General features: G+C 67.7%; 63 protein-coding genes, 1 tRNA gene and 3 pseudogenes (1 of these 67 cut by a window edge). 37 read left to right on the top strand and 30 right to left on the bottom strand.

Translation table 11 applies throughout. The annotated features are described in order from the left end of the window. Window positions 1-409, bottom strand: partial view of a lytic transglycosylase domain-containing protein gene (locus AC069H_RS30470; RefSeq protein ID WP_478234621.1) — the start only. Its footprint begins 413 nt before the window's first position; the window shows 409 of its 822 coding nt (coding positions 1-409); its start codon is at window positions 407-409; its stop codon lies off the left edge, out of view. A gap of 274 nt (window positions 410-683) precedes the next feature. Between AC069H_RS30470 and AC069H_RS30465 the strand changes: the two genes are divergently transcribed. After that, a complete protein-coding gene (locus AC069H_RS30465; RefSeq protein WP_478234620.1) occupies window positions 684-2387 on the top strand; it encodes a cellulase family glycosylhydrolase in 1704 nt (567 codons plus the stop codon). Between the two features lie 70 nt (window positions 2388-2457). On the opposite strand, the gene add is transcribed toward AC069H_RS30465, so the two are convergent. Beyond that, entirely contained in the window at window positions 2458-3432 is a 975-nt protein-coding gene (add, locus tag AC069H_RS30460; protein ID WP_478234619.1) for an adenosine deaminase, read from the bottom strand. A 153-nt stretch (window positions 3433-3585) separates the two neighbouring features. Here add and AC069H_RS30455 point away from each other — a divergent pair, with 153 nt between their 5' ends. Continuing rightward, the gene (locus AC069H_RS30455; protein ID WP_340687748.1) at window positions 3586-3801 is read left to right on the top strand and encodes an antitoxin; all 216 of its coding nucleotides are present in this window, start codon (window positions 3586-3588) and stop codon (window positions 3799-3801) included. Here AC069H_RS30455 and recQ read toward each other — a convergent pair. Genes recQ through AC069H_RS30440 form a run of 3 tightly spaced genes read right to left on the bottom strand, consistent with a single transcriptional unit; the run spans window position 3798 to window position 6861 of the window. Next, window positions 3798-5630 carry a DNA helicase RecQ gene (gene recQ, locus AC069H_RS30450; protein ID WP_478234618.1) on the bottom strand — a complete coding sequence of 611 codons (1833 nt, stop codon included), beginning with the start codon at window positions 5628-5630 and terminating at the stop codon, window positions 3798-3800. The genes AC069H_RS30455 and recQ overlap by 4 nt on opposite strands. A 48-nt stretch (window positions 5631-5678) precedes the next feature. After that, entirely contained in the window at window positions 5679-6503 is an 825-nt protein-coding gene (locus tag AC069H_RS30445; RefSeq protein WP_478234617.1) for an SMI1/KNR4 family protein, read from the bottom strand. Between the two features lie 10 nt (window positions 6504-6513). Then, window positions 6514-6861, bottom strand: a complete 348-nt coding sequence (locus AC069H_RS30440; protein ID WP_478227125.1) for an ArsR/SmtB family transcription factor — start codon at window positions 6859-6861, stop codon at window positions 6514-6516. Between the two features lie 98 nt (window positions 6862-6959). On the opposite strand from AC069H_RS30440, the gene AC069H_RS30435 reads away from it, so the two are divergent. Together AC069H_RS30435 and AC069H_RS30430 are read left to right on the top strand one after the other, a co-directional pair. Next, window positions 6960-7472 carry a mycothiol transferase gene (locus AC069H_RS30435; RefSeq protein WP_478227124.1) on the top strand — a complete coding sequence of 171 codons (513 nt, stop codon included), beginning with the start codon at window positions 6960-6962 and terminating at the stop codon, window positions 7470-7472. A 57-nt stretch (window positions 7473-7529) separates the two neighbouring features. Next, window positions 7530-8093 (top strand): hypothetical protein, encoded by a 564-nt coding sequence (locus tag AC069H_RS30430; RefSeq protein ID WP_478227123.1) that lies wholly within the window; start codon window positions 7530-7532, stop codon window positions 8091-8093. Here AC069H_RS30430 and AC069H_RS30425 read toward each other — a convergent pair. Continuing rightward, window positions 8090-8959 (bottom strand): hypothetical protein, encoded by an 870-nt coding sequence (locus AC069H_RS30425; protein WP_478234733.1) that lies wholly within the window; start codon window positions 8957-8959, stop codon window positions 8090-8092. The genes AC069H_RS30430 and AC069H_RS30425 overlap by 4 nt on opposite strands. A gap of 279 nt (window positions 8960-9238) precedes the next feature. Between AC069H_RS30425 and AC069H_RS30420 the strand changes: the two genes are divergently transcribed. Then, entirely contained in the window at window positions 9239-10189 is a 951-nt protein-coding gene (locus AC069H_RS30420) for a hypothetical protein (RefSeq protein WP_478227122.1), read from the top strand. Here the strand turns inward: AC069H_RS30420 and AC069H_RS30415 are convergent. From AC069H_RS30415 to AC069H_RS30390, 6 genes are all read right to left on the bottom strand, one after another. Continuing rightward, entirely contained in the window at window positions 10179-10805 is a 627-nt protein-coding gene (locus tag AC069H_RS30415) for a TetR/AcrR family transcriptional regulator (RefSeq protein ID WP_340688614.1), read from the bottom strand. The two genes, AC069H_RS30420 and AC069H_RS30415, sit on opposite strands and share 11 nt — an antisense overlap. A gap of 92 nt (window positions 10806-10897) precedes the next feature. Then, a complete protein-coding gene (locus AC069H_RS30410; RefSeq protein ID WP_478234616.1) occupies window positions 10898-11206 on the bottom strand; it encodes a cupin domain-containing protein in 309 nt (102 codons plus the stop codon). A 35-nt stretch (window positions 11207-11241) separates the two neighbouring features. Continuing rightward, window positions 11242-12270 carry a polyprenyl synthetase family protein gene (locus tag AC069H_RS30405; RefSeq protein WP_478234615.1) on the bottom strand — a complete coding sequence of 343 codons (1029 nt, stop codon included), beginning with the start codon at window positions 12268-12270 and terminating at the stop codon, window positions 11242-11244. 84 nt (window positions 12271-12354) lie between these two features. After that, complete coding sequence (locus AC069H_RS30400; RefSeq protein WP_219150473.1) at window positions 12355-12798, bottom strand: single-stranded DNA-binding protein; 444 nt, start codon at window positions 12796-12798, stop codon at window positions 12355-12357. A gap of 154 nt (window positions 12799-12952) precedes the next feature. Continuing rightward, a complete protein-coding gene (locus tag AC069H_RS30395) occupies window positions 12953-13264 on the bottom strand; it encodes a hypothetical protein (protein WP_478234614.1) in 312 nt (103 codons plus the stop codon). 193 nt (window positions 13265-13457) lie between these two features. Continuing rightward, window positions 13458-13850 carry an NUDIX hydrolase gene (locus AC069H_RS30390; RefSeq protein ID WP_340687758.1) on the bottom strand — a complete coding sequence of 131 codons (393 nt, stop codon included), beginning with the start codon at window positions 13848-13850 and terminating at the stop codon, window positions 13458-13460. A 78-nt stretch (window positions 13851-13928) separates the two neighbouring features. Between AC069H_RS30390 and AC069H_RS30385 the strand changes: the two genes are divergently transcribed. Beyond that, window positions 13929-15086: an epoxide hydrolase family protein gene (locus AC069H_RS30385; protein ID WP_478230844.1), complete on the top strand. Its 1158-nt coding sequence runs from the start codon at window positions 13929-13931 to the stop codon at window positions 15084-15086. Here the strand turns inward: AC069H_RS30385 and AC069H_RS30380 are convergent. Then, a complete protein-coding gene (locus AC069H_RS30380) occupies window positions 15079-16125 on the bottom strand; it encodes a winged helix DNA-binding domain-containing protein (RefSeq protein WP_478230845.1) in 1047 nt (348 codons plus the stop codon). The genes AC069H_RS30385 and AC069H_RS30380 overlap by 8 nt on opposite strands. Window positions 16126-16273: 148 nt before the next feature. Between AC069H_RS30380 and AC069H_RS30375 the strand changes: the two genes are divergently transcribed. Further along, window positions 16274-16645, top strand: coding sequence for a DUF6153 family protein (locus AC069H_RS30375; RefSeq protein WP_340687761.1), 372 nt, complete (start codon window positions 16274-16276; stop codon window positions 16643-16645). Between the two features lie 47 nt (window positions 16646-16692). Next, entirely contained in the window at window positions 16693-17280 is a 588-nt protein-coding gene (locus AC069H_RS30370) for a DUF305 domain-containing protein (RefSeq protein WP_478230846.1), read from the top strand. 26 nt (window positions 17281-17306) lie between these two features. Here the strand turns inward: AC069H_RS30370 and AC069H_RS30365 are convergent, their stop codons facing one another. Continuing rightward, window positions 17307-17672, bottom strand: coding sequence for a helix-turn-helix domain-containing protein (locus AC069H_RS30365; RefSeq protein ID WP_478230847.1), 366 nt, complete (start codon window positions 17670-17672; stop codon window positions 17307-17309). Between the two features lie 13 nt (window positions 17673-17685). On the opposite strand from AC069H_RS30365, the gene AC069H_RS30360 reads away from it, so the two are divergent. From AC069H_RS30360 to AC069H_RS30340, 5 genes and pseudogenes are all read left to right on the top strand, one after another. Continuing rightward, window positions 17686-18168 (top strand): methyltransferase domain-containing protein, encoded by a 483-nt coding sequence (locus AC069H_RS30360; protein ID WP_478234613.1) that lies wholly within the window; start codon window positions 17686-17688, stop codon window positions 18166-18168. After that, on the top strand, window positions 18165-18320 hold the full coding sequence (locus tag AC069H_RS30355) for a hypothetical protein (RefSeq protein ID WP_478234612.1): 156 nt from the start codon (window positions 18165-18167) through the stop codon (window positions 18318-18320). Before AC069H_RS30360 ends, AC069H_RS30355 begins: the two co-directional genes overlap by 4 nt. Before the next feature lie 38 nt (window positions 18321-18358). Further along, a pseudogene (locus AC069H_RS30350) lies at window positions 18359-18822 on the top strand (NAD(P)/FAD-dependent oxidoreductase); the annotation flags it as partial. Beyond that, window positions 18819-19085 (top strand): annotated as a pseudogene (locus tag AC069H_RS30345) (cyclic nucleotide-binding domain-containing protein); the annotation flags it as partial. The pseudogenes AC069H_RS30350 and AC069H_RS30345, both read left to right, overlap by 4 nt. A gap of 83 nt (window positions 19086-19168) precedes the next feature. Next, complete coding sequence (locus AC069H_RS30340) at window positions 19169-20395, top strand: HNH endonuclease signature motif containing protein (protein ID WP_478234732.1); 1227 nt, start codon at window positions 19169-19171, stop codon at window positions 20393-20395. Window positions 20396-20685: 290 nt separating this feature from the next. On the opposite strand, the gene AC069H_RS30335 is transcribed toward AC069H_RS30340, so the two are convergent. From AC069H_RS30335 to AC069H_RS30325, 3 genes are all read right to left on the bottom strand, one after another. Continuing rightward, the gene (locus AC069H_RS30335) at window positions 20686-21759 is read right to left on the bottom strand and encodes a SagB/ThcOx family dehydrogenase (protein ID WP_478234611.1); all 1074 of its coding nucleotides are present in this window, start codon (window positions 21757-21759) and stop codon (window positions 20686-20688) included. Window positions 21760-21812: 53 nt separating this feature from the next. Then, entirely contained in the window at window positions 21813-21935 is a 123-nt protein-coding gene (locus AC069H_RS30330) for a hypothetical protein (protein ID WP_340687764.1), read from the bottom strand. 81 nt (window positions 21936-22016) lie between these two features. Further along, a complete protein-coding gene (locus AC069H_RS30325) occupies window positions 22017-24923 on the bottom strand; it encodes an AfsR/SARP family transcriptional regulator (protein ID WP_478234610.1) in 2907 nt (968 codons plus the stop codon). A gap of 432 nt (window positions 24924-25355) precedes the next feature. Between AC069H_RS30325 and AC069H_RS30320 the strand changes: the two genes are divergently transcribed. Both AC069H_RS30320 and ku read left to right on the top strand, forming a co-directional pair. Beyond that, complete coding sequence (locus AC069H_RS30320) at window positions 25356-25634, top strand: YggT family protein (RefSeq protein ID WP_340687766.1); 279 nt, start codon at window positions 25356-25358, stop codon at window positions 25632-25634. A 58-nt stretch (window positions 25635-25692) separates the two neighbouring features. Next, window positions 25693-26622, top strand: coding sequence for a non-homologous end joining protein Ku (gene ku / locus AC069H_RS30315; RefSeq protein WP_478234609.1), 930 nt, complete (start codon window positions 25693-25695; stop codon window positions 26620-26622). Here ku and AC069H_RS30310 read toward each other — a convergent pair. Together AC069H_RS30310 and AC069H_RS30305 are read right to left on the bottom strand one after the other, a co-directional pair. Beyond that, window positions 26609-27256 (bottom strand): B3/B4 domain-containing protein, encoded by a 648-nt coding sequence (locus AC069H_RS30310; RefSeq protein WP_340687768.1) that lies wholly within the window; start codon window positions 27254-27256, stop codon window positions 26609-26611. The two genes, ku and AC069H_RS30310, sit on opposite strands and share 14 nt — an antisense overlap. A gap of 11 nt (window positions 27257-27267) precedes the next feature. Beyond that, on the bottom strand, window positions 27268-27879 hold the full coding sequence (locus AC069H_RS30305; RefSeq protein ID WP_478234608.1) for a LysE family translocator: 612 nt from the start codon (window positions 27877-27879) through the stop codon (window positions 27268-27270). Window positions 27880-28026: 147 nt separating this feature from the next. On the opposite strand from AC069H_RS30305, the gene AC069H_RS30300 reads away from it, so the two are divergent. The 3 genes from AC069H_RS30300 (at window position 28027) to AC069H_RS30290 (ending at window position 29716) form a co-directional block, all read left to right on the top strand. Then, the gene (locus AC069H_RS30300) at window positions 28027-28527 is read left to right on the top strand and encodes an ATP-binding protein (protein WP_478229713.1); all 501 of its coding nucleotides are present in this window, start codon (window positions 28027-28029) and stop codon (window positions 28525-28527) included. Then, a complete protein-coding gene (locus tag AC069H_RS30295) occupies window positions 28527-29411 on the top strand; it encodes an alpha/beta fold hydrolase (RefSeq protein WP_478234607.1) in 885 nt (294 codons plus the stop codon). Before AC069H_RS30300 ends, AC069H_RS30295 begins: the two co-directional genes overlap by 1 nt. Before the next feature lie 98 nt (window positions 29412-29509). Continuing rightward, the gene (locus AC069H_RS30290; RefSeq protein WP_044849933.1) at window positions 29510-29716 is read left to right on the top strand and encodes a CsbD family protein; all 207 of its coding nucleotides are present in this window, start codon (window positions 29510-29512) and stop codon (window positions 29714-29716) included. A 48-nt stretch (window positions 29717-29764) separates the two neighbouring features. Here the strand turns inward: AC069H_RS30290 and AC069H_RS30285 are convergent, their stop codons facing one another. Then, window positions 29765-30871, bottom strand: a complete 1107-nt coding sequence (locus tag AC069H_RS30285) for a cytochrome P450 (RefSeq protein ID WP_478229716.1) — start codon at window positions 30869-30871, stop codon at window positions 29765-29767. 88 nt (window positions 30872-30959) lie between these two features. On the opposite strand from AC069H_RS30285, the gene AC069H_RS30280 reads away from it, so the two are divergent. The 3 genes from AC069H_RS30280 to AC069H_RS30270 all read left to right on the top strand — a co-directional run bounded on the left by AC069H_RS30280 (window position 30960) and on the right by AC069H_RS30270 (window position 32829). Further along, window positions 30960-31427 (top strand): MarR family winged helix-turn-helix transcriptional regulator, encoded by a 468-nt coding sequence (locus AC069H_RS30280; protein ID WP_478234606.1) that lies wholly within the window; start codon window positions 30960-30962, stop codon window positions 31425-31427. A gap of 92 nt (window positions 31428-31519) precedes the next feature. After that, window positions 31520-32116 (top strand): ECF RNA polymerase sigma factor SigK, encoded by a 597-nt coding sequence (gene sigK, locus AC069H_RS30275; protein WP_478234605.1) that lies wholly within the window; start codon window positions 31520-31522, stop codon window positions 32114-32116. After that, window positions 32113-32829, top strand: coding sequence for an anti-sigma factor (locus tag AC069H_RS30270; protein ID WP_478234604.1), 717 nt, complete (start codon window positions 32113-32115; stop codon window positions 32827-32829). Before sigK ends, AC069H_RS30270 begins: the two co-directional genes overlap by 4 nt. Here the strand turns inward: AC069H_RS30270 and AC069H_RS30265 are convergent. From AC069H_RS30265 to AC069H_RS30235, 7 genes are all read right to left on the bottom strand, one after another. Beyond that, window positions 32826-33761, bottom strand: coding sequence for an SDR family NAD(P)-dependent oxidoreductase (locus AC069H_RS30265; RefSeq protein WP_340687776.1), 936 nt, complete (start codon window positions 33759-33761; stop codon window positions 32826-32828). The two genes, AC069H_RS30270 and AC069H_RS30265, sit on opposite strands and share 4 nt — an antisense overlap. Before the next feature lie 11 nt (window positions 33762-33772). After that, the gene (locus tag AC069H_RS30260) at window positions 33773-34138 is read right to left on the bottom strand and encodes an ATP-binding protein (RefSeq protein WP_478234603.1); all 366 of its coding nucleotides are present in this window, start codon (window positions 34136-34138) and stop codon (window positions 33773-33775) included. A gap of 68 nt (window positions 34139-34206) precedes the next feature. Then, window positions 34207-34773 carry an Asp23/Gls24 family envelope stress response protein gene (locus AC069H_RS30255; RefSeq protein WP_478229720.1) on the bottom strand — a complete coding sequence of 189 codons (567 nt, stop codon included), beginning with the start codon at window positions 34771-34773 and terminating at the stop codon, window positions 34207-34209. Then, window positions 34770-35297 (bottom strand): DUF6286 domain-containing protein, encoded by a 528-nt coding sequence (locus AC069H_RS30250; protein WP_478234602.1) that lies wholly within the window; start codon window positions 35295-35297, stop codon window positions 34770-34772. Before AC069H_RS30250 ends, AC069H_RS30255 begins: the two co-directional genes overlap by 4 nt. Further along, the gene (locus tag AC069H_RS30245; protein WP_478234601.1) at window positions 35294-35677 is read right to left on the bottom strand and encodes an Asp23/Gls24 family envelope stress response protein; all 384 of its coding nucleotides are present in this window, start codon (window positions 35675-35677) and stop codon (window positions 35294-35296) included. Before AC069H_RS30245 ends, AC069H_RS30250 begins: the two co-directional genes overlap by 4 nt. Before the next feature lie 5 nt (window positions 35678-35682). Further along, window positions 35683-35859, bottom strand: coding sequence for a hypothetical protein (locus tag AC069H_RS30240; protein WP_185927356.1), 177 nt, complete (start codon window positions 35857-35859; stop codon window positions 35683-35685). A gap of 41 nt (window positions 35860-35900) precedes the next feature. After that, the gene (locus AC069H_RS30235) at window positions 35901-36365 is read right to left on the bottom strand and encodes an Asp23/Gls24 family envelope stress response protein (protein WP_478229723.1); all 465 of its coding nucleotides are present in this window, start codon (window positions 36363-36365) and stop codon (window positions 35901-35903) included. A 220-nt stretch (window positions 36366-36585) separates the two neighbouring features. Between AC069H_RS30235 and AC069H_RS30230 the strand changes: the two genes are divergently transcribed. Both AC069H_RS30230 and AC069H_RS30225 read left to right on the top strand, forming a co-directional pair. Then, window positions 36586-37140: a hypothetical protein gene (locus AC069H_RS30230; protein ID WP_478234600.1), complete on the top strand. Its 555-nt coding sequence runs from the start codon at window positions 36586-36588 to the stop codon at window positions 37138-37140. A gap of 28 nt (window positions 37141-37168) precedes the next feature. Further along, window positions 37169-38386, top strand: a complete 1218-nt coding sequence (locus tag AC069H_RS30225) for an alkaline phosphatase (protein ID WP_478234599.1) — start codon at window positions 37169-37171, stop codon at window positions 38384-38386. A gap of 50 nt (window positions 38387-38436) precedes the next feature. On the opposite strand, the gene AC069H_RS30220 is transcribed toward AC069H_RS30225, so the two are convergent. Continuing rightward, complete coding sequence (locus tag AC069H_RS30220) at window positions 38437-39048, bottom strand: ANTAR domain-containing response regulator (protein WP_005157321.1); 612 nt, start codon at window positions 39046-39048, stop codon at window positions 38437-38439. 172 nt (window positions 39049-39220) lie between these two features. Between AC069H_RS30220 and AC069H_RS30215 the strand changes: the two genes are divergently transcribed. Together AC069H_RS30215 and AC069H_RS30210 are read left to right on the top strand one after the other, a co-directional pair. Then, a tRNA-Leu gene (locus AC069H_RS30215) sits at window positions 39221-39297 on the top strand. Window positions 39298-39719: 422 nt separating this feature from the next. Further along, the gene (locus AC069H_RS30210; RefSeq protein ID WP_478234598.1) at window positions 39720-40085 is read left to right on the top strand and encodes a hypothetical protein; all 366 of its coding nucleotides are present in this window, start codon (window positions 39720-39722) and stop codon (window positions 40083-40085) included. Window positions 40086-40127: 42 nt separating this feature from the next. Here AC069H_RS30210 and AC069H_RS30205 read toward each other — a convergent pair. Further along, a pseudogene (locus tag AC069H_RS30205) lies at window positions 40128-40562 on the bottom strand (recombinase family protein); the annotation flags it as partial. On the opposite strand from AC069H_RS30205, the gene AC069H_RS30200 reads away from it, so the two are divergent. The 12 genes from AC069H_RS30200 (at window position 40563) to AC069H_RS30145 (ending at window position 54109) form a co-directional block, all read left to right on the top strand. Further along, complete coding sequence (locus AC069H_RS30200) at window positions 40563-41204, top strand: hypothetical protein (RefSeq protein ID WP_478234597.1); 642 nt, start codon at window positions 40563-40565, stop codon at window positions 41202-41204. An 862-nt stretch (window positions 41205-42066) separates the two neighbouring features. Next, window positions 42067-42915 (top strand): hypothetical protein, encoded by an 849-nt coding sequence (locus AC069H_RS30195; protein ID WP_478234596.1) that lies wholly within the window; start codon window positions 42067-42069, stop codon window positions 42913-42915. Window positions 42916-42997: 82 nt separating this feature from the next. Further along, on the top strand, window positions 42998-43246 hold the full coding sequence (locus tag AC069H_RS30190) for a hypothetical protein (RefSeq protein WP_478234595.1): 249 nt from the start codon (window positions 42998-43000) through the stop codon (window positions 43244-43246). Beyond that, window positions 43243-44187 carry a conjugal transfer protein gene (locus AC069H_RS30185; protein ID WP_478234594.1) on the top strand — a complete coding sequence of 315 codons (945 nt, stop codon included), beginning with the start codon at window positions 43243-43245 and terminating at the stop codon, window positions 44185-44187. The genes AC069H_RS30190 and AC069H_RS30185 overlap by 4 nt, the downstream gene beginning before the upstream one ends. Before the next feature lie 8 nt (window positions 44188-44195). Next, window positions 44196-44441, top strand: coding sequence for a hypothetical protein (locus AC069H_RS30180; protein WP_378411664.1), 246 nt, complete (start codon window positions 44196-44198; stop codon window positions 44439-44441). Then, on the top strand, window positions 44438-44905 hold the full coding sequence (locus AC069H_RS30175) for a hypothetical protein (RefSeq protein ID WP_478234593.1): 468 nt from the start codon (window positions 44438-44440) through the stop codon (window positions 44903-44905). Before AC069H_RS30180 ends, AC069H_RS30175 begins: the two co-directional genes overlap by 4 nt. After that, a complete protein-coding gene (locus AC069H_RS30170) occupies window positions 44905-47469 on the top strand; it encodes an ATP-binding protein (protein ID WP_478234592.1) in 2565 nt (854 codons plus the stop codon). The genes AC069H_RS30175 and AC069H_RS30170 overlap by 1 nt, the downstream gene beginning before the upstream one ends. Window positions 47470-47530: 61 nt before the next feature. Further along, window positions 47531-49555, top strand: a complete 2025-nt coding sequence (locus AC069H_RS30165) for a hypothetical protein (protein ID WP_478234591.1) — start codon at window positions 47531-47533, stop codon at window positions 49553-49555. Next, window positions 49552-50700 carry a C40 family peptidase gene (locus tag AC069H_RS30160; protein ID WP_478234590.1) on the top strand — a complete coding sequence of 383 codons (1149 nt, stop codon included), beginning with the start codon at window positions 49552-49554 and terminating at the stop codon, window positions 50698-50700. Before AC069H_RS30165 ends, AC069H_RS30160 begins: the two co-directional genes overlap by 4 nt. A 104-nt stretch (window positions 50701-50804) precedes the next feature. Further along, a complete protein-coding gene (locus AC069H_RS30155; RefSeq protein WP_478229734.1) occupies window positions 50805-51347 on the top strand; it encodes a DUF4365 domain-containing protein in 543 nt (180 codons plus the stop codon). Next, window positions 51340-52491 carry a hypothetical protein gene (locus tag AC069H_RS30150; protein ID WP_478229735.1) on the top strand — a complete coding sequence of 384 codons (1152 nt, stop codon included), beginning with the start codon at window positions 51340-51342 and terminating at the stop codon, window positions 52489-52491. Before AC069H_RS30155 ends, AC069H_RS30150 begins: the two co-directional genes overlap by 8 nt. A 460-nt stretch (window positions 52492-52951) precedes the next feature. Next, window positions 52952-54109, top strand: a complete 1158-nt coding sequence (locus AC069H_RS30145) for a pentapeptide repeat-containing protein (protein ID WP_478234589.1) — start codon at window positions 52952-52954, stop codon at window positions 54107-54109. A gap of 79 nt (window positions 54110-54188) precedes the next feature. Here AC069H_RS30145 and AC069H_RS30140 read toward each other — a convergent pair. Then, on the bottom strand, window positions 54189-54418 hold a 230-nt coding region (locus tag AC069H_RS30140; protein ID WP_478234588.1), incomplete at its 5' end, for an integrase core domain-containing protein.

Raw genomic sequence — 54418 nt, 5'->3', positions numbered from 1 at the left:
ACTCGGTCCGGCCGATCCCGGCGATGGTCGCCCAGGTGATTTCGCAGCGTGGAGTGGTCTTCGCGGTCTTTTCGGCGGCGTTCACGTAGGCCCGCAGCGCGCGCGAGGGGATGTCCGTATTCTCCGCCACCTTCGCGATCCAGGCGTCCTTCGCGGGCTCCGCGGGCAGCGATCCGGCTTCGCCAGGGATTGCCGACCGGGGGGCGGGTTTGAGCGCGGGGACGACGAATTCCGGTTTCACCGGAACCGGCTTGCGGTCGGTGAGGCTCACCACGACCCAGACGGCGGCGGCCACCAAGGCGCCCACGACCAGGAGCGCGAGCATCACGCAGCCACGCGGGCCGCGTCTCCTGGGCGGCTGTTCCCACTGGTCCATGAGGTCCAGTGCCGAAGGGGACGAAGCGGTCACCCGCTCCACGGTACGTGACGATTGTGGAGAACTTGTGTGGCCCGCCGTCCGGGTGACCCGGCCCACCTCCGCATTTCGTCCTCTGAATGCGGTCCTTGCGCGTGCAACTACCGCAAGTAGAGGACTGAACGCGGGGTGCGATCGCCCCCTTTGACCGGTTGACAGCGCTTCGGTCGGATGGTGAGACTAGTCCGCGTTAGGAAGGTTTCTTAACGAGGGCTCGCCGCGCCCCCTGCTTCACGGAACGCAACGACGCTTCTGAAGGAGGCACAAAGTGGTACGCCCAAGATGGCGGGCGGCGCTGGTCACGGTGCTCGCGACCGCCTCGGTCCCGATCTCCGCCCAGGCCGTTTCCGCGGCTCCAGTCCGCTACGAAGCCGAGAACGCGACGATCTCGCGCGGCGTGGTCGAATCCAATCACACGGGCTTCACCGGATCCGGCTTCGTCAACTACGACAACGTCACCGGTAGCTACGTCGAGTACACCGTCAACGCGGCGCAGGCCGGACAGCACACGCTGACCTTCCGCTACGCCAACGGCACCACCGCCAACCGCCCGCTCGACATCACGGTCAACGGCTCGATCGCCGTCGACGACCTCGGGTTCGCCGGCACCGGCGCGTGGACGACCTGGCGCACCGTCACCACGACGGTGAACCTCGCCGCGGGCGCCAACAAGATCCGCACCACCGCCGTCACGGCGAACGGCGGCCCCAACGCGGACTCGCTGTCGGTCGAGGCCGGCGGCGGTTCCAACGACACCGAAGCGCCGTCGGCGCCGGGCTCGCCCACCACGTCGAACGTGAGCTGTGGCAGCGTGACCCTGACCTGGCAGGCGTCGTCCGACAACGTCGGCGTCGCCGGGTACCGCGTCCTGCGGAACGGGCAAACCGTTGCCACGACGGCGAATCCGCCCGCGACGGTGACCGGTCTCGCCGCGTCGACGGCCTACTCGTTCACGGTGGTCGCCTACGACGCGGCGGGGAACACGTCCGCGCCGAGCGCCACCGTCTCCGCCACCACGCCGGCGTGCGGTACCGGGACACCGGTGTCCATCAACGGAAAGCTCCACGTGTGCGGTGTCAAACTGTGCAACCAGTACGGCAAGCCCATCCAGCTGAGGGGGATGAGCACGCACGGGATCCAGTGGTACAGCCAATGCGTGAAGACCGCCTCGCTGGACGCGCTGGCCAACGACTGGAAGGCCGACATCCTGCGCGTCGCCATGTACATCCAGGACGACGGCTACGAGAGCAACCCGCGCAAGTTCACCGACATGATGCACAACTACATCGAAGAGGCGACGAAACGCGGCATGTACGTCCTCGTCGACTGGCATCAGCTCGACCCGGGCGACCCGAACGCGAACACACATCTCGCGAAGACGTTCTTCACCGAGATCGCCCAGCGGCACAAGGACAAGGTCAACATCATCTACGACGTCGCGAACGAACCGAACGGCGTCAGCTGGGCGGACGTGAAGCGGTACGCCGAAGAGGTCATCCCGGTGATCCGCGCCCAGGACCCGGACAGCGTCGTGTTCCTCGGCACGCACGGCTGGTCGACCTTCGGCATCTCCGACCAGCGCGACGAGACCGACATCCTGAACAACCCGGTCAACGCCACCAACATCATGTACACGTTCCACTTCTACGCGGCGTCGCACCAGGACGAGCACTACGACGCCCTGGCGCGGACGGCCGACCGGCTCCCGGTGTTCGTCACGGAATTCGGCACCCAGACCTACACGGGCGACGGCGGGAACGACTTCACGTACTCGCAGAAGTACCTGGATCTGCTGGCCGCCAAGAAGATCGGCTGGACGAACTGGAACTTCTCCGACGACTTCCGCTCCGGTGCCGTGTTCAAGACCGGAACCTGCGCCGGGAACTCCTTCACCGGCACTTCGATGCTGAAGCCCGCCGGTGTCTGGGTGCGGGACCGCATCCGCACGCCGGACGACTTCCCGACCGGCTGATCCCCTCGCGTTTCGTCCTCTGGATGCGGTACTTGCACGCGCAAGGACCGCATCCAGAGGACTAATTGCGTCAGGAGAGCCAGGCGTCGATCTCTTGGTGGATCGAACGTTTGAGTTCGGCGGGTGCGAAGGACGCGTCGACGGACGCCCTGGCGAGGCCCGCGAGCGCGAGGTCGTCGTAGGCGAACGCTTCGCGAGTGCGCAGGAACTCGTCGGTCAGCGTCGTCCCGGTGACCGAAGGGACATCGGTGCTGAGCGTGACCACGAGCCCGGCGTCGACCAGCCGGGGGAGCGGGTGCTCCTCGAACGAGGGAACCAGCCCGAGCGTCACGTTCGACGACGGGCAGACCTCCAGCGCGATACCGCGTTCCCGCACCTCGGCGACCAGCGCGACGTCCTCCAGGATCCGGATGCCGTGGCCGATCCGTTCGCTGTGGCCGACCTCCAAGGCCTCGCGGATGCTCGCCGGGCCGGCGTCCTCGCCCGCGTGGTGGATCAGGTGCAGCCCCGCCTCTTCGGCCTCGTCGCAGATCCCGGCGAACGGCGCGAGCGGGTACTTCTCCTCCCCGGCGAGCCCGATCGCGAACACCCCGTCCGGCGCGTACCGGCGTGCCAGGTCGAGGGTGAGCCGGGCACGTTCGACCGACCGGCGGCGCGAGTGGTCCAGCAGCACCCGCCAGTGGAGGCCGTATTCGGCCGCCCCCACCGAGAGTCCTTTGAGGACGGACGCCAGCGGCATGTCCGGCTCTCCCAGCCGTTCGCCGTGCGAAGCCGCCGTGAAGGTGACCTCGGCGTAGCGGACGCCGTCCGCGACCTGGTCTTCGCAGAACTCGCGCGCCACCCGTTCGAAGTCCTCGGACCTCCGCAGGCAGGACCGCAGCAGCCCGTTGTAGTCACCGAACGCACGGAAGCCGTCGAACACGGGTTGTTCCGCGGGTACCGCGACGCCGTTCGTCTCGCCGAGGTCACGGAGCGTGTCCGGCCGGATGGTGCTTTCCAGGTGGACGTGCAGATGCGCCTTGGGCAGCAGAGAAAGATCCCGCATGAGCACCAAGTTAGTGGTCACGGCCCTCGTCTCGCGCCCGGTTTTCCGGCGGCCGGATATCCGAAATGAGTGATTCGGCTCGCCGCGGGGAACCCTCGGGGCACCACCGGACGTTGAGCAGGACACCAGACGACCCCGAGGAAAGGGACCACAGTGCCTCTACTGCGGAAGTTGACCGCCCTGGCCGGCACCGCCGGGGCCGTGCGCGCCTACGTGCGGAAGAACCCCGAGAAGGTCTCCAAAGTCGTGAACAAGGCCGCGACCTTCGTCGACCACAAGACCAAGGGCAAGTACCACAGCCAGATCGACGGCGCGGTGCGCAAGGTCGACGGGATGACCGGGCGGCCGCGACGCCCCTACCAGCCCTAAGCTTCAGCGAGCGTCTCGAGGATCTGCTCGCCGTATTTGGCGAGCTTGTTCTCGCCGACGCCGCTGACGGTACCCAGCTCCTGCAGCGTGGTGGGCCGTTTGGTGGCGATCTGGCGCAGGGTCGCGTCGTGGAAGATCACGTACGCGGGCACTCCCTGCTCCTTCGCCGCCGCGGCCCGCCACGACCGCAGCATCTCGAACACCGGCGCCGCCTCGGCGGGCATGTCGGCGGCCGCGGCCTTCTTCGCGCTGGACCGGGCCGCCGCCTTCGCCACCCGCTCCGGCTCGCGCCGCAGCTGGACCCTCCGCTCCCCGTTCAGCACCTCGGCACTGCCCTCGGTCAGCACGAGCGAGCCGTAGTCGCCCTCGACCGCCGCGAGCCCCTGCGCCAGCAGTTGCCGCACCACGGCCCGCCACTCGGGCTCCTTCAGCTCCGTGCCGATCCCGAAGACCTTCAGGGAGTCGTGCCGGTGCTGGGTCACCTTCGGCGTCGACTTGCCGAGCAGGATGTCGATGATCTGCCCCGCGCCGAACTTCTGGCGCCGCTCGTTCTGCAGCCGGACGATGGTCGACAGGATCTTCTGCGCCGGGATCGTGCCGTCCCAGGTCTCCGGCGGCGCCAGGCAGGTGTCGCAGTTGCCGCAGGGCTCGCTCCGCTGCCCGAAATAGTTCAGCACCTGCACACGACGGCATTCGACCGTCTCGCACAGCGCCAGCATCGCGTTGAGGTGGGCGCTCAGCTGCCGCTTGTGCGCCTCGGACCCCTCCGACATGTCGATCATCTTGCGCTGCTGGACGACATCCTGGAGGCCGTACGCCAGCCACGCCGTCGACGGCAGCCCGTCACGGCCCGCGCGGCCGGTCTCCTGGTAGTAGCCCTCGACGGACTTCGGCAGGTCCAGATGCGCGACGAACCGTACGTCGGGCTTGTCGATGCCCATGCCGAACGCGATCGTCGCGACGACGATCAGCCCGTCCTCGCGCAGGAACCGCGACTGGTGCTTCGCGCGGGTCCGCGCGTCCAGCCCGGCGTGATACGGCACCGCCGGAATCCCGTTCTCCACCAGGAAATCCGCGGTCTTCTCGACCGAGTTCCGCGACAGGCAGTAGACGATCCCCGCGTCACCCTTGTGCTCGGTGCGCAGCAGCTCCAGCAGCTGCCGCTGCGGCGAGTTCTTGCCGACGATCCGGTACTGGATGTTCGGCCGGTCGAAGCTCGCGACGAAATGCCGCGCGTCCTCCAGATTGAGCCGGGACGCGATCTCGGCGTGCGTCGCCTTGGTGGCGGTGGCGGTGAGCGCGATCCTCGGCACGTCCGGCCAGCGCTCGTGCACCGCGGACAGCATCAGGTAGTCGGGGCGGAAGTCGTGACCCCACTGGGAGACGCAGTGCGCCTCGTCGATCGCGAACAGCGAGATCTTGCCGCGGTCGAGCAGCCGCACCGTCGACTCCACCGAGAGCCGCTCGGGTGCCAGGTACAGCAGGTCCAGCTCGCCGGCGACGAACGCGGCCTCGACCCTGTTCCGCTCGGCGTAGTCCTGCGTCGAGTTGAGGAAACCCGCGCGGACGCCGAGGTTGCGCAGCGCGTCGACCTGGTCCTGCATCAGCGCGATCAAGGGGGAGATCACCACGCCGACGCCCGGCCGCACCAGCGCCGGGATCTGGTAACACAGCGACTTGCCGCCGCCGGTGGGCATGAGGACGAGCGCGTCACCGCCTGCGATGACGTGTTCGACGATGGCGTGCTGGTCGCCGCGGAAGTCGTCGTAGCCGAAGACGCGGTTCAGCGTTTCGAGGGCTTCCGAGGTACCGATGTCGGGGACTGCCACCCGGACGATTCTAGGGGCGGGGTCCGACAGTCGACGCGCCCGCGCACCTCAGCGCGGGAACTCCCAGTCCAGCGCCCGGTTTCCGGTGACGACCGGCCGGTAGCCGCTGTCGACGGGCCCGCCGGTCTCGAGCGCGGTCGCGGTCTGCTCCAGCAGTTCGGTCAGGGTCGCGGGCCGGTGATCGAAGCTCACCGAACCCTCGTGGTTCCAGTCGCCGAGCCGCCCGGTTCCGGTGCGCTGGTCGAGGAACAGCCCGTCACCACCGCCGTCGACGGCGACGGGCACGAATCGCCCGTGCCACCACGAGCCGACGCTGTCGTCCCACCCGCTCGAGATCAGCACGTCGCACATGACCTTCGCTTGGCTCGCGATGGTTTCGGTGGAAGCGAGGTGGTGGAACGGGGGCAGGGCGAAGCTATCGCCGATGCCCGAAACACCGTCGTGCCGCAGTAGGAAGGCGACGAGTTCGGCGGGCAAGGGGATGCCGGTCTCCCGTTGTGCCTGGGCGATCCGTGCGAGCGTCGCGGGCGGGCGGAGGCTCGCCGCCGTCGTCGGCGCGTGGGCCTTGAGCCACCGCTCGACGCGCTCCCAGGCGGCGTTCACCCGGCGGGTGGTCGCCTCGGGGACCGGATCGAGCGCGGCCGGGCCCTGTCCCAGGCGGCAGCCGCTGTCGACGGTGAGCGTCGGCCGGGTCGTGGGCGCGGGCGCGGCGGTCGAGTAGGACGGCGTACGTGGTGTCGTCGGCGGGGCCGCCGGGTACCACTGCGCTCCCTTGTCCTGCCCGCCACGCACCGTGACCGCGAAAACGAGCCCCAGCACGATGACGACACTCGCTACGGCGATCACGACGGCACGCCCCCACCCCTTGCGCATGGGGGCGACCCTAGTCGCCGTCTTCGGCGGCCTTCCGGCGTTCACGGCGGCCGCGCGCGATCTCGGTGGCGAGCGCGTCGAGCGGACCGGTCCAGAACCGCCGGTACTGGTCCAGCCAGCCGTCGATCTCCTTGAGCGGGCCCGGATCGACCGAGTACAGCCGTCGCGCGCCCTCGGCGCGGACAGTGGTGAAGCCGTTCTCGCGCAGGACGCGCAGATGCTGGGAGACCGCGGGTTGCGAGATCCCGAACTCGGCGCGGACCACCGCGGTCACGTCGCCGGAACTCTGCTCCCCGCCCGCCAGCAGTTCCAGGATCCGGCGGCGTACCGGATCCCCGAGGACGTCGAACGCGTGCATCCGGCAACTATCACGGCGTGGGCTTATATAAGTCAAGGTTGTAAGGCAGGGGTCACCTTGCGGTGGCATCGTGGGCGGGGACGCAGGAAGGGGATTCGATGAAACTGGCCGAAGTGGTGGCCGACGGGTTCGGCCGCGTCCAAGAAGTCGTGCACGACGCCGTCGAGGGGTTGAGCGCCGACCAGCTGACCGCGAGCCCGGCGCCGGGCGCGAACACGATCGCCTGGCTGGTCTGGCATCTGACCCGGGTGCAGGACGATCACGTCGCCGACCTGATGGGTACCGAGCAGATCTGGACCGCGCAGGACTGGATGGGCCGCTTCTCGCTGCCTTTCCCGGCGTCGGACATCGGTTACGGGCATCGCCCCGAGGACGTGGAGGCCGTTCGTGCCGGCTCCGCCGACCTGCTGACCGGCTACTACGACGCGGTGCACGAAGCGACGACGGCATGGGCCGCCGGACTCGGCGAAGCCGACCTCGACCGTATCGTCGACGAGGCCTGGGATCCGCCCGTCACTCTCGGGGTTCGCCTGGTCAGCGTGCTTTCCGAGGACCTCCAGCACGCCGGGCAGGCGGCGTACGTCCGAGGGCTCGTACTCCGCGATACGTAGGCGAGGTGCCGCTCCACGACGGACGACGGGAACGCCGCCCGCGGAAACACTGGTCGCATGAGTACTTCCACAGTGCGGCGACCGCCGATGACGCTCACCCCGCGGTGGCGGAAACTCGTCCTCGTCGTCCATGTCGTTTCGTCACTCGGCTGGCTCGGGATCACCATGGTGAACGCGGTCCTGACCATCACCTCCGTGTTCACCGACGACCCCCGCCGCCAGCACGCGGCCATCCTGATGATGGAGCAGATCGGCGGCTATCTCCTGCTGCCGGTCAGCATGGCCGCCCTGGTCAGCGGGGTCGTGCTCAGCCTCGGCACGAAATGGGGCCTGATCCGGTACAAGTGGGTCGCGATCAAACTGGTCCTGACCCTGATCGCCACCGGGCTGACGCTGTTCTCGCTGCTGCCGGGCATCCGGGAACTGGCGGCCGCCGCAGAGTCCACTTTGGACGGTGTGTTCGTGGAGGCGGGACGGCGCGTGGACGGGTTCTACCCGATCATCGTGTCCACGACGATGTACGTGACCATGACCGTGCTGTCGGTGTACAAGCCGGGCGGCAAGACCCCGTACGGACGCCGGGTGACCGCCACGCGGGTTCGTGACCGGCAGCCCGCTTAGAACTCCTCGAGGGCTTCGCCGATCCGCTCGGCTTCGGCGCGCAGATCGTCCAAGACGGTCTGCGCGGCCGTGGTCTCCCCGTTCGCCGTCTCTTCCTCGAGTTCGGCGTCGGCGAGCCGCCGCCGGAGGTCGTTCGCCCTCTCCGTGGCCTTTTCCGCCCGGCGTTCGGCGCGGGCCACGTCGATCTCGGCCTGTTTGCAGGCCTTCGCGAGCTCGGCGGCCTCGCGCCGGAGCCGGTTGAACTCCGCCACCCGCTTCTGTTCGCGTTCGGCCTCCTCGCGGGCCTTGTCGATCCGCTCCTGCTCGGCCTTCTCGGCGGCTTGCCGCTTCGCCTTCCGCCGATCGTCCAAATGCGACACTGTGGCGGGTTTCTCCCGCTCCGGCGCGGGCTTCCGCTTCGGTTGCGGGGTGAACCCGCTGGTCAGCCACTGGTCGCCCGTGCTGTCCGCCCCGCTGCTCAGCCGTCCGGCGAGTGCGAGCGCCGCGACCTCGGGATCGGCCACGACGGCTTCGAGGGTGGCTTCGACCTCACGGGCGACCGGCTCGCTCATCGAACGTTCGTCCCGCAGGATCCGGTTCACCAGCTCCTGCCGCCGCCGGGCGAGTTTGCGCAGGTCCTCGCCTGCCAGCGCCGAATGCGCCTTGCGCAGATCGTCACCGAGCCTGGCCAGTTCCGCCAGCTCAGGGGAGCCGGCCCGGCGGTTGAGGATCGAGGCCGCGAGCGTGGGCTTCCGCAGGGCGCGGATGCGCTCGGCCAAGGCGGGGTCCCCCGCTGCCTTGGCCTCTTTCGCCCGTTGGTTGCGCACCGACACGAACTCGGCCGGATCGCCGGCGTAGAGCTCGTCCGCGACCTCGTCGAAGTCCATCGCCCTCCGCAGGGTCAGTGGCCGGTCAAGGCCGGATCGGGTGGCCATGCTGCCGTACACCTCCGATGATGATCCCACGAGATTCCGGAGCTTTCACCTTTTCGGAGCTATTCGGCCGCCTAGCGGATCGGGCGTTTCGGCGGCACCCGCCGGACCGGTGAATCCGGATTGCCCGGAGCCGGTCGGACCAACGCAAGATCGGCACTTTGGAGGTGGCTTCCTCCCGATGGCGGAACAACGATGGGATCAGGGGAAGCCATCGGCCGCTGGAGGCACCGAATGTCCGTCACCGAACACGTTCCCGTCTCACCGCAGGCGGGTTTCCTCGGTTCCGGACCGTATCCGGAACACCGATGGCGGGTGGTCCTCTGGTCCGTCCTGGCGGGATTCGCGCTGACCGTGGTCTGGTCGGCGCCCTTTGTGGACAGTGTGATCGGTGACAGCGTCGCCGACACCCTGCTGGGACACGACGCCAAGGCGACCCCGATCGGCGGAGTGCTGGCCGGAACCTTCTTCGCGTTCGTCTCGGGGCTGGCCGGAACGTTCACCGCGTGCAACATCGCCGCTTTCGGCGCCGTCGCCCCGCTCGTCGGCGGACGAACCACCGGGCGGCCGAAGTTCACGGACACACTGAAGCCACTGGGCTGGATCGCCGCGGGAATGCTGACGGTTTCCGTGGTGTACGGCGTCATCGTCGCGCTGGTCGGCACACGGATGCCGCAGTTCTCGACGGCTTCGTCATCCGGTGGGCTCACCCCGCGGAACATCCAGTCGATGATCGTCTACGGCGTGATCGGGATCGTGTTCATCGTGCTGGGCCTGGCTTCCGTCGGTATCGTCCGCAACCCGATCGCCGGGCTCACCCGCCGGTTCCCGCACACGCCGCTCGTGCTGATGGGCGCGCTCATCGGCGGGTTCCTGATCGGCAGGCCGTTCCCGCTGTTCCGGATGATGTTCCGCAGCGCGGCCGAAAGTCACAACGTGTTCTACGGCGCCGCTGCCTTCGCCCTGCAGTCGGTCGGCAACATCCTGGTGATGGCGCTGTTGTTCCTTCTGCTCACGCACGGCACGGGCGGGCGGCTGCAGCGATGGATGCTCGCGAAGCCCACCAGGATCGCCGTGGTGACCGGTGCCGCGTTGCTGGTCGCCGGCACGTTCACGCTGCTGTACTGGGATCTGCGCGTGCTGGGCCGGACGGGCGTCATCTGGTACCCGACGATCAAGTGGTGAAGAGCCGGGCCAGTACCTGCTCCACCGAATCCTGAAGGCACCTCGCCGCGTCCTCCCGGCCGGCGAGGTGTTTCAGCAGGCCTTGCTGGAACAGGCCGTCGAAGAGCGCATACGTCGTCGACGGGGAGAAATCCGTCGGCTTGCCCAATAGTTCCGCGTACCGGGAGACGACCCGCCAGATCATCAGTTCGAGGGTCTCGTCGATGGCGAGAACGTCGGCCTGGAACAGCTTCTCGAACAGGCTCTGGTTGCGCAGGTCGTACCAGAGCCGGTGCAGCCGCGCGTTTTCCCGCAGCGTGGCCGCCGTCGCGGCACCGAAGGCCGTTCTCAGTTCTTCGGCCGTTTCCGCGGTTTCGACTATCCGGTCGTACCGGGTGACGCATTCGGCCTTGTACTGCTTGACGCAGTAGGTGATCAGCTCGGCCTTGTCACGGAAGTAGTAGTGCAGGACCCCGTGGGAGAACTCGGAGTTCTGCGCGATCTCCCGAAGGCTCGTGCGCGCGTAGCCCAGCTCGGACAACGTGACCAGCGCCGACCTCGCCAGCTGCGCACGCCGTTGGCCGAACCTGTCCACCGTGCGGGTCTCGTCCCCGCTGCGGCCCGCCACGTCGGTCACAGTTCCCGGTTCCCGTCGCCTCGGGTGCCCGCCGTCCGCGAGCACGTCGTCGGATTCTAGCCCGGGAAAGGGTTTTCTTGCGCCCGACAGAATTACTCGAGCCACTCGGTGATGAAGTGGTCGCTCTCGTGGATGTGGACGGCTTCGTAGATTTCCGGCCCGATCACGGCGAACTTGTGCGGGGTCTCCGCGGGCACGACCAGGACGTCACCCGCCCCTCCTTCGCGTTCGGTGTCCCCGATGGTGAACCTGGCCCGGCCGCGGATGACGACGAACGTCTCGCGGTACGGGTGCTGGTGCAGCCTCGGTCCGGAACCGTCGACGTCGGTCCGCTCGCGGATGATCGAGACTCCGGAGCCGATGTCGCGGCCTTCGACATTTCCCAGGGTTTCGATGGTCATTCCGCCACTGTAGCCCTGGTCACGGGTGCCGTGGCCTACTCGCCGCGGTCGACGACGAATGCCGAAAGGCCGACGAGCAGCGCCCTGGCGGGCCGGTCGGGGAGGCTGAGCGCGAGGTCCCTCGCCTTGGCGGCGTATCCGTGCGCTTCGGCGAGTGCGCGCACGACACCGGCGGATTCGCGCAGGAGCCCGAGCGCCTCTTGGCGGACCACCGGATCGGAAACCGGTCCGTGACCGATGATCTCGCGCAAGCGAGCGGCCCCGGGCCCCTCGTCGTCGACCGCGTGGAGCATCGGCAAGGTGACGACGCCTTCACGGAGGTCCGTGCCCGCGGACTTGCCGAGGTCGGTGGTGGACGCGGAGATGTCGAGGACGTCGTCGGAGATCTGGAACGCCACCCCGATCAGTTCGCCGTATTGGCCCAACGTTTCGATGGTCCGCTCATCCGCGCCCGACACCTGTGCGCCGAGCCTGCCCGCCATCGCGATCAATGACGCGGACTTGTCGGCCATCACCTGGATGTGGTGTTCGTATGGCGCGTGACGGCCACAGTCCTCGAACGGCCCGGTCGTCTCGAGGAACTGGCCGCGCACGAGCCTGCCGAACGTCTTCGCCTGCGACCGCAACGCGTAGTCGCCGAGGCCGGCGCCGACCCGTGCCGCGCAGGCGAGCACGTAGTCTCCGATCAGGACGGCTTTCTTGTTGCCCCACAAGGAGTTCGCACTGGTGACCCCGTGCCGCATCGGCGCCTCGTCCATAACGTCGTCGTGATAGAGCGTCGCGACGTGCACGAGTTCGACGAGGGCGGCCGCCGAGATCGCGTCGCCTCGCCCGTCGCCGAACGCCGCCGCGGCCAACGCCATCAACGGACGCAACCTCTTCCCACCCGCGCGGACGAGGTGGGTGGCGGCTTCGGTGAGTTCCGGATGACCGGGGCTGCGCAACACCTCCTGAAGTCTCTCTTCGACCCGGGCGAGCCCGGTGCGGAGTTCGGCGGCGAACTCCACGTGCCGCTCGACGGCCGGGTCCAGGCCGAGTTCCGTGACGATCGTGGTCGTGTTCACGACCTCCAGCATCCGAGCCGGAGGTTCGCGGCCGCATGGCGCCCGGGAGGGAGATCGCTCCCTCCCGAGAGGGAAACCGCCGGGTCAGAAGGGCGGCTCCGGGTTTCCTGCGGGCACCGGCGTTCGCTCCCAGGCCCCGTCCGACGGCGTGCCGCCCGAACTCCGGCCCGCCTTGTTCACCTTCGCCGTGGCATACCGCAGCGACGGGCCGATCTCGTCGACGTCGAGCTCCACCACCGTGCGCTTCTCGCCTTCCTTGGTTTCGAACGATCGCTGTTTCAGCCTGCCCTGCACGATGACCCTCGTCCCTCTGGTGAGGGATTCGGCCAGGTTCTCCGCGGCCTGCTTCCACAGTGCGCAGCGCAGGAACAGCGGGTCTCCGTCGCGCCATTCCCCGCTCGCGCGGTCCAGGACGCGTGGTGTCGACGCGACCGTGAAGTTCGCGACCGCCGCTCCGGACGGGGTGAACTTCAGCTCCGGGTCGGTCGTCAGGTTGCCGATCACCGTGAGCACCGTTTCTCCGGCCATGGGGCTTTCCTCCTCGGGTCCGCGCGCGGACCCGGCCGGGCCCGCTGTCGCCTGTGAAGAGGAGACCACCGGGGTACGACAGTTTCCGGCGTCCCGCGGCGCCCGGATGTCATGAAAGGGTCGTTCAAGACGGAAAGTGTCCTGAACGACCCTTTCATGACAGCCGGGCGGCCACGACCCGGTCCACAGTGACCGTCGCATGTGGACTGAACATCGCGCCGTACCGGAGGACGGCGGCGCCGTCGCTCACGCCGAGCAGGTCGATGGAGAGGTCGTTGTAGGTGACGGTGCTGTCCGGCCCGAGCGTGGCCGTGAAGTCGAGACCGTTGGCCGACGCCTCGCACCTCTTGCCGGTGCAGGTGCCGCCGCTCCGGGAGCCGATGCCGCGGGCGACCAGGACGACTGTGCTCTCCTCGACGGATCGGACGGTCAGGGACTCGACCCTCGTCTCCTCGGGAAAGGTCATCCTGCCGCCCGGCGGCGCGCCGACCTCGCGGACGCCGTCGGAGCAGGCGGCGAGGTCCCCGCCGTCCGCGGGCTTTGGCGGCTCGGGTGAGTCCGAACGCAGCCCGCCACGAAAGCGAGCGCTGCCGGAGCCGGCAAAAGGCGTCGGAGCATGCCAGGAGCGTAGGGAAGCCCGGCCGGGACGGGTCCTGGCATCAGCCTTCGAGCGCTCGCCGGAAGTGATCGGCGAGTTCGAGTCCCGCGGCCTCTTCGCGGGTGTACCAGGTGAAAGCGTCGTGTTCCCCGGGATCGAGCACGACCTCGCCCGCGGTCTCTTCGGAGAGCGCGTACACCGTGGCGTGGATCCGCATCGGCCTGCCCGCGACGTCGTCCCAGCTGTGGGTGCCGCGTTCGCCGGTCACGTGGACGGCCAGCCCGGTCTCCTCGGCGAACTCGCGGACCACGGTCTCGTCGGGCCGCTCGCCCGGCTCGACGGTCCCGCCCGGCAATTCCCAGCGGCCGCCCAGGAAGGACCCCGGCCGCCGCCGGATGAACAGGATCTTCCCGTCGCGGATGAGCCTGCCGTAGGCCAAGTACTTGTCCGTCACGAGCGCATCTTCCCGTACCTGAGATGCGCCCTTGATTGAGGACCGAAACTGTCCGCAATGCCTCGTAACTTGGGCTTCATGGAAAACACCGAGATCCGCCCCTTCCGCCTCGACATCCCGCAGGAGCAGCTGGACGAGCTGCACGCGAAGCTCGACAGCGCGCGCTGGCCCGCTCCGCTTCCCGGCGACGGCTGGGACACCGGAGTGCCGGTGGCGTGGCTGCGCGGACTCGCCGAATACTGGCGCGACGGCTACGACTGGCGTGCCGCCGAACGGGAGATCAACCGCCATCCGCAGTTCACCACGGTCATCGACGGCCAGCGGATCCACTTCCTGCACGTCCGCTCGACCGAAGCCGGCGCGACACCGCTGATCCTCACGCACGGCTGGCCGGGTTCGGTGGTGGAGTTCCTCGACGTCATCGGCCCGCTCACGGATCCGAAGGCGTACGGCGGCGACCCGGCGGACGCGTTCCACGTCGTGATCCCGTCGCTGCCCGGTTTCGGTTTTTCGGGCCCTGTCTCGGATTCCGGCTGGACCATGCCGCGGATCGGCCGGGCATGGGCGGAACTGATGCGACGGCTCGGGTACGAACGCTACGGCGTGCAGGGCGGCGACCTCGGCGCTTCCGTGTCGCCGGAGGTGGCCAGGTCCGCGCCGGACAAGGTGATCGGCGTGCACGTCAACGGCGGGTTGACCCCGATGCCGCCGATGTCCATGCCGGAGGAGGAACTCGCCTCGCTCACCGACGTCGAACGCGATCGCGTCAAGCGGATCGGGGCCTTCATGCAGGAGGAGTTCGGCTACATCGCGATCCAGTCGACGCGGCCGCAGACGCTCGGCTACGGACTCGTGGACTCCCCGGTCGCGCAGCTGGCCTGGATCATGGACAAGTTCCGTGAGTGGACGCATCCGCGCCCGACGTTGCCGGAAGAGATCATCGGCAAGGACCGGTTGCTGACCAACGTGATGTTCACCTGGCTCACCGGCACGGCGGCTTCGTCCGCGTACGTCGGCTACGCGCAGGCGGAAACCTGGGGAGCCGTCGAGAAGAACTCCGGCGTGCCGACGGCGGCGCTGATCTTCGCGCACGACGTCGGGATCCGGCGGTACGCCGAGGACGCCCACACGATCGTGCGGTGGACCGACGTCGATCGCGGCGGGCACTTCGCGGCGTTGGAAGAGCCCGAGATCCTGGTCGCGGACGTGCGGGAGTTCTTCCGGTCCCTCAACTGACGAGGACGGCCGTCTCCCCGAGGAAGCGGCCGTAATCGTCCACTTCGGACTCCAGTCCGGCGATGGCGGACCGCGGGAGCGTGGCGAAGGGCTCCACGACGACCTTCGTCAGCTTCGCGGTCCGCTTGGTGTGCCACGTTCCGGCTGTCCGGCCGTCGATCAGCACGGTCGGCGCGATCATCCCGCCGCCGGAGTTGACGCGTTTCGCCTCGGCCGGGTCGAGGAGCAGATCGCGGTCGCGGTAGCCCAGCAGATAAGTGTCGAAAGCGCCGAGCAGGCGCGGGGGGCACGGGGGAGCGGACAGTTCGGTCTCCGAGAGGGCGAAGCGTTTGCCGGCGGGAACGAGGTCCAGCGCGGTGAAAGCCTTGCGGCAGAGGCCGATCGGGAGCCCGGACCAAGCGCTGAAGTCCTCGGCGGTCGCGACGCCATAGGCGGTCAGGTAGCGGTGGGCGAGTTCTGTATGCGGTTCGTCCGGCGTGCGGCTCTCGGTGACCCGTTCGTCGAGGAGCACGTACGTCGGCTCCGTCCCGGCGTCGTGGCCTCGGCACAGCAGTCCGCGGTTGGCCGCGTACGCCAGGAGATGGGCCGGTGCCTGAGATTTCGCGTCGAGCGCGATACCCTCGGCGGCCAGGCCGTCCAGGATCTCCCGCCGAGTGAGTGCCTTGCCCGGCAAGAGATCCTGGAGTTTCCCGAGCGCGCGTTCGCAGAGTTCGTCGGTGAGGTCCAGTTGCCTGCGCCGTCCCTGCCCCGCCTGGGCGTTGCGCGGGCCGAACAGCCGGTTCAGCCACCGGAGATCCGCCGTCGGCACGAGATGGAGCGTCTTGCGCATCAGCCAGGTGCGCGTGACCGCGTGGGACGCCTCGGTGTCCGGAGCGGTCAGACCCCGGCTCCGGGCCCGGATCGCGAGGCGGGCGGCGGGCGTCGACTGTGCCTGGACCGCGGCGACGGAGCCGACCACGGCGAGCACGTCCGCGGCCGGCGCGGTCAGCAATTGCGCGTGGGCGCGGACGGCACGGAGGTCGTCGTCGGACAGCGTCACCCGCTGACGATCTCACGGGCGTGCGCCGGCTCGGTGTCGCCTCCTGGCCTGCGCAGGCATGCAGATATGCAGGGAAGGCTCCCGGCACTGCTTCCGGCGGGGAAACCCCACCGTCCGGCGGCGCGCTGAATCGGGCTACGGTGGAGCCGTGACCCAGACCTCGTACCCGGCCGCCCTGCGGTGGCTGTTGTTGTGCGTGGTGGCGCTGGGTCTGGTGGGTATGCACCACGTCGTCGCCGAGTCCGGCCACGACGCGGGGCACTCCGCCGTCGCGATGGCGGATCCGTGCTGCGCGGACACGTCTTCGCACGACGACGGTGGACACAGTGGACTGCACCTGTGTCTCGCGATACTCGCCGCGGCCGTGCTCCTGATCGTCTCCTGGCTGCTCATCCGGAATGGACGGACGGTGGCGACCTGGAAGTCGCGCCCGCGCGGCGGCTCGGCGTCGGGCCGTGATCCGCCGCGCTGGAGACCGGTACCCGAAAGATTGTCGCTTCTTTGCGTGTTGCGGGTGTGACAGGCGGGTTCGTCCCGCCCTGCCCGAAACCGATCAGAGGAAGAATCATGACCAGCAGGAAACTGGTCGGGGCCGCGCTCGCCGCCCTGGCCTCCTTCGCCGTGCTCACCGGCTGTGCCGGCTCCGACACCGCTTCCACCGGACACGGCATGTCCACGGTGAAGGCGCCGGATCCCCAGCAGGCCGGCCACAACCAGGCCGACGTCACGTTCGCGCAAGGGATGATCCCGCACCACGAACAGGCGCTCGCGATGGCGAAACTCGTCGACGGCCGTACCAAGAACGCGAAGGTCGTCGACCTCGCCGCGCGGATCCAGAAGGCGCAGGATCCGGAGATCCAGCAGCTGACCGGGTTGCTGAAAGGCTGGGGAGTCGCGCCGTCGGGCGAGCACTCCGGACACGGCTCGGCGTCCGGCATGATGACCGAGGACGATCTCGCGAAACTCGGCAAAGCCAAGGACGCCGCGTTCGACAAGCAGTGGCTCGAAATGATGGTCAAACATCACGAAGGTGCGCTCGAGATGGCTAAGACCGCCTTGCAGCAGGGCAGCAACGCCGAGGTGAAGGCGTTGGCGCAGAAGGTGATCGATGGTCAGCAGGCCGAGATCACCGAGATGCGCGCGCTGCTCGGCTGAGCCGGGGACGGTGGCGCGGGCCGGGGTCATCCGGCTCGCGCCACCGCCGCCCGGAAGTGCGCGCACTGAGTGAAGTCGTCATGCTCGCACCCGAGGGCGCAGTCGACGATCGCGAGCGAGGCCTGCGCGGCCGCGATGCGTTGCTCGAGTTCTTTCTTGTGGCGCTTGAGGATCGCTTCGCGCTCGCTGGGTCTGCGGAACATCTCACGGATGCCATCGAGGCTCAGGTCCGCCTCCTTCGAGCGCAGGATGATCGCGATCCGGTAGAGGTCGTTGTCGTCGTACCGCCGCCGGTCGCCCGCCCGCGCCGGCTCGAGGAGGCCGACGGACTCCCAATGGCGCAAGACATGCGTGGCCAGGCCGAAGCGCTCCGCGACCTCGCCGACGCTCAAGGTGCTTGACCTCATGTCGACACTAAGCCGGACGATCTGCGGTATGTCCATGTTGCAGCGGCTCGACGCCGCCGAAGTCCTGCCGGGAGCCGCCGAACTTCGGGCCCGGACCTACGAACTGCTCCGGCTCGAACCTGGTTCCGCGGTGATCGACGTCGGCTGTGGTGCCGGGCCGGCCGTATCCGAGTTGTCGTCGCCGGGTTTCCGCGCTGTCGGTGTCGACCTTTCGGCCGAGATGGTGGAAGAGGTCCGGCGGCGCTCACCCGATCGCGATTTCCTGATCGGGGACGCGTACGCCTTGCCGGTCGACGGTGGATTCGCGGGTTATCGGGCGGACAAGGTGTTCCATGAACTCGCGGAGGCTCGGCGGGTTCTGGTCCCTGGTGGACGGATCGTGTTGTCCGGTCCCGACTGGGGAGGCGCTGGTGATCGATTCTTCATATCCGGCGGCTGCTCGACGCGAGCGGGTTTCGTGAGCTGTCGGTCGAGGGAGTGATCGGGTTCCTCGGTGGGGAGTCGTTCCTGCGCGGGCTGGTGGACGTTGCTGTCCGGGGCGGGGCGGTTTCCTTGGTGGAAGGGGAGATTTGGCTGGCGGATCAGGCCGGTGATGTCGTCGTGCCGCAGTTCTTGGCTTCCGGGGTGGTGTGAGGTGATCGTCGCCGAGAAACGGCGACTGATGTCGTTATCAGGCGGCGGTGTTCTTCTCCAAGCACGCCGCCGACGGCACCATCCTCGTCCGCGGCCAGTCGCTCGAATCGTCCACGTCCGCACCCGGACCACGGTGGTCGAGGCGCGCGGCGACGATCATCTCGAACGGCTGACCCTGTGCGAGAACGGCGGCGCGACCGAGACCGTGCCCACCGGGCACCTGTTCATCTTCATCGGCGCGGCCCCGCGCACCGACTGGCTCGGCACGGAGATCCAGCGTGACGACCACGGTTTCGTGCGCACCGGCCCCGATCTGCTCACCGAGGGCGGCCCGCCGCCCGGCTGGCCGTTGGACCGCGACCCGCACTACCTGGAGTCGTCCATCCCGGGCGTGTTCGTGGCGGGTGACGTCCGGGCGGCGTCGGTGAAGCGCGTCGCGTCGGCCGTCGGCGAAGGCGCCATGGCGGTCACCCTCGTCCACCGTTATCTGGAGGAGCAATGAGCGTTCTGCCCAGGGAGGAACTGCGCGGGCTCTTCCTCTTCGAGCACCTCGGCGAGGAACAGCTCGACTGGATCGACGAGCACGCCGTGCTGGAGCACTACACCGGCGGCGAGACGGTCATCCGCGAGGGTGAACCGGCCACCTGCTTCTATCTCCTGCTGTCCGGCGCGCTGCGGATCACGCGGCTCGTCGGCGGCACCGAGGTCGAGACGATCCGGTCCGACCAGCGCGGCGCCTACTGCGGCGCGACGCAGTTCTTCGTTGCCGTGTAACGAAAACTTGCGCTGGCCCGGAAACTGTCGGTGGTCGGATGTAGCTTCTGTGCGTGGATACCCGCAACGCCACTGTGGCGCTACTCAAGGAAATCACCTCACCTGATGCTTTGCAGGAGGTCACTGCCGCACTGGATTCGTTGGAGGACAAGGATGCTGTTGACACCGCTGTCGCGGCATCAGAAGGAATCGCACGGCTGGAGGCCGTCCGATTCCGTGCACTCGCGCAGCTGAACCGCCACCGTGACGGTGCGTCGAGTGTGGTGCAGGAGGTCGCGTTCGCGTTGTCTGTTGTGGACGGTCACGCGGCCGGGTTGGTGTCGACGGCGGCGGCGTTGACCACCCGGCTGCCGCGCACGCTGGGGCTGCTGGATCGCGGACAGGTGGGCGGTTATGGGGCGATGAAGGTCGCTACCGCGACGGCGTGGCTGTCGGACGAGGATGCCCGTGCGGTGGACGCGGTGCTGGAGGACCGGCTACCGGGCCGGAACTCCGAACAGATCCGGAAGGCGGCGAACCACGCGGCGATGATGGCCGACCGTGACGGCGCCGCCCGCCGGGCGGAGCGGCACCGCGCCGGGCGTCGGTTGTCGATCCGGCACGGCGAGACCGGGGTCGCCTCGATCGATGTCGAGGACGGCCCCGTGGAGAAGGTCGCCGCCGCCTACGCCCGGATCGACCGCGAGGCACGCGCGCTCAAGACCTGCGGCGAGAACCGCACCCTGGACCAGCTGCGCGCCGACGTCGCCCTCGACCTCCTCCTCGGTGGCCAAGGCGGCAAAACCGAACGATCCGAAGTGTTCCTCTACATGGACCTCAACACTTACCTGGGACTGAACGAGGACCCGGCCGAGCTGGCCGGGCACGGGCACATCCCGGCGTCGCTGGCCCGGCACATCGCGTCCGGCCCGGACACGGTGTTGCGGCGGATCATCACCGACCCCTTGTCCGGGCAGGTCTTGGATTTGGGCCGGGACCGGTATCGGCCCAGCGCCGGGTTGGGCGAGTTCGTGCGGGTGCGAGACCGGGAATGCCGAAGACCCGGCTGCCACCGCATCGCCCAAGCCTGCGACCTCGACCACTCGGTGCCCTGGCAATTCGGTGGCCACACCAGTGACACCGAACTGATCGACCTCTGCCGCCGCGACCACCGCTTGAAAGACGAACCCGGCTGGGTCTATCGGCTCGCCGCCGACGGCACCCTCACCATCACCACACCCACCGGACACAGCTACGACAGCACACCACCACCACTACACGAACCCCGCACACCGCTCGACGAGGAACCGCCACCGTTCTGAGGCCGTCGCCGAAAACGGCCACGGTGCCGGTGCGGTCGCCGAAATTCGGCCACGGCTTGGCGGTGTGTGCAGGCCCCGGGATCTCAAGGCGACTGTGGTCGCAGCGCTCGCTAGGTGGCTGTGCGGTCCAGCGGCGTCGCCGAAATTCGGCCACGGCTCGGCCGCGTGTGTGCAGGACCCGGGATCTCAGTGCGACTGCGGCCGCGACACGGCGACGTTCGCAGCGGCGACTGTCGCCGGCAGTACCCCCGAAGCGCCGTCGCCGAAATGTGGCAAAGCCCTTCAGGTACTCACAAACGAGTGCCCAGCACGGACATGCCCAGCACCAGTTCGTTGGCCGGATCGCAGCCGAGAAGATCCTCGACCAGTTCGTCGCGAAGCGCCGCGGTGAACGTGACGCTCAGTCCCAGCGCGGTCGCCATCAGGTACACGGTCTGGCTCAGGTGGCCGACGTCCATCAGCAGCACCCGATAGGTGCGGCTCACCGGGTACTTCCACTGGTTCCGCTCGATGACGCTGGTGTAGATCAGCAGCGCGCCGGCCTTCCGGGTCCACTGCTGGTCGCCGGCGAGCGCGGTGAGTTCGTCGTCGTCGATCTTGGCGTCCAGTGGCGTGAGGCTGTGCCGGAAACCGTCGTAGTGGTAGGCCCCCCGATCCAGGCCCTCGACGTTCCTCGCGTAGACGTACACCTCTGTCGGATGCCGGGCTCCGCCCGACGGGCTCGTCTTGAAGACGTTCCCGGTGGCGGGGATGTCGGAATGCGTTTCCGGCCTCGTCGGCCGGGCCGCGGTGAGGAGTGCGCTCAAATCGCGCAGCCGCAAGGGTTCTTCGCCGAACTCGCGGACACTTCTGCGTTGGTTCAGCGCGTCGCCCAATGCGATCGCGTTCAAGGGTTCCGGTGACGGTTCGGGCAGCGCTATCGCGTCGTGCTCGCCGGAAGGCCTCACCGGAGAGGGCGGAGGACTGGCCTTCGCCTTCTCCAGCAAGGTTTTCGCCGTCATTTCGCTGGTCGTGAACTCGGTCTCCCGCAAGGAGCGGGTACCGAAGTGAAACGCCCGCGCGGACGTTCCCCAAGGCCCCCAATCCCGAAGGATCTCCTCTTCCCGTTGTTGCCGGGAAGAACCTTTGACCACCAGCACGTCGTACCGGATCATCGCTCGCGCGATGCGGACGAGCCTTTCCCCGGTCTCGGGATTCTCGTCCGCGGTGCGGATCGATTCCGGTTCTCGCCAAGAACTGAACCAGCGCAGGACGCGTTCGGTTCCTTCGGCGAGTTTCAGCTGGCGATGGCCGAGGTGGTCGTCCCAGACGACGTCACCATCGGACCAATAAAGCGTTCCGCATGAGGAAACCCTGACCAGCATCGAATGTCTTGTGCCCCAGTCCCCAGTAATACTTTCCGAATACGTCTGGTCATTCAGTGTCGCGAGCGGAAAGGAGGCCCGCCGTGCGGCGGCGGCTCGAACCCGCCCCAGGTGCTCTGCGCCTTGTACTCCGCTTCGAGCTCGTACAAGAACTCGTCGTCGTCTTCATCGTGCATGTCGCCGATCCTCTCCGTGAGCGGTTACTCCGGTCAAGCGAATATACCTACGCCAACAGAGTACCGGAGCGAAACGGAGAATTACGCCGAGTAATCGCTCAGGCGCTGTTTGAGTTCGCGAACCTCTGGCAACTCCGAAATGCCGAGATCGGTGTAGAGGCGCAATGCGAACCGGCGATGACGGTCCGCATTCATTCGCTCACCGAGAATGTCGAACGCGAACGCCATCTCCTTGTGGGCGATGGGCAGCATGCTGCGATTCCCGGTCGATTCGAGCACTTCGACCGCGGTCGTCAACTGACTGACCGCGAGCGCGCCGTCACCGAGTCCGCGCGAATTGATACCGAGGGCGAGAAAGCATTCCGCCTCGAGATCAGGTGATTCGTTCTCCTGGGCCAGCCTCAGTGCCTGGTCGAGTTCCTCGGCGGCTTCGGGATAGCGCCTGTTCTCGGTGTGGATCAGCCCGATCCGGTGCCTGGCGCGGGCTTCGATGAGGACACTGCCATGGGCGTGGGCGGTCTCGCGGACCCAGCCGAGGTGTTCGATGGCCTCGTCCGACTCGCCCTTGAGCCAGTGGGTGACCCCCGAGTTGCCCCTGGCCCGGCACTGCATCCGGATGTCGCCGGTGGTCGCGGCCAGTTCGAACACCTCGTTGAACAGCCGGTTCGCTTCGGTGAACTCGTTGAGCCGCCACAGGGTCAGCGCGTACATGTGCAGGGCCTGGTACTCGAGGACCACGTTCCCGGTGACCCGCGCCGCGGACAGGGCGAGGGTTTCCAGCTCCCTGGCCTGCCGGTAGTAGCCGCGGTTGTCGAAGTAGCGCCACACCGCCGAACAGAAGGGCACGAGGTCGGAGTACTGCTGGTGGTTGTTCATCGCGACGGCCACCGGCAGCACGTTCTGCCATTGCGCGTCCATCCAGTGCGCAGCCTGGTCGTAGTCGGCGAAGGACTGTCCGAACTCGCTCTTCGGGACCTCGAGGCCCCCCGGCTCGTCTTCGGAGTCCGGGTCGATGAACTCCATCGCGGCCGCGACGGTGCTGCGGTAGTAGTCGAACAGCCGCCGCATCATCGCCTCGCGCTGGTGCTCGGGCTCTTCGGCGAGCAGGAGTTCGCGACCGTAGCTGCGGAGCAGGTCGTGCATCTCGTACCGGTCCATCGACGGCTGGCGCAGGAGGTTCACGTCGACGAGGCGTTCGGCGAGGCGGCGGGCCTCGCCGAGGCTCACTTCCGCCAAGGCCGCCGTCGAGTGGAGATCGAAAGCGGCGCCGGGGTGATGGCTCAGCCGGCGGAACACCCGGCGCTCGGTCTCGGTCAAGTTCAGATAGGACACCCGGAACGCGCCCGCGACGTCGCGTTCCCCGGCGGTGAGCTCGCCGAACCGGTTCCGTTCGTCGCGCAGCTGCCTGGCGACGAAGTCGAGCGTCCACGATGCCCGCGCGCGCAGTCTGCTCGCCGTGACGGCCAGCGCGAGCGGGAGATCACCGCACAGGCTGGCGACCTGGTCGGCCGCGTCCGGGGATTCCCTTCTCAACCGCGAAGGCCCGACGATCCGGCCGAGCAGTTCCACGGCGTCGGCCCGGCTGAACGGTTCCAGCGAGAGCAGTTCGGCGCCGTCGAGGTCCACGAGCCGGGTGCGGCTGGTGATCAGCACGCAGCAGCTCGCCGAACCGGGCAGCAGCGGGTTCACCTGCGTCGCCCCGATGGCGTTGTCCAGCACCAGAAGCACGCGTTTGCCGGCGAGGCAGCTCCGGAAGAGCGCCGCGCGCTGTTCGGTCCCGGTGGGAATGTCCGAACCCTGGATGCCGAGCGATCGCAGCAGCGCCTCGAGTGCGGCCCCAGGGTCGACCGGGTCGCCCGCGGGCGAGAACCCTTCGAGGTTCACGAAGAGCTGCCCGTCGGGGAACAGCGGCGCGAGCCGGTGTGCGGCGTGGACGGCCAGCGCGGTCTTGCCGACACCGGGCATCCCGTCGATCGCGATCAGCCTCGGCCCCGCCGGGGAGCCTGCCTGGCCGATCTCGAGGACGGTCCGCAGTTCCGCGGCACGGCCACCGAACGCGGGGAGGTCCGCGGGAAGCTGCGCGGGGCGGGGGAACAGCGCCTTCTGCGCGTCCGCGTCCTCGCGACGTCCGCCGGTGTCCATTCCGGCCCGGAGCCCGCCGACGCCGTACCGGACGAGGGCGCTGTCGGTCATCAGCTCGGCGTCGGCGCGCAGGATCTGCTGGTGGAGCGCGCTCAGTTCGGCGCTCGGGTCGACGCCGAGCTCCTCGGCGAGCGCGACCCTGGTCCGGTCGAACGTCCGGAGCGCGTCGGCGCCGCGGCCCGCCCGGTAGAGCGCCAGCATGGTGAGGCACTGCAGGGTCTCGCGCGTGGGATGCCAGGCGGCGAGGTCGAAGGCCTCGCGAGCCGACGCTTCGGTTTCGCCGAGCCGGAGCCTGGCGCCGATCAAGAGCTCACAGGCGGCCAGGCGTTCTTCGTCGAGCCGTCGCGCGGTCTGTTCGATGGCGTCGCCTTCGAGACCGTCGAACGCCGGCCCGCGCCAGAGCGAGAGCGCGTCCGCCAGCTTGGCGGCCGCCTGGGAGATCAGCCCGGCCGAAAGGAGTTCGGCGCCCTGGTTGTAGTCCGCTTCGAAGCGGACCGAGTCGAGCGAGGCGCTGCTGATGACGACGCGGTACGCCGAGCCGGTGGTGACCACGGCGGACCTGGCCACGCCGAGGTCGTGCCGCAGCCGCGCGATCGCGTTGCTGACCTGGCGGACCGCGGTCTTCGGCGGATTCTCCGGCCACATCGTGCCGATCAGGTACGACACCGGGACCAGCCTGCCCGCGTTGATCAGCAAGGCGGCGAGGAGACGCTGTTCGCGGCGTCCGCCCAGCCGGACGGGGACACCGTCGACCTCGGCTTCGAGCGGGCCGAGAACGGAGAAGCTGAGCTGGGAGGGCCGGCCGGTGGGCGATCCCGCCGAATCGGGTAAACGATCAGCGGTCATATGCGACTATGTCGTCCGAGGCCGTGAGCGTGCTCACGCACTACCTCCAGTCCGTTCGCCGGCTGACCGGCACCCTAACCCACCGCTTCGGCCTCCAGCCAGATCAGCGCGGGCGACGCACTACGGCATTCGGCCTAACGGGCGCGCGCGGGCCTGCCCTGAAACCGGTTCGATTCTACGCCCGGCCGCCCCTGAACTGCGCGGATGCCCGGCGGTGGAGTGCCGATGTAATTCCGATGCAGGGCCTTGGAAAGCTGAAGACATCAGCTGGCGGGTCGGCGCGACGGGGCAGCGCGCCGAACCGTGTGTAGGGGCTCCGCGGCGGTTGGCCTTCGAACTGGGGGTGGCCAACCGCCCTGGTAGCCCTTTCTGCCTGTCACAGGTTGCTCCCAGCAAAGCGCGGCACACTGGACCGAAGAGGAGTGTGCCGCCATGAGTGCTCTAGGTGATCTGCTGGGCTTCCTGCTCACCCTGTTCCTGATCGTGCTCATCGTCCGGATGGTGCTCGACTGGGTCGTCAACCTCGCCACCCGTCCGCCCGGCTGGGCCTTCCGGGCTCGCGGGATCGCCCATCGGCTGACCGAGCCCGTGCTGGCGCCGGTCCGCCGCGTGGTGCGCCCGGTGCGGGCGGGCGGGGTCGCGTTCGACCTCGCCTTCACCCTCGTGTTCCTCGGGGTCGTTCTCCTGCAGTCCCTCGCGTTCAGCCTCTGACCAGGTGTGATCCGCCGGGATTCCGGGTACCAGCCCGCTGGAGGAGAGGAGTGTGCCCATGCGTCCGGTCTGGAGCGGTTCGCTTTCGCTCGGTCTGGTGACGGTGCCGGTCCGGCTTTACAGCGCGGTCGAGGACCATACGGTGCACTTCCGCCAGTTCCAGCGCGGAACCGAGGACCGCATCCGGTACCGGCGGGTGAACGAGCGCACCGGCAAGGAAGTCGGCTACGAAGACATCGTCAAGGGTTACGAGCTCGAAAACGGCGAGTACGTGGTCGTCGAACCCGAGGAGCTCGACGAGATCGCCCCCGGCCGGTCGAAGTCGCTCGAAATCGAGAGCTTCGTCGAGCTGGACGCGATCGACCCGATGTTCTTCGACAAGACGTACTGGCTCGCGCCCGCGAAGGACGAGTTCGAGCGCCCGTACGCGTTGCTGCTCGAGGCGATGGACTCGTCGGGCAAGGCCGGGATCGCCAAGTTCGTCATGCGCAACCGCGAGTACCTGGCGCTGGTGCGCTCCGGTGACGGCGTGATGGTGCTCAACACCCTCCATTTCGCGGCCGATCTGCGGGATCCCGCCGAGCAGCTGCCGGACCTGCCGGGCAAGGCGAAGGCGCGCGGCAAGGAACTCGACATGGCCATCAGCCTGATCGACGCGATGAGCGACGACTGGCGGCCCGAGGACTACCGCGACACCTACACCGACCGCGTGCGGGACCTGATCAAGGCCAAGAAGAAGGGCGACACCATCACGCCCGCGACCGAACCCGGTGAGCCGACGAAGGTCGTCGACCTGTTCGAGGCGCTTTCGAAGAGCGTGGAGAGCGGGAAGGCCAAGAAGAAGTCCGGGGCGAAGAAGCCGACAGCGAAGAAGGACCTCTCTTCGCTGTCGAAAGCCGACCTGGACAAGCTGGCACGGGAGCGGAACATCAAGGGGCGGTCGAGGATGACCCGCGCGGGCCTGGAGAAGGCCCTCAAGGCCTCGTGACGACCCCCGCCGTCGCCAGTTCGCGCGCGATGGCCTCGATCAGCAGCCGGACGTCCTCGCCCGCTGTCGCGTGCAGCCCTTCGGAAACGATCAGCACGTCGGACGTCGTGGCGGAGACCGCGGAGTGCCCGCTCTGCCGGTTCGTCCATCGGCGCGCGTGGGCTTGGCCGTCCTCGTCGGCGAAGATCACCTCGCCGGGGTTCGGCTGCTCGACCGTGCCGGCGAAGGTCACGTACTTCTCGTCGCCCCGCGCGTGGCGGACTTCCAGCGAGCCGCTGATCTTCGCGACGTCGAGCACCGCGACCGGGACGGCGTAGGCGACCGAGACCGCGTTGCAGAGATCGATCACCGGGTGGATCCGGGGAAGCGTGCCTTCTTTCCGCAGCCTGCGCAGCAGTGACTCGGACGCACAGCGGTACTGCGTCGGTTTCAGGCCCATCTTGGCGAACGCCCGCCGCCAGGCCTGGATCTCGGGGAATTCCGATTCGGGCCCGTCCGCGAGCCGCCGCGTCGCCCGCGCGAGGAACTTCTCGACGTCGACCGGCATTTCCGGGGTGATGCCGGTGGCCCGCAGTGTGCCGACGGCGAGGGCGGGATGAGCGGCGCGGATTTCCGGGTGGTGCTGGAGTCGCATGCTGAACCTGTCTACTGGGTGGTGAACGCGAGTTTGGCGCCGAGCGCGGCGAAGGAACCGGCGAAGATCCGCCGGAGCCAGGTGAGCACGCGCGGCCGGGAAAGGACGTGGTGCCGCACGCCGGCGGCGAGGACGCCGTACACGCTGAACACCACGAAGGTGGCCAGCATGAACACCCCGCTCAGCAGCAGCATCCGAGGGATCGAACCGGGCTCGCCCGCCGGGACGAACTGGGGCAGGAACGCGAAGAAGAACAAAGTCAGCTTCGGGTTCAGGACGTTGATCAGCACGCCGGAGGTGATCGTCCGCAGGGTCGACGCCGGTTCGGGATCGCCGTCCACGACGATCGCCTCACGGTCCTTCAGGGTCGCCCACGCCATGTAGAGCAGGTAGGCGACGCCGAGGTACTTGATGATCTCGAACGCCACCGCGCTCGCGTGCAGCAGCGCCGCGAGACCGGTGATCGCGGCGACCATGTGGGGGATGATGCCGAGGGTGCACGCCAGCGCGGCGACGACGCTCGCGCGTCTGCCCCGGGCCAGTCCGGCGGAAAGGGTGTAGACCACGCCGGAGCCGGGCGTGGCGACCACGACCAGCGTGGTGACCAGGAAGGCGATGCTCACTGGATCACTGTGCGCGCTTTTTGGTCTGATGGACAGGACCAAAGACGAGTGACTCCACAGGACCAAAGCGTTGCGTGAGGCGGCGTGAGGGTTCACCGGAAGGAGTGGCATGATGCACGCTCGCACGTCGACGAGGAAGGCCTTGGTTTGAGCGCGCGCACTTCCCAGATGGACGACCTCCGGCTGGTGGCACAACCGAATGCCATGTTGTGTTCCGAGCTCTTCGTCCGTCTCATCTTGTCGGATTGGTCCTTGCGGCCGTTGCTCGATCAGGCGAAGACCGCCGCCGCCAGATTGGTGGGCACGCTGGTCGACGCGGCCGATCCGAAGGAGCCGCCCTTCCTGACGCTGAGATTGCGCCTGCGGTCGGACGTGCTGGTCATCGAGGTCGACCACGCGCTGGACGGACTCCCCGTGCCGACGCCCGCTCCGGGAGAGCGGACCGGGGTGGCGCCGAGCGAGACCGGCGGCGTGACCCTCTGGTGTGAGCTGCCGCTGCCTGGTGGCCTGTCTGCCGGACAGGTCCGGCTGCCGAGGCGGGGCGACCGTCGCACCCTGGTGGACGAACCCGTCTCCGGTGAGCCCGTCGGCGCCGATCCCGAAGTCCTGGAACGGCTTCTGACCCGGCTGAGCGGCTGGTCCGGCTGATGGGGACGAGGCGGGTCACCACGCCGGTGCTCGAGATCGAGTACGAACACGCCGGTGAAGCGGGTGGGCCGCCGGTGGTCCTGCTCCATGGCTTTCCGTACGACGTGCGGGCCTACGACGAGGTCGCCGCGCTCGTCGCGGCGGGCGGAGCCTCCGTGTACGTCCCGTATCTCCGTGGGTTCGGTGGGACGCGCTTCCTCGACGAGGCGACACCCCGCTCCGGACAACAGGCCGCCCTCGCGCAGGACCTGTTCGAGTTCATGGACGCGCTCGGGCTGGAGAAGGCCGTCGTCGCGGGATACGACTGGGGCGGCCGCGCGGCGTGCATCGCGGCCGCGCTCCGGCCCGAGCGCGTGCGCGGGCTGGTCTCGGTGGACGGCTACAACGTCCAGAATCTCGCCTACGCCGGGGAACCCGCTCCGCCGGAGTGGGAACGCACGTACTGGTACCAGTTTTATTTCCACTCCGAGCGCGGACGGCGCGGGCTGGCGGAGAACCGCGACGAGCTGTGCGCCTTGTTGTGGTGCACCTGGTCGCCGACCTGGACGGGCGCCGAGGCGGCATTCCCGGCCAGCGCCTCCAGCCTCCACAACCCGGACTTCGTCGACGTCGTCATCCACTCTTACCGGCACCGGTTCGGCCTGGTGGAAGGCGATCCGCGGTATCAGGCGCTCGAAGACCTGATCGCGAAGGAGCCGGCCATCACGGTGCCGACGGTCGTGTTGGAAAGCGGGGACGACGGTATCGGCGGCCCGAGCGCGGAGGGCGACCGCGAGTACTTCACCGGGCCGTATGAGCATCGGGTTCTGCCGGGGGTGGGCCACAACGTCCCGCAGGAAGCCCCTGAGGCGTTCGCGGCCGCTGTGGCGTCGCTGCTCGGGTGAGGACGATCACCCGTCCGTGCGCGTGACGAATCCCGATCTTCGTTTGTCCTTCGGACGTAAGGCGCACGATCCGGGCGCCACGGACGGAGGAGGACCCGATGTCGTTGGGCGACAAGATCAGCAACAAGGCCGAGGAGTTCGGTGGTAAGGCCAAGGAGGCCGCCGGCGACGCCACCGGCAACGAGGAACTGCGCGCGGAAGGCCAGGCGGACCAGGCGAAGGCCGGTCTCAAGGGCGCGGTCGAGAACGTGAAGGACGCCGTCGGCGACGCGGCGGACAAGATCCGCGACACCTTCAAGAAATAGCGTTTCCTTCCGGGCCGGGGCGGCGGATTTCCGCGCCCCGGCCCGTTTTCAGTCGTGCAGGACCACCGGCAGGCTCGTGAGCCGTGTTCCCTGGATGCCGCCGAGGAACGTTTGCCGCAGTTCGCCATAGGGCACCGCGAGCCGGGCTTCGGGGAAGTCCGTGCGGAGAACCGTCGCGACCGCCCGCAGTTCGAGCTGTGCGAGCTGGGCGCCGACGCAGAAATGCGGGCCCGCGCCGAAGGTCAGGTCCGGGCCCGGTTTCCTGGCCGGGTCGGTGTTGATGCCCTGGATGTCGACGAGCACCGGGGCCCCGGCGGGGAGCCGGGTCCCGGCGAGAACGACCTCCGAGGTCGTGAACCGCCAAAGCGTGAACGGTGCGGGCGGGTGCATCCGGAGGGTTTCCCGGACCAGGTGGCTTTCGGGGGTGGTGTCCCCGTCCAGGAGCCGCGAGACGAGGAAGCCGATCGAGGCGTCGGTGGTCAGCTGCCCGGCGAAGATCAACGCGAACAGGTGATACCGCAGGTCCTCTTCGGACGTCTCGGGCGGAAGGTTGTCGCGTAGTTCCGTCGCGAGTCCCTTTCGGTTCGGGGTCAGCCCCGCGGCGGCGAGGTCCGCGATCGCGGCGATGGCCTTGCCCTGGGCGCCCGGCTCGGGGTCGGACATCCGGCGGCACGCGTCGACGGCGACGTCGAGCAGGTGGAGTGGGATACCGAGCAGGTCGAGCAGCACGGTGAGCGGGAAACGGGTGGAGAACCCGTCCATGAGGTCGACCGTTCCGCCGCCGAGGTCCGTCAGCAGTGCATGCGCGATCCGGTGGATCCGGTCGGATTGCGCCTGGATCCGTTTGGCGCTCAGCAGAGGAGCGTGCGCTCGCCGCAGTCGCGTGTGGTCGGGGCCGTCCAGCGTGGTGAGGGACGGCTGTTCGGCGGCGGTTTGTTCGAGGCCGGTCCATCCCTCGGGGGCGAGCGCGGGATCCTTCGCGAAGCGCGGGTCCGCCAACACCTCGCGGGCCGGCTTCTCCTCGGTCACGATCCACGCGCTTCCGCCCTCGGGGGCGGCCACTTCGACGAGGGGACCGGCGGCCCGCAGCGCTGGACGGACAGGGTCGGGTTCGGTGATGCCGCGGGTCGTCGCGGCGAATGGATCGGGGAGCACAAAAACTCCTTCATGGGAAAGTATCTTCATAGTGAAGGTATATTCGGAGCCGGTAGGTTGTCAAAGCGCACGGATCCGAGGAGGGGTGATGGAGGACGACGTCGCGGCGCGGAGCGCGTCGCTGCTGGACGGCCTCCGGAGCTTCGGAGCGAACTACACCGAGTTCACCCGGCGTTTCGCGGATTGGCTCGGCCTGCACGCCACCGACGCCGCCGCGCTGGTGGAGATCCTCTACGCCGAAGACACCGGATCGCCGTTGTCCCCGGCCCGGCTCGGCGAACGCATCGCGCTGACCTCCGGCGCGACCACGAATCTGCTGAACCGGCTGGAAACCCTCGGCTACGTGGTGCGGACCAGGGAGAACAGCGACCGGCGGAGGGTGACCCTGCGCAGCGGCCCGGACATCCAGGGGCCCGCGCGTGAGTTCTTCGGCCCGTTCAGCGCCGGGCTCGCGGCGCTGGTGGCGGAGTACCCGGTGGAGGAGATCGAACGGTTCGAGGCCTTCCTGCGGCAGCTGAAGTCCACAATGGACACCGTGCTCGAAGAACAGGGGTAGCCCGGACCAGTCCGATCCGCTCTCGGCACCGAATCCCTCCCGGACGCCACGGAACCGCGTAGCCGGGCGTCGGGTGAGGTGGAGGCGGCTTGATGGTCGAGGGTGTGCGGACGAGTCCGCGCGGAAGCGGCGGCACCGGAGCGGTGCCTGTCGAGGCGAGTTTGATGGAACGGGTCGCGGCAGGTGACGAACAGGCGTTCGCCGACCTGTACGACGTCGTGGCCGGACCGGTGTGGGGAGTGGTGAACAGGGTCGTCCGCAACGGCACGTTCGCCGAAGAGGTCACCCAAGAGGTCCTGGTGGAGGTGTGGCGGACGGCCGCCCGGTTCAAACCGGGCAAGGGGAGCACGCTGGCCTGGGTGCTCACGATCGCGCACCGGCGGGCGGTGGACCGAGTTCGTTCGCATCAGGCCGCGCTCGACCGGGACGATCGCGCGGGACGGCTCGACTTCCGCCGCCCGTTCGACGAGGTCGCCGAGTCGACGATCAGCAACCTGGAGCAGCAACGGGTGCGCCAGTGCCTGTCCGCGTTGACCGATCTGCAACGGGAATCGGTGGTGCTGGCCTACTACAACGGCTACACGTACCCGGAAGTCGCGGAAGTGCTCAAGACCGCGCCCGGCACGGTGAAGACCCGCATCCGCGACGGACTGATCCGGTTGCGTGACTGCTTGGGGGTCGGGCAATGACGGCCGAGCTGCACACGCTGACCGGGGCCTACGCCGTGGACGCCGTCCCGGAGGAAGAGGCCGCGGCCTTCAAACGGCACTTGCGGGGCTGCCCCGCGTGCGGCCAGGAGGTCCGGGAACTCCGCGAGGCCGCCGCGCGTCTGGGGGCAGCCCTCGCCACGCCACCACCGCCGAGGCTGCGGGAAGCGACGCTCACGGAGGTCGCCCGCACCCGTCAGTGGCCTCCGCTGGTCGCTGTCGCGCGCCGAGGTGGGCCGGCGAAGACGAGGATCGCCCTCTGGGGTGCCGCGGCGGCCGCCGTCGGAGCGCTGGTGTTCAGCTTGGTCACCACGTCCACCGATCCGGGAGCCGACCCCGCACAGCAACAGCTGGCCTCCGTGAACGCCGTGCTCACCGCGCCCGACGCCTCGACGGTCAAGGAGGGCGCCGAACGCGGGACCACCACGGTCGTGACCTCGCGGAGCAAGGGCAAGATCGTCGTAGTGGCCGGCGACCTCCCGCCCTTGGCGCCCGGAAAGGCGTATCAGGTCTGGCTCATCGGGGCGAGCGGCGTGCATTCCGCCGGGCTGCTGGCGCCGGACGGTCCACATCGGACCCACCCGGTCCTCGCGGACCTGCCGGGCGGGATCGACCGCGTCGGCATCACCGCCGAACCCGCCGGAGGTTCGCCCGCCCCGACCGTTCCGGCGGTGGCCATGGTGGACCTGGTCTAGCGTCCGGTCAACCGCTCGCAGGCCTGCCAGAGTTCCTGGCGCTGCGCGGCGGTTTCCCGGGTTTTGCCGAGATAGTGCGTCGGCCGCTGGACGCGGTCGTGCCAGAACATGCCGTTGTACCGGCCCGGTTCCTCGGCGGCGGCGAGCCAGACGAACGTGTCCGCGCCCTGCCCGGGGTCGCGCAGGATCCGCCGCGTCAGCTTCCGGAACGTCGGCAGGGAGGTCGCGACTCCGGGAGTGTCGGCCCAGCCGGGATGCGCGCTGTGCACGGTGACCCCGGAGCCGTCCAGCCGGTCCGCCCAGAGCTCGGCGAGCACCACCTGCATCCGCTTGGTGCGCGCGTATCCGGCGGCGGGCTTGTACTCGTCCCGGCGGTATTGCAGGTCGTCGGCGCGCAACGGCTGACCGTACATGCCACCGGAGCTGACCCAGATCACCCGCGCGCCCTCGCCGAACTTCGGGCGGAGCGACGCGGTCAGCAGATGAGGGCCGAGTACGTGCGTGGCGAGCATGAGTTCGTTGCCCTCGGCCGTCTCCGTGCGTTCCGCGGGCATGACCCCGGCGTTGTGCACCAGGATGTCGACCTCGCCGTCGAGGTCCTTGGCGTAGTCGCGTACGGACGACATCAGGCTGACATCGCACTGGTCGACGACGATCCGCGAGCCGGGCACGGCGCGCTCGATCTCGGCGCGGGCGGCGTCGCCGTCGCCGCGGATCGCGATCCGGACGGTCGCCCCCAGCTTCGCCAACCCGATGGCCGTCGCCTTCCCCAACCCCGCTTTCGCGCCGGTCACCACGGCGACCTTGCCCGCGAGCGCGTCCGGCGCGGGATCCTCGGGCCACCAGTGCCGCCGCAGGAAGTGCCCGATGCTGCTGTACCCGAGCAGGGTCCGGTCGAGCACGGTGTCGGCGGCTCGGGTCACGGTGGACATAGGGGCGCTCCTCAGCGATCGTGGGGGACCAGTGCCCACACCGATTTCCCGGTCCGCTCCGTTCGGAAACCCCAGTCGACGGCGAGCCGGCCGATCAGACGGAGCCCGTAATGCGCCGAAGCGGGGAAGGACCGCAACCCTTCCAGATCCGGGCCGTCGTCGGAAACCTCGACCAGGAAGCCGCGAAGCTGCCGGACGACGCGTAGTTCACCCGGCTCGTCCGCGCCGCGCCCGAAGCCGATGCGGTCGGCGACCACGGAACGGACACGGCGCAGATCGGGACGATTCCGCAGGTCGACCGTGACTTCCGCGGCGTCGGCCACCCGGTGGCACAGTCGCTCGAGTTCCGCTTCCAGCTCCGCCTGATCACCGTTCACCGCACCCAGCTCCCGTCGCCGAACACCTCTCGCGAGGTGTTCGGCGCGGACGGGGCCGCGGACGGGTGTCACTGAATGCGGGAACCGGCCTTCGCGGTGAAGCGGAACTCGATGGTCATCGGAAGCTCGGCGAGATCCAGCGCCTGACGCAAGCGCGGCAGGCCCTCCTCGGTGATCCGCTCGCGGATGGCGGCCACATCGCCGTCCTGTTCGGCGCTCAGCACCACGGCAAGCACCGGCGCGTCCTGGGATCCGCCGAGCGTGGCGTGCGCGGCGTGGACGCCGGGATAGGTCGCGACCTCCGCGGCGAACGGTTCCACCGCGGTGCTCGCGGCCAGCGCGGTCTGACCGGTGTCCTGGTCGAAACGCCAGGTGTGGGACTTCGGTTTGCGGACAGGCTGCGCGATGAGCCAGCGCAGCGCCAGCAGCCCGACGACCACCGCGCCCCCGGAGACGGCGTACCAGACCCATCCGGGCGGCATGGCGGTGCCGGGGACGAGCGTGGCGCCGGGATCGAGCAGCGGGATCCTGCCGAAATGGGTGCCGACGGCGAACCCGCCGACGGCGAGCAGCACGATCCCGATCAGCACCAGCAGGGTGCGGTTCAGGCGGGCGGGACGGTTGAGATCGGTCATGACGCGCTCCTCGTGGCCTTGACGCGGACCCGCACGGCAGGGACGGCGGCGGGGCCGATCTGGGAGAGGCGGTGCTCGATGGCAGCGCGGACGGCGTCGGCGAGTCCGGCGGTGTTCGTCCGCCCGGTGGTGACCACCGAGACGATCTTGTTCCGCTTGACCTTCAGTTTCGCCGCCGAGACACCATCCACAGTGGACGCCGCGGTGCGCAGCGTCGACCGGTAACTGCGCCGGGAGGCCCCGGAATCCGTGCCGCCTTCGAGCGGCAGCACGGTGGGCCGTCCCGGCACGATCGCGGCCACGAGGAGCACCAGGCCGAGCAGCGCGACCACGCCGCCCGCGATCGCCGGAAGCGGGTCACTCCACTGAGTGCCGTGCAGGGCGGACGCGACGGTGTCGTAGCTGATCCACGGTTTCTCGCCGATGATCGTCTGGACCGCGACGGTGGCGGCCACTACACATCCGGCGAGCACCACGAGGGCGACCAGCACGGCCGGGACACTGCGGCGGGGGCGCCGTTTCATCGGACCCTCCTCGTTTCGGTCTCCGTGGAATGCAGGGCCGTGACGGTGATGTCGACCCGCGTGACGGCCAGGCCCGAGAGCTCGCCGACGCGGCGGATCAGATGCTCTCGCGCGCTTTCGGTGCTGGCGCGCACGGAAAGCGGATACTTCACCGAGAGCCGGACGTCCAAAGTGGCCGTCGAGCCGGTGACGTGCGCGCTCACCTTGGCGCCCTGATCGGGGTCTTCCCCGCCGACCGCGATCCCGAGCACCCGGGAGGCCGCGCCGCCGACACCGTCGAGTTCGGTGATCGCCTGTGCGGCGATCCGCTCGACGGCGCCGTCGGCCACGGTCAGGGCGCCGCGCCCGTCCGTTCCGGGCGCGGCGGTCATGGTCATCATGGCGATCAGCCCCTGTCGCGGCCCGACAGGGCCGAAAGGTCGAGCTTGCCGTCGAGGAACCGGCCGACCAGCAGGCCGAGGACGGCGAGCACGAGCACGACGAGGAAGGCGCCGAAGCCGCCGAACGCGCCGGCCACGCCGAGCACGAGACCGGTCAACAGGCCGAGATGGGTGGCGTTCATGAACGTTCTCCTTGTGGTCGGGCGCGAACCGGCGCCGATGGTCACTGGACGCGGGTGGATTCGGTGCTTTCGTCGCTGTCGTCATCGCCGGGGATGTGCACATCGGACACGTTGATGTTGACCTCGACGACCTCGAGCCCGGTCATCTGCTCGACGGCGCCGATCACGTTGCGCCGCACCGATTTGGCAAGATCCGCGATCGCGACGCCGTATTCGACGACGATCTGCAGGTCGACCGCGGCCTGGCGCTCGCCGACCTCGACGGAGACGCCCTGACCGGCGGACGCGGTGGCGCCGGGGATGCGCTCGCGCAGCGCGTTGAACGCCCGCACGGCGCCGCCGCCCAGCGCGTGGACACCGGTGATCTCGCGGGTCGCGAGGCCCGCGACCTTCTGCACGACGGTGTCGGCGATCGTGGTCACGCCCTGCGGGGAGACGAGCGCGCTGTTCTCGGCCGGGGCGGCGGAGTTCGAGTTCGGCTTGGCGGTGGTGGCGGTGTTCGTCATCGCGATCTCCTCGGGTTCGGATTCCGTTGCCTGCGGTGGAAGTTCTTTCGCTTCCACACTCCATAGACCCAGCCGCGCGAAGATCGTCACGACCCGATCGTGTGGTCTGGATCTCACCGATCGTGGGTATGTCTTTCGGCCTGGTCCCCGCGGCCGACGACGGTGCCGTCATTTCAGCCTGTCGAAGGTCGTGCGCGGAGCGGCGGCGGGGTTGCACCGGATGTACGACATCGCAGGGAAGTCCTGCCCGGTGACCAAAGTGGACGAACCGGAGCGCGGGGCGGCGCTGACGTCGTTCCTGCGGCGCGACCCGGCCGGGGCCGCTCGGCACGCTCGTCGCCGGCGGCCCGGGCAGTCCGGCGTCGCCATGGTCAAGGACATCGCGGGTACGTGGCCGGCCGCGGTCCGGGAACGGTTCGACCTGGTCGGCTTCGATCCACGGGGGATCGGCGGCAGCGAACCGCGGCTGCGCTGCGACACGGAGAAGAAGATCCGCGTCATGGTGCTCGACGGCGTCGACAACACCTATCTCGATCGGCGTGCCGACACCGTCGAGCAGGCGAAGGGGGTGGAAGACCCCTGCTCACCTATGCGAAACAGTGCGCCACCAGGACCGGCAAGCCATGCCCTGGCCGGGGCGAGTGAAGATCCACGTCAGCCGGATCCTCGCCAAGCTGGGCTGCGCGAACCGTGTCCAGGCCGCGATCCCCGCCCACGACGCGGGCATCCTGCGCGGCTGAGCGGGCCTCTGGCCTTCACGCGGCTTCTCTGCTAGGAAAGGTTCCTAACTAACGGGAGGCGATGTGCGCGGACGTGGGCTGGCGGCGGCGACGGTTCTGGCGGTCCTGTGCGGTGGTTCGGCCGCCGTCGCGGACACGACAGTGGCTGGGTCCGGGGCGCGCTCGGCGCGCAACATCATCTACCTTCAGGGCGACGGCCTCGGCCTCGGCCAGCGTGACCTGCTCCGGCTGGCGCTCAAGGGCAAGAACGGCAGGCTGGCGATGGACGGGCTCGCGGTCACCGGCCTCGTGCGGACGTCCTCGGACGACCCCGACGAGATCGTCACCGACTCGGCCGCCGCGGCCACCGCCCTCGCGACCGGGCACAAGACGCGCAACGGCGCTGTCGGCGTGGACGCCCACGGGCGCCCGCTGGAGACAATCCTCGAACGGGCGAAGCGGGCGGGGAAGTCGACCGGCCTGGTGACGACCGCGCAGGTGACCGGCGCGTCGCCCGCGGCCTTCGCGGCGCACGTGCCCAGCCGGGACTCGCAGAGCGACATCGCGAAGCAGTACATCGAGAACAGCCGCCCGGACGTTCTGCTCGGCGGAGGCGAGGACTGGTGGTATCCGAAGGGCAACCCCGGGCTCTGGCCGGACAAGCCGGGGGAGGAGAGTCGCAGTCCGTACGGCAACCTTGTCGAGCGCGCGCAGCGGACGGGCTACACCTACGTGCGTGACGGCGACGAACTGCGGAATACGCGGGCGAACCGGATCCTCGGCCTGTTCGCGAACGAGGACATGGTCGACTACGGCCCGGACGGCGTCGGGAAGTACGCGCCGCGGGTGCCGCTCCAGCAGATGGCGCGCAAGGCGCTGGACACCCTCTCCAAGAACCCGCGCGGCTTCTTCCTGTTCCTGGAGGAGGAGGGAACCGACGGGATGTCGCACGAGAACAACGCGCACGGCGTGATCGACGCCGGCCGCGCGCTCGACGACACCGTCGCCGAGGTCATGCGGTTCGTCCGGACGCATCCCGACACGCTGGTGATCATCGGCGGCGACCACGAGACCGGCGGGCTGGCCATCGAGAACTACGACGCCTCCGACACCGATCCCGACCAGGACGGGCCGTTCGACGTCCCGGGTTCGAAGCTCCGGTTCACCGTGGACTGGACGACCCACGACCACACAGGCTCTGACACCCCGGTCACCGCCGAAGGCCCTGGCGCCACCCGTTTGGGTGGCACGGTCGAGAACACCGACGTCCACTGGGTGATGCGGGCGGCAAGCGGCCTCTGAACCGGAAAAGGCCACCTCCGGCGACGGAGATGGCCTTCACGGGCGTCGGGTCAGCCGATGCTTTCGACGACCGCCTCGGCGACCGCCTTCATCGTGGTCCGGCGGTCCATCGCGGTGCGCTGTATCCAGCGGAACGCGTCCGGCTCGGTGAGCCCCTGACGGCTCATCAGCAGCCCCTTGGCGCGGTCGATGACCTTGCGCGTCTCGAGCCGGTCCGTGAGGCCGGCGACCTCGGACTCGAGCGCCTGGAGCTCGGCGAACCGGCTCACGGCCAGCTCGATGGCCGGCACCAGGTCACGTTTGGCGAACGGCTTGACCAGGTACGCCATCGTGCCCGCGTCCCTGGCCCGCTCGACGAGGTCGCGCTGACTGAACGCGGTCAGGATGACGACCGGCGCGATCCGGTCGCCGGTGATCTTGGAGGCGGCCTCGATACCGTCGAGCTTGGGCATCTTGACGTCGAGAATCACCAGGTCGGGCTTCAACTCGGTGGCCAGGTTGATGGCCTGCTCGCCATCCCCGGCCTCACCGACCACCTCATAACCCTCTTCACGGAGCATCTCGACGAGATCCAGACGGATGAGGGCCTCATCTTCGGCCACGAGCACCCGCCGCTGGGGTGCGGCGACGGCACCATTGGCCTCGGCAGCCTGCTCGGTCACCGGGGTCCTCCTGAAGGTCGTCGGGCAGTTCGGCTCGCGGTCTGTCCGCGAACCTGAAGCCTACCGGGAACGATCCAGACGGCTAGATGGCGTTCACCACGTCAGACGGTCGGCACACTCCAGGCCCGGCGTCAGGCGCGGTCCCGTGATCCCGTAAAGTTCACGGGGCACCGCCCCCGTAGCCCAACTGGCAGAGGCAACGGATTCAAAACCCGTCCAGTGTGAGTTCGAATCTCACCGGGGGCACCAACAGGAACCTCACAAGCCGAACCGGCGCACTGCGCCGGGAGGTCTTGAGGGTTCATGGGTTCGGTGATCCTTTCCGCTACCTGAGCGATCTCCGGCAGCTTGTCTGCCGGGAGCTTGATCGTGATTGTCGCATGTTCGCCGTCATCGTGAACCACGATGGCGAGCTGGACGGCTTCGAACAGCGCCCGCAGGTACGGTTCTGGAGCCTTTGCGAGGTTTGTCGCGAGATAGGGAAGTGCGTCGATCAGAGGCACTTCATCGGCTGTCATCCTCTGAGGCGTTGAAGAGTCCGCCTCGTCGAGGGCAGCGATCTTCGCCTGGAGTTGCTTCTCGTCCTTGGCTAGTTCGTTGTAGCTGCCGCGCAATGCGGCCGTAAAGGGATCGTCCGGGTCCCCTTGCTGCGCTTGCTTCAGGATCGATGCTTGCTTTCTGGCGATCTCGGCGAGCTGTCGCTGGATCCGCGCTCGTTCTTCCTTGCGCTCGACTGTGGCGTTATCGTCGGTGCCGACCAGGTCGGCTTCGAGGACCTTGCGACGATCAGGGCCGAAGACGCGGTCGGCGAAGAACTTTGCGACAGCGTCCAGGAGGGCGTCCTCTCGAAGATAGAGAGCGTTCTCGTGGTCGGTGAACCTGTCCGAGCGGCCGCGGTTGTTGTTGCTGGGCCTGCAGAGGTAGTAAGCCCGGTCGTGCCGCGGTACACCGACCAAACGCCGGCCGCATCCATGGAACAGCCGCCCTCGGAACAGATAGGTCCTGCCGGCGGCTGGATGCGTGCTCGGCGCTTCTGAGCCGCGTGACCCCTGTTTGGTCTTCCAGCCCGCGTTGATCGCGTCGTACATCCACTTCGGGATCAACGGCTCGTGCACCGGGGCCGGCGACCAGACCCACTTGATCGGGTCGTTGTGCTTGCCTCGGCGCGATCGCGTGGCGCGTCGATTGAAGACCTGGTAGCCGGTGTACTTGGGGTTTCGCAGGATGTCGTACACGCTTGATCTGCCCCAGACGCCGCGTGCACGTCGCTTGCCCGGAGGCTCGGGAGGTGGGTACTTGTCCAGGTCCGCGTTCAGCCGGTCGGCGATCGTGTCGCAGCCGAGGCGTTCGTAGTACCGCCACAACGCGATCTGCGTGACTGTCTCGCCTTTGAGGTCGTCAGGTTCGAGTCGTGACTTCGTGTAGCCCTTGGCCGCCTTCGCGGGGTTCGGGTGTTTGAAGACTTTCGCTTTGTAGCCATGGCACGGCTTGCCGATGTTCCAGCCTTCGCGCACATGGGTGCAGAGGCCGCCCCAGGACTGTTCGAGGGTGTTGAGGACCTCGTACTCGGCCACCGACTGGTTGATCCGGCGCTGCAGGATCCGCTGAGCGCGACTCCCAGAGACCGTGATCGGCTCGTTCGAAGCGAACAAGGGCACATCGTTTCGCTCCAGTTCGCGCTCGACCGACAAGCCTTCGAAGGCCCGTCGGGCGACGCGTGCGATGTTCTCGCAGATGACGACGTCGAACCGGCGTTTGGGGCTGGCGGCCTCGGTCAGGAGGTCGGTGATGCCGCCGTCGCGGGCGATCGGGATGCCGAACCGCTCGTAGTTCTCGCCGCGTCCGCGGGATGCGAGCTCCATGCGCCCGGACTCGACGTCGTAGAAGTGCGCGACGATCACCCAGGATTCGGGGATGGCGGCCTTGGAGTTGCCGAGCTGGCGCAGGATGGATTGGCGGGGATCCTGCTGGTCCTCGGTGGAGGTACGTGCGAGGAAGGCGACACGGACTTCGTCTCGGAGGAGCGCGGTGGGCATGCCCAACGGCGAAACCGCGTAGTCCGACAGGCCCGAGGGGCCCGATACCGGGATCTGCGTCATGCGTCCATCAGGTGTGGACAGCAGAGCCGGTGCGGCTGCGGTCAACTCGTCGGGTGAAATCATGCGGGATCGCCGTCCTCGTGTAATCCGCTGTCGGCGCTTTCGCGTGCCCAGCGCAAGAGATCAGTGGTGGCGGCGGCAAGTCGTTTCCGAACCATTTTGGCTTCGGTTCCGTGGACTCGGTCTATGTGACCGGAAAAGGTGCGATCTATGCCGCGCTTGCTCGGTTGAGCGTAGCACCACGCGGCCTCTCCGGAGGGCGATGTTGGGTCGGTCGCCTCGTCGTCGGCTCCTTGTCCCATCAGCCCTCCGAGACTGTGATCCCGGCGGCCAACGCGGTAGCGAGACCTGCACTGGAGTGGGTCTCGCTGGTCTCGCGGCCAGTCTCGCCGGGCCGGAAGTGTCTCTGAAGACATGTGCCTTGCCGGTGCCGAACAATTCATTGGCGTGAGGCTCTGCCATTTGCGCCCCGCGATGAAATCTCGATGAGACGTCGAGAGCAGTCTCGCTTTAGTCGCCAGCCTGAGGTCGCCGAGACCCTGGCCAACGCGTGATCTCGTAGTCGCTAGGGGAGACTGTCGAATGGAGCCCAGCAGGTTTTCCGGTGCCAAGTACATACGAGCTCGCCCGCATTCTGCCCAACCTGAGTTGGACGCGTCGCAAGCCCCGCGCGTGACCCGTGTCTCGTCGGCTCCCGGAGGGTCGAGACCGCGGCCGATGTTGGTCTCGGGTGCGGCGATCAAGTCTCGCGCGAGGATGTCGTGTTCTCGCCGTGACGGCCACGGTGCACCCTCCTGTACGCCCGAACGAGTGACATACCTACTTGCCCCAGCCCAGGGCAAGCATCTGGGCCAGGGAAAGGGCGAGGGGCGGTCTCGAGCCTCGTGGCGATCTTGTCACCACTCGAAAGGCCACCGCGATGTCCGCCACCGCATCTGCCTGCAGCCCGCTCACTGCGCTCCAGCGACAGCTGGCTCGTCCAAAATCGCTCGAAAGGTTCGATGCGGCTCTGAGCTCCTGGTCGGAGGACGACCCGGCGTTGGCCGACGTGAGTTCGCATAGGCGGCTGACCGAGGTCCTGGACAGCCGTGACTACGACCATCACGACGAAGTCCTGTACGCCTTGCTGCAGCGGGCCTCTATCGACGGCAACGGAGGAGCCGTTGCAGCGGAACTCGTACTGAACGCCATGGTGGCCGCCGTACCCGGCATCGTCGCCAGGGTTATTCGCGCGAGCCGGGCCGCGGTCGGGACTTTCGGCGCTCGCCGTGGGGTGACCGGAGGTGGCGTCTCGCTGAATGAAACGAATGCCGATATCCAGGCCGCGGTCATCGGACATTTATGGGAGCAGATCCGCTGTTACCCCCTTCGCCGACGTCACCACGTCGCCGCCAACCTGGTCTGCGACACCCAACGATCAGCTCTTCGAGCTCTCGGTGTCGCCACCAGCCAAGCCGCCGCCGACGTCGTGAACATTGACGACGACGCGGTCTACTGCCCCATGGCGGAGCCACAGACTGAAAAGGACGCTTCTGAACAGCTGTTGGAGCTGCTGTCGTGGGCAGTCGAGCAACAGTGGCTGGACAAGCAGGAAGCGGCCATTCTCACGGCGCGATACTTCGGCGACCAGATGGGCCGGGACGGCGTCGCGACCGATCGGCAACTCGGCGCGACGTTCGGGGTGAGCCAGCCGACAGCCACACGCCGGAGGAACCGGGCGCTCGACACGCTGGCGACCGCTGGTCGCGAATGGCAGCAACAGTGCTAGTGCACCAGGCGGGTGCATCAAAGGTCGGTAGATCGGGGCGTGCCTTGAGTGCCGCAGCCCGCCGACACCCCAGGGAGCCTCCGTGACCGGACCCCGTCCCGACCTCGCCCCCGGTGAACTCCTCGTCGCCCACGCTCGAGTCCGAGCGAGGGACCTGGGACGACGGCTCCTAGCGACGATGGTCGATCGGCAGCTGTACGAGGAGCTTCAGCGCTTCCTCGATGAGGTCGGGTTCCCGGCTTGTGAGGTACTGGACTCGCTCGCCGATTCCGATGATCGAGAACTCCGCAAACGCCTGCATCAGGTGATGGGCATCGAGGCGCGGTCATGAAGCCTCCAGCGAATGCCGTCGCCCGGGTGATCCCCGATGCCCGGCTGGAGACGGTCTTTTGTGGTCTAGCTCGACGGTTCGGCCGGATATCGGGTTGGTGTGTGATCATCGCAAGTCCGTTGGCGGTGATCGTGGGCCTCGCGGTGCTGCAGCCGAGTGCGCCGCCTGAACTCCCGCATGCCGCGGAGCCGTTCGATGCGAGGCAGCCGCAGGGCTGGGCTGAGATGTACGTCCGATCATGGCTCGCGGCCAGCCGTGAAGACTCCGCTGGGCTGGAGGCCTTCTACCCGGCGGGGATGAAGTCGACTCGGGCTGTCGGGACACAGATCCCGGTCGATACGAGCACGTTGTCGGTCGTGTCGCCGCGGCCAGGTTCGTGGACAGTGATCGTCGCGACCAACTTGCTGGCCCAGCAGCCCGACGGAAAACATCGAGCGAGGCCGGCCTGCGCTCAGGTCAGCCTCGTCGGTGGTCGTCAAGGCTACGTCGCGGCGTCGCTGCCGGCGCCGGTCGCTTGCCCGCCTGTTCTCGCCGCGCCCGAACTCGGCTACGCAGAGACCGCTGAGCTGAATGGGCCGGTCGGACAGTCGGTCCATGGCTTCCTCGCTGCGTTTCTCGCAGGTCGAGGCGACCTGGAACGCTACATCTCGCCTGGTGCACAGATTGGCGCGATCGTTCCCCCGCTGTACGCCGAGGTTCAGTTGCTGAAGCTTCGGACCCATGAGTCGTTCGAGCCCGGGCAGGCAGCACGACCGCTGGACGGGACCGAAATTCACGCGACTGCGCGTGCTTGGGGCTACGACGCCATCGGACAGGTCACCACGGTGGATTACGCCTTGACCCTTGCCGCACGGGCCGGCCGTTGGGAAGTCACGCGGATCGACCCGGCACCGCTCCTGGCCGGGACACCGGCAACCTCCTCGAAACTGCCCGGCGAATAGGAGAAGAGATGTCGACCATTGTGTTCGCAGCCGACGTCAAGACCTGGATCGACACCAACCTCGCCTGGGGAGACCAGGCCGTTCGCCGCCTGATCCTGCTCGCGGCCGTCGTGGGCGGCATCGGCCTGCTGATCGGGACGCGAGGCAACTTCACCCGCTCGATCAAGTACGGCGTGATCGCCGCGATCTTCCTCGGCATTTTGCTCAATCTCGATGGCGTATCGGGCATGTTCGGCGCTTGGTTCACCAAATGACCGCGCAACGCGCGCGCGGTGATGTCCTGATTGGGCGGTCGTACACGCGGTCGCGCCGGTTCCCGCGGATGTTCGGGCGGATGCCGGGCCGGGACGGCGGATACCTGCCTGGTGGCCCGTACACGTTCACCCAAGGCGTAGTCTTCCTCGTCCTTCTGCTGGTGGTGTGGAAGCTGCCGCTCCTGGACTGGCTCGGCCCGGCGCGCTGGGGAGTGCCGCTGTCCGCGATCGCGGTCCGCCGCGCGCGGATCGAGTCACGGACGCCAGCCAGCTGGCTCGTCGGCCTCTCGGCGCATCTGCTCGCGTCGTCCTCGGGAACGTTAGCGGGTCGGCCCTACCGGCCGGAGCGGCCGGAGTCGGGGACGCCGCGGTTCTACCTGCACGCTGTGGACAAGGATCAGTGGCGTGTGGATAGCTCCGCGCCGAAGTCGTCCCTGCAGCGGCTGCTCGCTGGAGCCCGGTGATGGAGAACCAGATCCAGGACATCAGCGGCAACCTGGTGTTCTGCGCGGATGGGTCGGTTTGGGCGGTGTGGCGGGCACACCCGCGCGAAAGCGCTCGCTCGACGGGAAAGCATCTGCACGAGCTCTACAACCGCACTGTCACGTTCATGAAGTCCCTGCGCGGCGAGGTGATGCTGGCGTCGCTGTGTGAACAGGTCCAGCCTCACGCGATCATCCGGCGCTGCCTCGGCGGTATCGACCTCGACGAGAATCCGCACTGGGCGGAAACGGTGCACAACGCCTGGGACCAGCTCGACGACCTCGACGTGCTCGGCCGCAGCTATTGGATCGCCAAACCCCTCGCCGGCAACGGCTGGCGCGACGGAGGCCGCGCCCTGCTGCGAGCCGCGGGAGCGGCACTGAGCGCAGGCCTCGGCCTTCCGCCGCGACCCGCGTCACCTCAAGCCGTCGCTGAGGCACAGGAACTGGCGCGCGTCATCGAGCACGAGCTCGGCGGCGCAATTCCTCTTCGCCCAGCGACCGAAGCCGAACTGCTGTGGTGGCTGAGCCGCGCTCCGGTCCGGGGCGTTCGCGAGCCTCAGCTCGAACGCGCCTCGACCGTGCACAACACCGGCGCGACTGTGTCATGTGGCCGAAGCCGCGCTCGGCTGGTGACTTTGCGCCGGACCGTGTTCGACGAAGGCGCCCGCAGCGACGAAGGCAAGCGCCTTGGAAACCCGCTGCAGGTCTTGAACAAGCGGTTCCTCAAGTGCGTCACGCCCGACGATGCCGGGCTCATCGAGAGCTACCAAGCCTTTCTCGTGCTCGCGGAGATGCCCCGCGCCTTCAGCTTCCCCGGGCACGAGATCTTGTCGCGACTGGCGAACATCGGCTTCGGAGTCGACTACGCCCTGCGCATCGCGGCGAAGACGAACGACGAGGCCCGCGCGGCCAACCGGCGCCGCACCCGCGACCTGATGAGCCAGGACGACGAACACGGCGGAGACACCGCAGGTGTACCTGCCGACGTTCACTCTGCTCAGGAGGAGATCCAGCACAAGAACGTCCGCCTCGGTGCAAGCACCACCGAGATCGAACTCGAGGTCGGCGTCGTCGCGTGCGTGTGGGGCGATAACGCCGACGAGTGCGACGCCCGGGCCAAAACGTTGCGGCAGATGTTCTTGGGCGGCGAGTACAAGTGGGAGAGGCCGCTCGGTGGGCAAAAGCAGCTCTATCAGGCAATGCTCCCTGGCCATCGGACACCGCTCGTCGTGCGGGAGTGCAGCCAGAACCTGCTCGCCGGCGACTGCGCGATGCTGCTCCCGATGTCGTCCGCCGAGTTCGGTGATCCCAGCGGCGCGTTGTTCGGCATGGTTCTGGACGGCGGCGCGATCACGCCGTTTCTGCTCGACCCGACGTATGGGCCCACCCACGACTCGTCCGGAGGCGTCGCGGTGATCGGCGAACTCGGCTCCGGGAAATCGGTCGTACTGAAGAACATCGCCGCCGTCGTCCGGCTGATGCTCGACGGTCGCGTCATCGCCATCGACCGCACCCGGAGCCGCGAATGGGAACCAGTCGCGAAAGCGCTCCCGGGCAACTGCCAGGTCGTAGACATCATCGATCCCACACTCGACAGCCGACGAGCCGCTAACACCGAACTCCGGCACTCCTGCGACCCTCTGCGGGTCTTCCGCGGCAAGACGAAGTCCAGCACCGGCATCGCCGAAACCTTCTTCGCCTCCTGGCTGGACCTGGAATCCAACTCGGCCGAACGCGACGCGCTCGGCCGCGCCCTCGACCAGGTCAGCGGCTCGCCGACCGCGTCCAGCAACGCCCTCATCGACGTCCTCACCGACCACGGCGCCGCGGACCCAGCGTCTCGAGGCCTCGCCGACCGACTACGGCGCCTTCGCCGCGATCCGATCACCCGGCCGATCTTCGACCTCGATCTCGACCCCGTCGACGTGCTCGGCGCCGACATGGTGGTCTTCTGCACCAATGAGATCCCGCTCCCGAACACCCTGGAGATGAGCAACGAACGCATGGCTGCCCGCATCCCACCGAGGAAACTCTTCGGCCGTGCCTTCCATCTCCTGATCGCCGCGATCGCCAAGGAGATCTGCTTCGGAACCCAGCGGTGGGGCCAATTCATCTGCGACGAGGCTTACAACGTCACCGGCACTCCAGAGGGCCAGCAGATCGCCTTGGAGTTCGTCCGAGATGGGCGCAAGCACGGCGCCGACGCCGCCTTCGGCTCGCACTCCGAAAACGACCTCGGTGACGAAGTCCTCCGCGGCCTGATCGCCGTCCGGATGCTCGGACGCCACCGCGACAGCGGTCTCGCCCGACACGGGCTCGCGTGGCTCGGCGTCGACCCCGCCGACACCCGGTACCAGGAGATCGTCACCAAAGACCTCTCACCGCTCAACCCCGCCGGCGGCGAAGAAGAACGCCGAGCACGCGCAGGGGAATTCCTGGTCCGCGACCACGCCGGCCGGGTCGGCAAGGTCAAGATCCTGACCCAGCCCTACCGGACCCTGCCTCAAGCCGTTCTCACCACGCCCACCGTCCAGCGCCCCTGAATCAAACCCGCTGGTACACGCCATGTCTCGGACACCACCGGCGCGACCTCGGGAGACGTTCATGACGCTCAACGCGCGTGCCGCGAAACCTCTCGCGCTCGTCACCATCGTGCTCGCCCTACTGCTCGGCAACGCCGCGCCCGCCACTGCGCAAGTCGTGCCGCTGCCACCGAACGAACCGCGGCCGTGCCAGCCGTACCCGCTGTGCCTCGTCGTTCCTGATCCCCGCGCTCCGCAGCCGACTCCGCCGACCTTGGACCATCCCGATCCGGATGCGCCGACACTGCCTTTGCAGAACGATCCTGGGCACGCCGCCCACCTCAAGGGCATGTTCACCATCGACGACGGCTACGGCCGAGATCTGCGCAACTACGACCTCTTCGCCAACCTGCCCTGGCTGGTCAGTAACCCCATGCCGACGATCTGGCTCTGGCTGGCGAACATGGGCTTCGCCGTCGGAAAGTACGCGCTCGGCTTCTCTGTCTGGTTCATCGAATGGTCCATGACCGCCGGCGTCGTCGACTGGATCAAAGCACCTGCGCAGGACCTCGAGAAAATCTGGCAGACCACCGTCATCGGGGGCTTGAAACTTCGAGAGCTGGCCTTGCTCGTCGCGACCTGCTACCTCGGCCTGCTGTTCATGCGCGGTCTCACCACCCGAGCCTGGCGCGAGACCGTATCCACGATCGCGATCAACGTCCTGGCCATCGCGATCATCACCCATCCCGTCGACTTCCTCGTCGGCGACGAGGGAGTGCTCAGCCTCAGCCGAGACCTCGGCGCCGACGTCAGCGCCGTGATCATGGGCAAGCAACCCGGCGGCACCGGAAACCCCGCGGCGCCGATCGGGCAAGCCCTCATCGACAACCTGCTCATCGCGCCGTGGGAGACCCTCAACTACGGGACGCCGGTCTCCGGCAAACAGGGCACCGGTGCCTGCCAGTACTCGATCAAACAGATCCTCGACCAGGGCCCCTGGTCCGGCAAGGACAGCACGCCGGCTCGGGAGCTGGCCGGGTGTCCTGGCGAGTACGGCAAGTACAACGAGGTTGCTGACGGCGACCGTATGCTCGGTGCCTGGCTGTACGCCGTCGCGATGATCCTGTTCGCGATCCTCACCATCTGCCTCAACGCGATCCAGATCCTTGCCCCGTACTTCCTGCTCTTCGAAGGCCTCCTGCTCAGCCTCGCCCTGATCGCAGCCCTGATCCCGCAACTGCAGCACCAGCTGGCCTACCGCATCAGCTCGATAGCCGGAACCATCGCCAAGCTGCTGATGGGCATGTTCTTCATCGCCGTCATGACCGTTCTCCTGCGGTCGCTCATGCTCGCAGACCTTGGTCCGCAACTGGTCAAGTTCGCCGTCATCGACATCGTCGTCTTCTCCGGCTTCTTGTTCCGCAAAAGGCTCATGGCGAACATTCAACGGATCCGTGACGGCGTCAACACCGGTGTCCAGCGACTCGGCAGGCCACGTAGCGGGCCGAAATCCATGCCCTCGCCCATCGTCGAGCCTGGACCGCACCGGATCAGCCGCACGATCAAAACCGGCACCGGTGCCTTCACCGAAGCCATTGCCCCGGCGAACGACCTGAAGAACAGGCTGGTGACCGCGAGCAAAGTGGGCGGGAAGGTCGGCAGCAAGGCCGTCTCCTTCACCCTGGGCGCCCCGGTGTCCTGGCCCGCCGCCGCCAACCGCGCGCACACCGCCCTCACCGCACGGGGCACCGCCGCTAAGGCGGCACTTGGGTGCAAGGCGGGTGCGGTGAAGGCCTACGCCTATACCTACGCCGGAAACCTCGGTGCCGCCGCAAGCCCGCTGCTGAATGTCGCAACCACCGCCGCGTCGGTTCTCGGTAGCCGCCGTTCATCTGGCGAGTCGCCGGTTGCGCCTCAGCCCGCCAGGACTTCGGCCACTCCTGAGTTCACCGGCACCGACCTTGCGGCTCCCACTCCCGACAGCACTGGACCGCGAAGGCCACGCAGCCAGAGTCCGGACCCCACACCGCTGCCACCGGGGATGCTGCCGATCACGCCGACGTGGTCGCAACGCTTGCGCACCCGGCTGAACGAGTACCGGTCATGAACCCGCTGCTCGCCCTCCAACTCGCCGAGCACGTCCGCAACGAGGTCCGCGAACACCCGAAACGATGGGGCTGTCTCGCTCTCTTTCTCCTGTTCGGGCCTGCTATTGCCTGCGTGCTCGTCGCCGTCCTGATCATCGTCGTCATCGCCGGGGGAGCAGACGGATCAAGCTCGACGCCAGGACAAGTGCCCGGAATCCCGGACATCATGCTCACCGCCTACCAGCAGGCGGCGCAGCGCATCACCGGCATTCGCCCTGCCTGCGCTGGGATGCGCTGGTCGATCCTCGCAGGCATCGCCGAAGTCGAATCCCGCCATGCGTCCGGCCGGACGATCGCGCCCAACGGGGACATCAGCCCACCGATCCTCGGCCCTCCTCTCGATGGCAGCGGCGTTGGAGGCAACCGCACGCCCATCCGAAATCCCGACGGAACCTTCGCACGCGCCGTCGGGCCGTTCCAGTTCCTCACGACCACCTGGGCCGGCGTCGAACAAGACGGCAACGACGACGGCGTTCGCAACCTGCACAACGCCTTCGACGCCGCTCTTGGCGCGGCGGTCTACCTGTGCGGGAGTGGTCCCCGAGACCTGAAAGATCAGGCTCAGCTCCGCGCAGCGCTCCTCCGGTACAACGCCAGCCAGACTTACGTCGCTCAGGTCCTCGCTAACATCGAGCGCTACGACGCGGTTGAACTCCAGCCCGCCGCCAGCGTTTCCGGGGCAGCGAAGATCGTCATTGACGCCGCTATGTCGCAGCTCGGCGTGCCGTACGCCTGGGGCGGCGGTACGGCCGCTGGACCCAGCCGCGGTATCCGGGACGGCGGCGTCGCCGACCGGCATGGGGACTACAACAAGATCGGCTTTGACTGCAGCGGCCTTGTTCTCTTCGCCTACGCCAAGGTCGGTATCGCCTTGCCGCACAACAGTCGAGCGCAATTCGTGGCAGGGACTCGCATACCGAGAGAAGCCGGTCTCGGCGGGCTGCAGCCGGGTGATCTTGTCTTCTATAGCCCCGGCCTCATCCACCATGTCGGCATCTTCATCGGTGGTGGCAAGATGATCAATGCGCCCGAAAGCGGCTCAGAAGTTCGACTCGACGCAGTTGAAGTCGGTGCCTACGCCGGCGGCGTACGTGTCTTGCGCTAGCCGAAGTTGCCCTCCGCCCGTCGAACTCGATAGTCCGAATGTACCAACGATCTGCGGTAGTTCACGCAAACGATGGCTATAAAACGGGCTGACGATGCAAGACGATGGCGATCATGGTTGATGGCGGGAGCCGTTCGCGGCTTGGTGTGGCGACCTTGGACCCCAACCGGGCCAAGTCGAGGTTCGGCGTCGCCTATGTTCGCGCTGTGTGCAGCCAGGCTGGAGTCGGATTCCAGGAAACAAGCCCCGACGAGGACGTGCTCGCAGTCGACGGCAGTGTTGATTTCGAAATCGCATCAGCTCGGGTTCAGGTTAAATGCACTGGCCAGTTTCGGCTCAAGGGTGGGTCGACCGCGACTTGGCCGATTGAGGAGGCATGGCGCCAGCGTTGGAGGCGCTCCGGGGTTCCCGTGTACTTCGTCCTGGTGATCGTCGACCCGGACGACCAGGTCTCATGGTTGCATCATAACGACGAGGCGACACTGCATCGTGCTGCCGCCTTTTGGGTTCGCGTCGACACGCTTCCCGACGGGCAGAACATCGTCGTTCCGAAGGCGCAGAGATTGACGGCCGACACACTGCGACTGTGGGCTGGGGACGTCGAGGCCAGCTTCGACGGGTCGGGAGGAGGCGGTGTGGTTGTCTGACACCGTCACCCTGCCGAAGCTGGTCGATTTGGTGAGCTATCTCAAAGCCCACGGGTGGTCGTCCAGCCCGCCAGGCTCGGGTGGAACGCTTTGGACGAAGGGCGAAAGCCGAATCGGAGTGCCATACGACCCGGATGATGTGTTGATCGGCTCAGTGCTGACCAGACTTGCACTCGTTGAACGTCGAGAATTCAAGGTCACTGCCAACGCAGTGCGGCACGCGCGTTTCGATGTGACGCATCTGCGGGCAGTTAACGACGACCGCATCGTTGACAAGATTCCCCTTGAGGCGGCGACAAAGCTGATCAGCTCTGCACGGAAGATGCTGCGCGCGGCAGCAACGACAGCTCGTTGGGAACGTGCTCAGATCGCGGGCAGTTACTCACGTATCGGTGATGCGGTGATCCGTGAGGCGTTCATGGGGCACACCGAGCGAGGCTCGTTCATCATACCGGTGCTAGTGCCCGTTTCGGATCCTGAGCAACCAGCGTCAAACCAGCCGACGCTGTACGACGATCTCTCGGAGCCTGTCCGTCACAATGCTGCGCCCGAGCCGTTTGAGCGTCGCGTGGTGCGGACGTTCGCGCAGTCGATGCAGGCCGTGCATGACCTCGTCTCAGGGCCTGGCAAGATGCCGAGTACCGACAACCTTCACGAACTGGTGTATCGAGGCGTGAGTCGCGAATTCTGTGTCGCGTTGGGCAACGTTCTCGACGAAAGTGCGATTGGTGAGTTCGAAACCACCGTGGATTGGGCGCCCGCGGTACCTGCTCCCGATACCATGCCGCGCCAGGTATCGATCAGTGCTGAGGCAGTCGACCTTGTTCAGCTCGTTGCGGAACGTCTGCGTCAGCAAAACGTTCCTTCTCGGCAGGTTTTCTCCGGCACCATCGTCCAATTCAGACATGAAGATCGGGATGATCCATTCGGGGAAATCGCCGTTTCGACAATACGCCGAGGTCGATCATCGGAAGTCAGGGTGCGGCTCCACCTTGAGGTCTACCGTGAGGCGTGGGAATGGCACAACGCAGGCCGCGCCGTTCTCGTCGAAGGCTTCATCCGTCGATCGCCCGGAAAGCCGGGCATCGTGGATGATCCGGTCCGGTTTCAGCCGCTTGACGAGCTGATGCTGCCCGGGTCATGAGGACGCCCCCAGCTTTGGGCGGTAGCTACCGCGAGTAACGCAGCACGTGCGCCGATTGTTCACAACGATGCTGGAACCGCTGGGTTGTGGCAAGTTTGAACTCCCCGCTGGCGGCCAGTTAGCGGGGAGCTATCTGGCCGCGCGCCCGGTTACACAGCGTGGCTCTCGACAGACGTGGCCGTAGCCCCGTGGAGAGCTGCCCGGCCGTCGGCTGGAGTTGCTTCGATCTGTCGGTTGCCAAGGCCGAGGGACCGCCATGTTGCCAGTCGTGGGACCACCGACACCCAGCGCAGAAGTGGAACGGGTTATTACGCGGTTCGTTGGGCCGCCGCGTTCCTGAACGACCGCCCGGCGGCATGAGCGGACGTTTGGCGAGGAGTGGCCGCGCTCGTTGATCCATAGGCACGGAATTGCCAGGGGCAGGATCTGTTACGGCGTGCCCGATGGGCGATAATGAGACGTGACCGATGGGGTGGAACGAGCGCGGCACCGGCTTCCTGTTCTCAAGTGGTGGTGGGTAGCGGCTGCTGCTGCCACCGCAATTCTGCTGACGGGCGGGACGATTTGGTTGTTGCTGGTCGTCTTGGGCAGGCAAGCGAGCACTGAGCAGGCGAAAGCCCAGCTGGAGGCGATCCGTACCGCGCTGACTGTCGGCGTGGGAACCGGTGGGGTGTTCGCTCTGTGGATGGCTGCCCGCAGGCAGCGGTCCACAGAGATTCAGCTGCACGAGAGTGCTAGAGCTGCGGACGCCGCTGAACTCGACTCGTGTGAGCGGCGGCTGACTGACCTTTACGTCCAAGCGGTGGAACAGATCGGGTCTGACAAGGCACCGGTCCGACTCGGCGGGCTCTACGCACTCGAACGGCTGGCGCGGGATGACGTCGGTCGCCGCGCGGTTGTGATCAACGTGCTCTGTTCCTACCTGCGGATGCCCTATCTCGTCCCGGAGCAACTCAAGAACGGGCGATACCGGCTTCCTGCTGCTTCCGATGTGCGGCAGCACGAGGAGTGGCAGGTCCGGATCACCGTCCAGCACCTTCTCGCCAACCTGCTCCGCGATCAACCGTACGACCTGGATCTCCGGGGAGCGACCCTGATCGAGTTCGACCTCACGGGGTGTGCGATCGGCAAGGCGCTCTTTCACGATGCCCAGTTCATCTCCACGCCGAAGTTCATGGACGCGACGTTCCACGACGAGGTGTGGTTCTTCGACACGTCATTCGGCATCGTCGCGAGGATGGAAGGTGCGACCTTCCTCGACCGGGCCATCTTCACCCGCTGCGTGTTCTATAAACTTTGCCTGCAGGACGCCACCTTCGCGGGCGGCGCGTACTTCACTCAGTCGGAATTCGCCGGCAAGGCGGACCTGTCACAGACGACGTTCAAGTCAGGCATCGAGTTCGACGACTGCGTATTCGACATGGACCGCTACACAGCCGAAGAGATGCAGAGGCGCGGCTGGGAGCCACCCGAGATCGATCTCACCGGCGCCACAGCGGATGCGTCATCGTTCAGTAAACCGGCGAAGTTACCTTCTGGCTGGCAACTCCAGGGATCGAGCATCGTTCGCGCGGCAACGCCTGAGCCGAAGCCATCCGGTGTGCACGACGGTGAATGAGACACCGCATCGTCGATGAGCACGCGAGGCCAGCTCCATGAGGTTCACCCCGAATGGTGGACAGGGGCTTACGAGGGGTTCAGGCAGCCGTTCGGAGTGACTGCTCGAAGTTGTCGGGACTGAGCATCCCGATAGCGGAGTGCCGCCGCACACTGTTGTGGAAGATGATCCATTTGTCAATCGCGGCAACGAGTTCTGTCTTCGTGGCGTACGTGTGCCGGTAGTAGTGCTCGTGTTTGAACGTCGACCAGAACGACTCCGCTGGGCTGTTGTCCCAGCAGATTCCGGTCGCGCCCATCGACCGGCGCA

The organism is Amycolatopsis sp. NPDC043887, from assembly GCF_056435665.1.
This window is presented reverse-complemented; position numbering and strand designations above follow the sequence as displayed.

Coding starts and splice junctions, on each gene's coding strand:
- AC069H_RS30280 (WP_478234606.1), top strand. CDS start 30,960: ATGGAGGACGACGTCGCGGCGCGGAGCGCGTCGCTGCTGGACGGCCTC.
- AC069H_RS30185 (WP_478234594.1), top strand. CDS start 43,243: ATGAAGCCTCCAGCGAATGCCGTCGCCCGGGTGATCCCCGATGCCCGG.
- AC069H_RS30325 (WP_478234610.1), bottom strand. CDS start 24,923: ATGACCGCTGATCGTTTACCCGATTCGGCGGGATCGCCCACCGGCCGG.
- AC069H_RS30370 (WP_478230846.1), top strand. CDS start 16,693: ATGACCAGCAGGAAACTGGTCGGGGCCGCGCTCGCCGCCCTGGCCTCC.
- add (WP_478234619.1), bottom strand. CDS start 3,432: ATGCGGGATCTTTCTCTGCTGCCCAAGGCGCATCTGCACGTCCACCTG.
- AC069H_RS30360 (WP_478234613.1), top strand. CDS start 17,686: ATGTCGACACTAAGCCGGACGATCTGCGGTATGTCCATGTTGCAGCGG.
- AC069H_RS30195 (WP_478234596.1), top strand. CDS start 42,067: ATGTCCGCCACCGCATCTGCCTGCAGCCCGCTCACTGCGCTCCAGCGA.
- AC069H_RS30250 (WP_478234602.1), bottom strand. CDS start 35,297: ATGAAACGGCGCCCCCGCCGCAGTGTCCCGGCCGTGCTGGTCGCCCTC.
- AC069H_RS30335 (WP_478234611.1), bottom strand. CDS start 21,759: ATGCTGGTCAGGGTTTCCTCATGCGGAACGCTTTATTGGTCCGATGGT.
- AC069H_RS30420 (WP_478227122.1), top strand. CDS start 9,239: ATGTCCGTCACCGAACACGTTCCCGTCTCACCGCAGGCGGGTTTCCTC.
- AC069H_RS30320 (WP_340687766.1), top strand. CDS start 25,356: ATGAGTGCTCTAGGTGATCTGCTGGGCTTCCTGCTCACCCTGTTCCTG.
- AC069H_RS30400 (WP_219150473.1), bottom strand. CDS start 12,798: ATGGCCGGAGAAACGGTGCTCACGGTGATCGGCAACCTGACGACCGAC.
- AC069H_RS30180 (WP_378411664.1), top strand. CDS start 44,196: ATGTCGACCATTGTGTTCGCAGCCGACGTCAAGACCTGGATCGACACC.
- AC069H_RS30165 (WP_478234591.1), top strand. CDS start 47,531: ATGACGCTCAACGCGCGTGCCGCGAAACCTCTCGCGCTCGTCACCATC.
- AC069H_RS30290 (WP_044849933.1), top strand. CDS start 29,510: ATGTCGTTGGGCGACAAGATCAGCAACAAGGCCGAGGAGTTCGGTGGT.
- AC069H_RS30235 (WP_478229723.1), bottom strand. CDS start 36,365: ATGACGAACACCGCCACCACCGCCAAGCCGAACTCGAACTCCGCCGCC.
- AC069H_RS30330 (WP_340687764.1), bottom strand. CDS start 21,935: ATGCACGATGAAGACGACGACGAGTTCTTGTACGAGCTCGAAGCGGAG.
- AC069H_RS30440 (WP_478227125.1), bottom strand. CDS start 6,861: ATGCACGCGTTCGACGTCCTCGGGGATCCGGTACGCCGCCGGATCCTG.
- AC069H_RS30395 (WP_478234614.1), bottom strand. CDS start 13,264: ATGACCTTTCCCGAGGAGACGAGGGTCGAGTCCCTGACCGTCCGATCC.
- AC069H_RS30240 (WP_185927356.1), bottom strand. CDS start 35,859: ATGAACGCCACCCATCTCGGCCTGTTGACCGGTCTCGTGCTCGGCGTG.
- AC069H_RS30255 (WP_478229720.1), bottom strand. CDS start 34,773: ATGACCGATCTCAACCGTCCCGCCCGCCTGAACCGCACCCTGCTGGTG.
- AC069H_RS30295 (WP_478234607.1), top strand. CDS start 28,527: ATGGGGACGAGGCGGGTCACCACGCCGGTGCTCGAGATCGAGTACGAA.
- AC069H_RS30175 (WP_478234593.1), top strand. CDS start 44,438: ATGACCGCGCAACGCGCGCGCGGTGATGTCCTGATTGGGCGGTCGTAC.
- AC069H_RS30430 (WP_478227123.1), top strand. CDS start 7,530: ATGAGTACTTCCACAGTGCGGCGACCGCCGATGACGCTCACCCCGCGG.
- AC069H_RS30445 (WP_478234617.1), bottom strand. CDS start 6,503: ATGCGCAAGGGGTGGGGGCGTGCCGTCGTGATCGCCGTAGCGAGTGTC.
- AC069H_RS30230 (WP_478234600.1), top strand. CDS start 36,586: ATGTACGACATCGCAGGGAAGTCCTGCCCGGTGACCAAAGTGGACGAA.
- AC069H_RS30155 (WP_478229734.1), top strand. CDS start 50,805: ATGGCGATCATGGTTGATGGCGGGAGCCGTTCGCGGCTTGGTGTGGCG.
- AC069H_RS30265 (WP_340687776.1), bottom strand. CDS start 33,761: ATGTCCACCGTGACCCGAGCCGCCGACACCGTGCTCGACCGGACCCTG.
- AC069H_RS30245 (WP_478234601.1), bottom strand. CDS start 35,677: ATGATGACCATGACCGCCGCGCCCGGAACGGACGGGCGCGGCGCCCTG.
- AC069H_RS30385 (WP_478230844.1), top strand. CDS start 13,929: ATGGAAAACACCGAGATCCGCCCCTTCCGCCTCGACATCCCGCAGGAG.
- AC069H_RS30170 (WP_478234592.1), top strand. CDS start 44,905: ATGGAGAACCAGATCCAGGACATCAGCGGCAACCTGGTGTTCTGCGCG.
- AC069H_RS30425 (WP_478234733.1), bottom strand. CDS start 8,959: ATGGACTTCGACGAGGTCGCGGACGAGCTCTACGCCGGCGATCCGGCC.
- ku (WP_478234609.1), top strand. CDS start 25,693: ATGCGTCCGGTCTGGAGCGGTTCGCTTTCGCTCGGTCTGGTGACGGTG.
- sigK (WP_478234605.1), top strand. CDS start 31,520: ATGGTCGAGGGTGTGCGGACGAGTCCGCGCGGAAGCGGCGGCACCGGA.
- AC069H_RS30160 (WP_478234590.1), top strand. CDS start 49,552: ATGAACCCGCTGCTCGCCCTCCAACTCGCCGAGCACGTCCGCAACGAG.
- AC069H_RS30270 (WP_478234604.1), top strand. CDS start 32,113: ATGACGGCCGAGCTGCACACGCTGACCGGGGCCTACGCCGTGGACGCC.
- AC069H_RS30310 (WP_340687768.1), bottom strand. CDS start 27,256: ATGCGACTCCAGCACCACCCGGAAATCCGCGCCGCTCATCCCGCCCTC.
- AC069H_RS30410 (WP_478234616.1), bottom strand. CDS start 11,206: ATGACCATCGAAACCCTGGGAAATGTCGAAGGCCGCGACATCGGCTCC.
- AC069H_RS30435 (WP_478227124.1), top strand. CDS start 6,960: ATGAAACTGGCCGAAGTGGTGGCCGACGGGTTCGGCCGCGTCCAAGAA.
- AC069H_RS30200 (WP_478234597.1), top strand. CDS start 40,563: ATGGGTGCAGAGGCCGCCCCAGGACTGTTCGAGGGTGTTGAGGACCTC.